This is a genomic window from uncultured Sunxiuqinia sp. (assembly GCF_963974515.1).
Taxonomy (GTDB): domain Bacteria; phylum Bacteroidota; class Bacteroidia; order Bacteroidales; family Prolixibacteraceae; genus Sunxiuqinia.
This window is the reverse complement of sequence record NZ_CAXBDD010000013.1, coordinates 1-57,671: the sequence shown is the minus strand read 5'-3', so window position 1 is coordinate 57,671 and position 57,671 is coordinate 1. Positions and strand designations below refer to the sequence as shown.

The 57,671-nt window shown below is 44.8% G+C and carries 45 protein-coding genes, 3 tRNA genes and 1 other RNA gene (1 of these 49 running past the window's edge); 24 read left to right on the top strand and 25 right to left on the bottom strand.

Going from position 1 to position 57,671, the window contains the following annotated elements; all coding sequences use genetic code 11:
* A protein-coding gene (locus AAC033_RS05635; protein ID WP_339736294.1) for a hypothetical protein crosses the window boundary here: on the bottom strand, window positions 1-353 show its 5' portion. Its footprint begins 22 nt before the window's first position; only the first 353 of its 375 coding nucleotides appear in the window; the start codon lies at window positions 351-353; its stop codon lies off the left edge, out of view.
* A 113-nt stretch (window positions 354-466) separates the two neighbouring features.
* Here AAC033_RS05635 and AAC033_RS05630 point away from each other — a divergent pair, with 113 nt between their 5' ends.
* Complete coding sequence (locus AAC033_RS05630) at window positions 467-1,606, top strand: aldose epimerase family protein (RefSeq protein WP_339736292.1); 1,140 nt, start codon at window positions 467-469, stop codon at window positions 1,604-1,606.
* Between the two features lie 82 nt (window positions 1,607-1,688).
* Here the strand turns inward: AAC033_RS05630 and hemH are convergent, their stop codons facing one another.
* The 3 genes from hemH to AAC033_RS05615 form a co-directional block, all read right to left on the bottom strand.
* Window positions 1,689-2,792 carry a ferrochelatase gene (hemH, locus tag AAC033_RS05625; protein WP_339736290.1) on the bottom strand — a complete coding sequence of 368 codons (1,104 nt, stop codon included), beginning with the start codon at window positions 2,790-2,792 and terminating at the stop codon, window positions 1,689-1,691.
* 288 nt (window positions 2,793-3,080) lie between these two features.
* On the bottom strand, window positions 3,081-3,497 hold the full coding sequence (locus AAC033_RS05620; RefSeq protein ID WP_339736288.1) for a response regulator: 417 nt from the start codon (window positions 3,495-3,497) through the stop codon (window positions 3,081-3,083).
* A gap of 93 nt (window positions 3,498-3,590) precedes the next feature.
* Window positions 3,591-5,381, bottom strand: a complete 1,791-nt coding sequence (locus tag AAC033_RS05615; RefSeq protein ID WP_339736286.1) for a PAS domain S-box protein — start codon at window positions 5,379-5,381, stop codon at window positions 3,591-3,593.
* A 436-nt stretch (window positions 5,382-5,817) separates the two neighbouring features.
* On the opposite strand from AAC033_RS05615, the gene AAC033_RS05610 reads away from it, so the two are divergent.
* Window positions 5,818-6,636 carry a hypothetical protein gene (locus AAC033_RS05610; RefSeq protein WP_339736284.1) on the top strand — a complete coding sequence of 273 codons (819 nt, stop codon included), beginning with the start codon at window positions 5,818-5,820 and terminating at the stop codon, window positions 6,634-6,636.
* Between the two features lie 68 nt (window positions 6,637-6,704).
* Here the strand turns inward: AAC033_RS05610 and AAC033_RS05605 are convergent, their stop codons facing one another.
* Window positions 6,705-7,280, bottom strand: coding sequence for a pentapeptide repeat-containing protein (locus AAC033_RS05605; RefSeq protein WP_339736282.1), 576 nt, complete (start codon window positions 7,278-7,280; stop codon window positions 6,705-6,707).
* 223 nt (window positions 7,281-7,503) lie between these two features.
* Between AAC033_RS05605 and AAC033_RS05600 the strand changes: the two genes are divergently transcribed.
* From AAC033_RS05600 to AAC033_RS05570, 7 genes are all read left to right on the top strand, one after another.
* Window positions 7,504-8,301 carry a phosphatase PAP2 family protein gene (locus tag AAC033_RS05600; RefSeq protein WP_339736280.1) on the top strand — a complete coding sequence of 266 codons (798 nt, stop codon included), beginning with the start codon at window positions 7,504-7,506 and terminating at the stop codon, window positions 8,299-8,301.
* Between the two features lie 69 nt (window positions 8,302-8,370).
* A complete protein-coding gene (locus tag AAC033_RS05595; RefSeq protein WP_339736278.1) occupies window positions 8,371-9,522 on the top strand; it encodes a hypothetical protein in 1,152 nt (383 codons plus the stop codon).
* Window positions 9,523-9,660: 138 nt separating this feature from the next.
* Window positions 9,661-11,115 (top strand): aminoacyl-histidine dipeptidase, encoded by a 1,455-nt coding sequence (locus tag AAC033_RS05590; RefSeq protein WP_339736275.1) that lies wholly within the window; start codon window positions 9,661-9,663, stop codon window positions 11,113-11,115.
* Window positions 11,116-11,365: 250 nt separating this feature from the next.
* A complete protein-coding gene (locus tag AAC033_RS05585) occupies window positions 11,366-11,866 on the top strand; it encodes a YceI family protein (protein WP_339736273.1) in 501 nt (166 codons plus the stop codon).
* Window positions 11,867-11,908: 42 nt separating this feature from the next.
* Window positions 11,909-13,075, top strand: coding sequence for a hypothetical protein (locus tag AAC033_RS05580; RefSeq protein ID WP_339736271.1), 1,167 nt, complete (start codon window positions 11,909-11,911; stop codon window positions 13,073-13,075).
* A 91-nt stretch (window positions 13,076-13,166) separates the two neighbouring features.
* Window positions 13,167-13,742 (top strand): YceI family protein, encoded by a 576-nt coding sequence (locus AAC033_RS05575; RefSeq protein WP_339736269.1) that lies wholly within the window; start codon window positions 13,167-13,169, stop codon window positions 13,740-13,742.
* 20 nt (window positions 13,743-13,762) lie between these two features.
* A complete protein-coding gene (locus tag AAC033_RS05570) occupies window positions 13,763-14,182 on the top strand; it encodes an Rrf2 family transcriptional regulator (protein WP_339736267.1) in 420 nt (139 codons plus the stop codon).
* Window positions 14,183-14,188: 6 nt separating this feature from the next.
* Here the strand turns inward: AAC033_RS05570 and AAC033_RS05565 are convergent, their stop codons facing one another.
* Complete coding sequence (locus tag AAC033_RS05565) at window positions 14,189-14,560, bottom strand: STAS/SEC14 domain-containing protein (protein WP_339736265.1); 372 nt, start codon at window positions 14,558-14,560, stop codon at window positions 14,189-14,191.
* A gap of 189 nt (window positions 14,561-14,749) precedes the next feature.
* On the opposite strand from AAC033_RS05565, the gene AAC033_RS05560 reads away from it, so the two are divergent.
* A complete protein-coding gene (locus tag AAC033_RS05560; RefSeq protein WP_339736263.1) occupies window positions 14,750-16,384 on the top strand; it encodes a SulP family inorganic anion transporter in 1,635 nt (544 codons plus the stop codon).
* A gap of 156 nt (window positions 16,385-16,540) precedes the next feature.
* On the top strand, window positions 16,541-17,839 hold the full coding sequence (locus AAC033_RS05555; RefSeq protein ID WP_339736261.1) for an NAD(P)/FAD-dependent oxidoreductase: 1,299 nt from the start codon (window positions 16,541-16,543) through the stop codon (window positions 17,837-17,839).
* Here AAC033_RS05555 and AAC033_RS05550 read toward each other — a convergent pair.
* Window positions 17,827-18,960 carry a PAS domain-containing sensor histidine kinase gene (locus AAC033_RS05550; RefSeq protein WP_339736259.1) on the bottom strand — a complete coding sequence of 378 codons (1,134 nt, stop codon included), beginning with the start codon at window positions 18,958-18,960 and terminating at the stop codon, window positions 17,827-17,829. The two genes, AAC033_RS05555 and AAC033_RS05550, sit on opposite strands and share 13 nt — an antisense overlap.
* A 228-nt stretch (window positions 18,961-19,188) precedes the next feature.
* Between AAC033_RS05550 and AAC033_RS05545 the strand changes: the two genes are divergently transcribed.
* Window positions 19,189-19,623 carry a hypothetical protein gene (locus tag AAC033_RS05545; protein WP_339736256.1) on the top strand — a complete coding sequence of 145 codons (435 nt, stop codon included), beginning with the start codon at window positions 19,189-19,191 and terminating at the stop codon, window positions 19,621-19,623.
* A gap of 33 nt (window positions 19,624-19,656) precedes the next feature.
* On the opposite strand, the gene AAC033_RS05540 is transcribed toward AAC033_RS05545, so the two are convergent.
* Window positions 19,657-21,042: an aminopeptidase P family protein gene (locus tag AAC033_RS05540; RefSeq protein ID WP_339736254.1), complete on the bottom strand. Its 1,386-nt coding sequence runs from the start codon at window positions 21,040-21,042 to the stop codon at window positions 19,657-19,659.
* A 184-nt stretch (window positions 21,043-21,226) separates the two neighbouring features.
* On the opposite strand from AAC033_RS05540, the gene AAC033_RS05535 reads away from it, so the two are divergent.
* On the top strand, window positions 21,227-21,949 hold the full coding sequence (locus tag AAC033_RS05535) for a cytidylate kinase-like family protein (protein WP_339736252.1): 723 nt from the start codon (window positions 21,227-21,229) through the stop codon (window positions 21,947-21,949).
* Here the strand turns inward: AAC033_RS05535 and AAC033_RS05530 are convergent.
* Both AAC033_RS05530 and AAC033_RS05525 read right to left on the bottom strand, forming a co-directional pair.
* Window positions 21,946-23,427 carry a family 16 glycoside hydrolase gene (locus AAC033_RS05530; RefSeq protein WP_339736250.1) on the bottom strand — a complete coding sequence of 494 codons (1,482 nt, stop codon included), beginning with the start codon at window positions 23,425-23,427 and terminating at the stop codon, window positions 21,946-21,948. The two genes, AAC033_RS05535 and AAC033_RS05530, sit on opposite strands and share 4 nt — an antisense overlap.
* 59 nt (window positions 23,428-23,486) lie before the next feature.
* Window positions 23,487-24,824 carry an MFS transporter gene (locus AAC033_RS05525; RefSeq protein ID WP_339736247.1) on the bottom strand — a complete coding sequence of 446 codons (1,338 nt, stop codon included), beginning with the start codon at window positions 24,822-24,824 and terminating at the stop codon, window positions 23,487-23,489.
* Between the two features lie 172 nt (window positions 24,825-24,996).
* Between AAC033_RS05525 and AAC033_RS05520 the strand changes: the two genes are divergently transcribed.
* Complete coding sequence (locus tag AAC033_RS05520; protein ID WP_339736245.1) at window positions 24,997-26,115, top strand: hypothetical protein; 1,119 nt, start codon at window positions 24,997-24,999, stop codon at window positions 26,113-26,115.
* Window positions 26,116-26,132: 17 nt separating this feature from the next.
* On the opposite strand, the gene AAC033_RS05515 is transcribed toward AAC033_RS05520, so the two are convergent.
* Window positions 26,133-27,086 carry a glycosyltransferase family 2 protein gene (locus AAC033_RS05515; RefSeq protein ID WP_339736243.1) on the bottom strand — a complete coding sequence of 318 codons (954 nt, stop codon included), beginning with the start codon at window positions 27,084-27,086 and terminating at the stop codon, window positions 26,133-26,135.
* 6 nt (window positions 27,087-27,092) lie between these two features.
* The gene (locus AAC033_RS05510) at window positions 27,093-27,644 is read right to left on the bottom strand and encodes a DUF4199 domain-containing protein (RefSeq protein ID WP_339736241.1); all 552 of its coding nucleotides are present in this window, start codon (window positions 27,642-27,644) and stop codon (window positions 27,093-27,095) included.
* A 209-nt stretch (window positions 27,645-27,853) separates the two neighbouring features.
* Here AAC033_RS05510 and ffs point away from each other — a divergent pair.
* The 5 genes from ffs (at window position 27,854) to trxA (ending at window position 28,894) form a co-directional block, all read left to right on the top strand.
* An RNA gene (ffs, locus tag AAC033_RS05505) (signal recognition particle sRNA small type) lies at window positions 27,854-27,953 on the top strand.
* 1 nt (window position 27,954) lies between these two features.
* Window positions 27,955-28,028: transfer RNA gene (locus tag AAC033_RS05500), tRNA-Thr, on the top strand.
* A 93-nt stretch (window positions 28,029-28,121) separates the two neighbouring features.
* A tRNA-Tyr gene (locus tag AAC033_RS05495) sits at window positions 28,122-28,204 on the top strand.
* Window positions 28,205-28,284: 80 nt separating this feature from the next.
* Window positions 28,285-28,357 (top strand) — tRNA-Gly (locus AAC033_RS05490).
* A gap of 228 nt (window positions 28,358-28,585) precedes the next feature.
* Window positions 28,586-28,894, top strand: coding sequence for a thioredoxin (gene trxA / locus AAC033_RS05485; RefSeq protein ID WP_339736239.1), 309 nt, complete (start codon window positions 28,586-28,588; stop codon window positions 28,892-28,894).
* Here trxA and AAC033_RS05480 read toward each other — a convergent pair.
* On the bottom strand, window positions 28,891-33,447 hold the full coding sequence (locus tag AAC033_RS05480) for a hypothetical protein (RefSeq protein WP_339736237.1): 4,557 nt from the start codon (window positions 33,445-33,447) through the stop codon (window positions 28,891-28,893). The two genes, trxA and AAC033_RS05480, sit on opposite strands and share 4 nt — an antisense overlap.
* A gap of 194 nt (window positions 33,448-33,641) precedes the next feature.
* On the opposite strand from AAC033_RS05480, the gene nhaC reads away from it, so the two are divergent.
* The 3 genes from nhaC to AAC033_RS05465 all read left to right on the top strand — a co-directional run bounded on the left by nhaC (window position 33,642) and on the right by AAC033_RS05465 (window position 37,771).
* Entirely contained in the window at window positions 33,642-35,123 is a 1,482-nt protein-coding gene (gene nhaC / locus AAC033_RS05475; protein ID WP_339736236.1) for a Na+/H+ antiporter NhaC, read from the top strand.
* Between the two features lie 38 nt (window positions 35,124-35,161).
* Window positions 35,162-36,430, top strand: a complete 1,269-nt coding sequence (locus AAC033_RS05470) for a DUF819 family protein (protein WP_339736234.1) — start codon at window positions 35,162-35,164, stop codon at window positions 36,428-36,430.
* Window positions 36,431-36,547: 117 nt separating this feature from the next.
* Window positions 36,548-37,771 (top strand): aminotransferase class I/II-fold pyridoxal phosphate-dependent enzyme, encoded by a 1,224-nt coding sequence (locus AAC033_RS05465; RefSeq protein WP_339736232.1) that lies wholly within the window; start codon window positions 36,548-36,550, stop codon window positions 37,769-37,771.
* A 165-nt stretch (window positions 37,772-37,936) separates the two neighbouring features.
* Here the strand turns inward: AAC033_RS05465 and AAC033_RS05460 are convergent, their stop codons facing one another.
* A complete protein-coding gene (locus AAC033_RS05460) occupies window positions 37,937-39,277 on the bottom strand; it encodes a BamA/TamA family outer membrane protein (protein ID WP_339736230.1) in 1,341 nt (446 codons plus the stop codon).
* A 188-nt stretch (window positions 39,278-39,465) separates the two neighbouring features.
* On the opposite strand from AAC033_RS05460, the gene AAC033_RS05455 reads away from it, so the two are divergent.
* The gene (locus AAC033_RS05455; RefSeq protein ID WP_339736228.1) at window positions 39,466-40,479 is read left to right on the top strand and encodes a GntR family transcriptional regulator; all 1,014 of its coding nucleotides are present in this window, start codon (window positions 39,466-39,468) and stop codon (window positions 40,477-40,479) included.
* A 99-nt stretch (window positions 40,480-40,578) separates the two neighbouring features.
* On the top strand, window positions 40,579-40,977 hold the full coding sequence (locus tag AAC033_RS05450; RefSeq protein ID WP_339736226.1) for a response regulator: 399 nt from the start codon (window positions 40,579-40,581) through the stop codon (window positions 40,975-40,977).
* A gap of 17 nt (window positions 40,978-40,994) precedes the next feature.
* Here the strand turns inward: AAC033_RS05450 and AAC033_RS05445 are convergent, their stop codons facing one another.
* From AAC033_RS05445 to AAC033_RS05395, 11 genes are all read right to left on the bottom strand, one after another.
* Window positions 40,995-41,741 (bottom strand): SDR family oxidoreductase, encoded by a 747-nt coding sequence (locus AAC033_RS05445; RefSeq protein WP_339736224.1) that lies wholly within the window; start codon window positions 41,739-41,741, stop codon window positions 40,995-40,997.
* Between the two features lie 5 nt (window positions 41,742-41,746).
* The gene (locus AAC033_RS05440; RefSeq protein ID WP_339736222.1) at window positions 41,747-42,856 is read right to left on the bottom strand and encodes a family 20 glycosylhydrolase; all 1,110 of its coding nucleotides are present in this window, start codon (window positions 42,854-42,856) and stop codon (window positions 41,747-41,749) included.
* A 42-nt stretch (window positions 42,857-42,898) separates the two neighbouring features.
* Entirely contained in the window at window positions 42,899-44,548 is a 1,650-nt protein-coding gene (locus AAC033_RS05435) for a cellulase family glycosylhydrolase (RefSeq protein ID WP_339736220.1), read from the bottom strand.
* A gap of 38 nt (window positions 44,549-44,586) precedes the next feature.
* Window positions 44,587-45,996, bottom strand: a complete 1,410-nt coding sequence (locus AAC033_RS05430) for a glycoside hydrolase family 30 beta sandwich domain-containing protein (protein WP_339736218.1) — start codon at window positions 45,994-45,996, stop codon at window positions 44,587-44,589.
* Between the two features lie 86 nt (window positions 45,997-46,082).
* Window positions 46,083-47,504 carry a sulfatase gene (locus AAC033_RS05425; protein ID WP_339736216.1) on the bottom strand — a complete coding sequence of 474 codons (1,422 nt, stop codon included), beginning with the start codon at window positions 47,502-47,504 and terminating at the stop codon, window positions 46,083-46,085.
* Between the two features lie 493 nt (window positions 47,505-47,997).
* A complete protein-coding gene (locus tag AAC033_RS05420; protein ID WP_339736214.1) occupies window positions 47,998-49,134 on the bottom strand; it encodes a glycoside hydrolase family 130 protein in 1,137 nt (378 codons plus the stop codon).
* Window positions 49,135-49,291: 157 nt separating this feature from the next.
* Complete coding sequence (locus AAC033_RS05415) at window positions 49,292-50,770, bottom strand: RagB/SusD family nutrient uptake outer membrane protein (RefSeq protein WP_339736212.1); 1,479 nt, start codon at window positions 50,768-50,770, stop codon at window positions 49,292-49,294.
* A gap of 28 nt (window positions 50,771-50,798) precedes the next feature.
* Window positions 50,799-54,185: a TonB-dependent receptor gene (locus AAC033_RS05410; RefSeq protein WP_339736210.1), complete on the bottom strand. Its 3,387-nt coding sequence runs from the start codon at window positions 54,183-54,185 to the stop codon at window positions 50,799-50,801.
* A 104-nt stretch (window positions 54,186-54,289) separates the two neighbouring features.
* Window positions 54,290-55,261: a FecR domain-containing protein gene (locus tag AAC033_RS05405; protein WP_339736208.1), complete on the bottom strand. Its 972-nt coding sequence runs from the start codon at window positions 55,259-55,261 to the stop codon at window positions 54,290-54,292.
* Between the two features lie 76 nt (window positions 55,262-55,337).
* The gene (locus AAC033_RS05400; RefSeq protein WP_339736206.1) at window positions 55,338-55,931 is read right to left on the bottom strand and encodes a sigma-70 family RNA polymerase sigma factor; all 594 of its coding nucleotides are present in this window, start codon (window positions 55,929-55,931) and stop codon (window positions 55,338-55,340) included.
* Window positions 55,932-56,030: 99 nt separating this feature from the next.
* Window positions 56,031-57,671: DEAD/DEAH box helicase (locus tag AAC033_RS05395; protein WP_339736204.1), on the bottom strand; the 1,641-nt coding region annotated here is incomplete at its 5' end.

The window sequence follows — 57,671 nt, the reverse complement described above, 5'->3', positions numbered from 1 at the left end:
TCGGCAAGAAAATGCAGCACGTCGCGTGGAGGCGGCGATTCTCCAAAGTTATTTGAAATTGAGGCGATTGTTATTTCCCGTGATTTGACCAAAAACTCAGGGATTTCAAATATAACAAAAGTGAAGTAATCGATCTGATTAAAAACTGCCGGAGCGGTATAGTCTTCCTCCAACTGGTAGGTCTGTTGTTCATTATGACAGCAACCGTCTTCCATATCGCAGCAATTTTCCACTTCACCGGCAATGGAAAGATCAATTAAACCTCCGCCACAATAGTGTTTTGTGATGGTGAACCCCATGGTAGAGACCACCATAATGACTAATATTGCAATATGAAAAATTTTCTTTGTCATCTGTAGTAATGGAACGCAAAGTTATATAAATTTGTTCGTACTAATAAAAGTAACTTTGACTTTTTAAGAAATCACAACAATATCAATAAAATAAATCTAAAATGAATTCACGTATGAAAAAACTCGCATTTCTTTTCCTGATTGCCGCTGTTGCCTGCCAGCAACCTGCAAAAAAAGAAGAAGCTCTGTACACCAAAGCTGACTTCGAAAGTTCGATTGATGGCAAGCAAACCACCTTGTACACCCTCGAAAATGCCAATGGCATGAAAGTAACCCTGACCAATTATGGGGCGAAAATCGTTTCCATTATGGTTCCAGACCGCAAAGGTGAGTTGGCCGATGTTGCCTTAGGTTTTAGATCCATCGAAGAATACCAAACGCTGGATGCCGGACAAGGTGCTGTCGTTGGGCCGTATGCCAACCGGATCGCCAATGCGCAATTTGAACTAAACGGCGAAGTTTACCAATTGGAAGTCAATAACCACAACGCGAATCTGCACTCCGGAACGCAAAGTTTTTACCGCCAAGTGTACGATGCGCAAGAAATTAAAACCGAAGACGGGCCAGCCGTTGAAATGACTTTATTAAGCCCGGACGGCGCATCGGGTTTTCCCGGGAATAAAGAAGTGACTGTTACTTATACCCTGACCGAAAACAATGAGTTGAAAATTGACTACCAAGCGACTACGGATAAAGCAACACATTTCAACCTGACTAATCATGTCTATTTTAATCTAAAAGGAGAAGGCAATGGCGATATTTTGGATCACATTGTTGTGATTGACGCCGATTCAACCACTGAAGTTCTGACCAATGAATTGATCCCAACCGGAAAGATCATGTCAATCAAAGGAACAGATATGGATTTTACAATTCCTCATCCTGTAGGCGAACGGATTGACTCGGAGATGCACGCACTGGCCGTGGCTGGTGGATATGACCATAACTACATCTTGAACAAAGATCAGGAAGACGGCGAAATGACTTTCTGTGCCAGCGTTTACGAGCCCGAATCCGGACGCTACATGGAAGTATTTACAACCGAGCCAGCGGTTCAGTTTTACACCGGAAATTTTCTGGACGGAACATTGACTGGCCGTAGTGGAAAAATTTACGAACATCGGTATGGCTTGTGCCTGGAAACTCAGCATTACCCTGATTCGCCCAACCACCCCCATTTCCCAAGCACGGTGCTAGAACCGGGTGACACTTTAAACTCCACCACGATTTATAAGTTTTCGGTGAAGGAATAAAAACAAATTCTTGAAAAACAAAAGACCGGCAGTCAGTTGCCGGTCTTTTGTTTTAAGTCTCTTCCTATTTTTCGAACGCATGCTAATTTGGCCCAGCCATTTGGTTCAAGTCGGAAGGAAAACGAATGCGCTTTGCTGTATCACTGCCATCAGGAGACACGCCCATCTTTTCACTAATCAAAGCGTAAACTGTCCTTACCCAATTATCATCCGCATTCAGGCTTTCGGTGAAATGAAACTCAGTTCCGCCGAATTCCATAAACAAATCGCGGTACTGTTCGCCAATCTCCAGCGTCGTTTCCAGGCAGTCGGCCACAAACGATGGTGATACCACCAACAGTTTGCTATTGCCTTTTTCTGCAAGTTCCTGAATTGTCGCATCGGTATAAGGCTTGATCCACGGGTCTTTTCCCAGTCGGCTCTGGAAAGAGGTCGTATATTTCACTTCATCGAGTCCCAACTTTTTGGCAATCAAATCAGTCGTTTCAAAACAGGCCGAACGGTAACAATACGGCTTACGGGCACTGCAAAATGCGCATTTGTTTCCGGTATGGCTGCACCAAGCTGTGCCAGCTTCATTCATGTTATCCAGGTGTCGCTCTGGAATCCCGTGATAGCTGAACAGAATGTGGTCAGGCTCATTGATCAGCATATCCTGCTTTATTTTATCGGCGAAATTCTGAATATACTGCTCATTATTGTGATAGCTGTTCACAAACTGAATACTTGGAATCACATTCCACCTCTGCACAATGGTCATCACTTTTTCAGCAATGGAACCAGTAGTTGCCGAAGCATACTGGGGAAAGAGGGGGAAGATAATAATCTCGTCGACCTGGGCCTTCCGAAGCTTTTGCAAACCCACATCGATGGATGGATTCTGATAACGCATAGCCAATTCAACGGTCACATCATCGGAGAAATAGCCGGCCAATTTTTTAACCAATGCTTTCCCATAAACTAACAACGGCGAGCCTTCGTCGAGCCAAAGTTTTTGATATTCGAGCGATACCTTAGGTGCCCGAAACGGGACAATGATCAAATTGACCAATAACCAACGTTTCCAGAACGGAATATCGATTACACGGCCATCCATTAAAAATTCCCGTAAATAAACACCAACATCTTTCGAAGTCGGCGAATCCGGGGTTCCGAGATTCACAACTAAAATTCCTGTTCGTTTCATACTGGTTTTTTCATAATTTTTTGAATGATCCGGGATGCTTACCGGCACTTCTAACAAAATAGCGACACCACGCTTTTGCTTTGTGAAAGCCAATGGTTATTGCAATAATAAACAAACAACAGCACAATTGTTCTTTTCCGATCACAAAAACCATGGAAAGCCCTCTGGAAAAATAAAGCCGACGAGCCGCACAAAGCTAAGAGATAAAACTAAAAATGGCCTTGGCACGGGCTAAAAACTGTGCAAACGCTTTGGAGAGAGCCTATGCAATTACGACAAGCGCCTGTTTCAAAGGCGCTCTCCAAAATACTCTGTAATAATTTCATCTAAAATGGCCTTAGACAAAGGCTTGTTTACGAACTTGGAAATTTCTGGAATTTGCCTGGCTTTTTCCTCGTCATCAGGGTTGGGCGATGTGGTCAACATCACCGCTACAATTTGTTCGGTGCGGCTTATGTCCATTTTTTTATATTCTTCCAAAAACTCCCATCCATTCATCCCGGGCATGTTAATATCCAAAAAAATGAGTTCGGAAAGCGGATGCAGGCCTTCTTCTGTTTCGCTGAGGTACTCGAGGGCCTCCTGCCCTCCATTTACAGCGACCACCTGCTCGGCGCAGGCGGCATCGCGAATAACAAGCTTGTGTAGAAAATTATCGGCTTCGTTATCATCGATCAATAAAATACTCTTCAATTTCATTTTCATCGGTTTCGTTTTTCAATGTTTAATTGTTATCAAATGAGCCAACAGGAATTAATCACTCCTGCTGAAGTGTTTGGTTTTCTTTGGGCAATTTTTTCAGTCTCCGGTTTGAATCGTAAAATAAAAACTGCTTCCTTCGCCCGGCTGTGAATCGACCCAGATTTTACCGCCATGCAGGTCAACAATTTTCTGACAATGCGCCAGCCCAATTCCGGTTCCCTCATATTTGTCGCGGCTGTGCAAGCGCTGAAAAATCACAAATATCTTCTGCCTGTGTTTATCCGCTATGCCGATGCCGTTGTCCTGCACTTGAAATTGCGAACAATTGTCTGCTTGTTGTGCAGAAATTTTAATGTGCGGCTGGCATCCTTCCTTGCGAAACTTAATGGCATTAGCTATCAGGTTTTGAAAAAGCAGGCGAAGTTCGGTTTTATATCCGCGAATCACCGGCAAGTGGTCGACCTCGAAGCTTGTTCTGGTATCTTCAATCCGGGACGACAAATCCTGCCGAATATCATCGATCAGCGTCTGACAATTAACCGTGGTCATTTTTTTATTCTGACCGATACGCGAATAATCAAGTAAGCCGATGACCAATTCTTCCATTCGTGTGGTGGCCTGCGAAATAAATTTAAAATATTGCGCAGCATTTTCATCGAACCGTTCGGAATACTGTTTATCCAGCAGCGCGATAAAATTTTTCACAGTCCGCAATGGTTCCTGCAGGTCGTGCGAAGCCACATAAGCGAACTGTTCCAACTCTTTATTTTTAATTTGTAACTCGTTGTTATAGGTATGCATGGCTTTCTCTGTCTTTTTTCGTTGTGAAATATCGCGGATGGCTGCACTGACCAAAACACCTTCTTCGGTCTCCAAAGGGCTGAGCGATATTTCAACAGGAAATTCATGCCCGTTCTTGTGCAAGCCAAAGAGCTCAAGGCCCACTCCCATCGGGCGGATTTTAGGATTGGAGAAAAAGCTTTGCCGATGTTTGCCATGTTGTCGCCGAAATCGCGTTGGAATGAGCATTTCAACCGGACTGCCAATGATTTCTTTTTTCTGATACCCAAAGATGTTTTCAACCTGGGCATTTACCAATTGAATCAGCCCCGACTCACTCACAATCACCATCGCATCAGGCGCACTTTCAAGCAATTTACGAAACTTCAACTCTGCCCGCTTTCGATCGCTGATGTCACGGATTGCCGCGGAAACAAAAGTTCCCTCGGCAGTAATCAGTGGGCTGAGCGATATTTCAACAGGGAAAGTTGATCCATCCTTTTGCTTGCCATAAAGCTCCGTGCCTTGGCCCATGCTTCGGGTTTTTGGGTGAAGGATATAATGCTGCCGATATTGCCTGTGATTTTCGATAAAAGAGTCGGGAATCAGTATTTCAACTGCTTTTCCCAGCAGTTCTTCCTTCCGATAGGAAAACAGGCGCTCGGTTTGTGCATTAACCAGCACTATCTGTCCTTGCTGGTTGACAATGACCATGGCGTCGGGAGCTGTCTCAAGTAAGTCCTGCGCCCTGCTTGATGCCATTTCAAAATGGTTCATCTTACGAATCACCTGCGAAATTCCAACAAGCATTCCTTCCTCCCCGGTCATGGGCGAATACTGAACAGAAACCGCAATACGCTCGTTGTGCTTGGTCAGTCTGTGTGTTTGAAAAGGTTCTGAAGGTTTATTGAAAAGAATAACTTCTCGTGCCACTTCAAAATCATCAGTGCCGTCGTCGGGCAACAAACATCGCTGGTTTTTACCTGGTAACTCCTGATCATCGTATTCCAGCATCCGGCTGGCCGACTGGTTACAGTAAGTGATTTCTCCAGCCAGGTCAAGAGCAATAATGGCATCTCTGGCTTGATCAATAATGAAATAATTCATTTCCGATAATAGTTTAATCATTACCCTCTGGCTGGGTGCATTTAACTTATAAAACCACCCAACCTTCTCTCCTAAACGCTTAATCTCTTCATCTGTCACGAGACGCCAAGCGTGTCCGGATACTCCGGATAATCCCTTATCAGAATCGCAAAATTGATAAACTCACCATAGGAAACACATCAGCGGCCAACATAGTTCGGCTCAAACTACTATTCTAAAACATAACTTTTTTCCATAAAGAACATTTGTCCCTCCTCCTCAAAATTACCGTTGTAGTTTTCAAAACACCATTTTAGCTTGAACTCAACTCACGTACAATAATTTGATATTTAGCTGAATTACCTCTGCGAAAATCCTTTTGACCCGGGGTTGATTGGCAATGAAAATTTTGCTAGTTTGGCTAACCAAAACAGACTCCATTAAAAACATGAAGATCATGAAAAAATATTTCATCCTTGCCGGAATGCTCATTGCCAATCTGCTTGCCTTTTCACAACAGCCATACAAATACATCATCATCCCCGTTCAATTTCCTGAAATTGGCGAAGACCTCAATCCATACGGGGTTAGTACGGCACTTCAAAAGGTATTCAATGAAAAATCATTGGCCCATGCTTTTCATGCTCCCGACATGGAGGAGGATTATTGCGATGCGCTAACCGTAAACCTTGTTCCCGTAAAAAACATGTTTAAAAACAAACTAAAGGTGGAGTTGAAAGATTGCAGAAACCAAGTGATCTGGTCGCGCGAAGGGACCGGAAACTCAAAAGACTTCAGAAAAGGGTATGCGGAAGCGATTAGCGATGCACTAAGCGAACTGAATGATATTCCTGTGGATCCCAATGCGTCACCCACAGCCACGCCTGCAGTACAAGAAGCACCTGCTGAAAAGCCTGTAGTTGCGCAACAAGGTTTAGCAAGGCCAGTGGCCACATCGTCCAGCGGAAATCAGCCGGAAGAAGTCCTGTACAAACCGAACAAGCTTTTTTACAACTATACGTATTTTATTGATTTAGTTGATGCCGAAAACGGAAAGAAAAAATTGATTATTCTTAATGGCGAACTTCTAGGCTACGACAATTTGGCATTGATCGGAACTTTAACTCCGTCGGGATTAGGGGATGTTTTCACCTTGGAATGGCGCAATCCAGGCGGGGAAACTGTGCGCGGAGTAGCCAACTTAACGGCTGAGGAGTTGAAAATATCCTTGCCCGAGGGTGAAACGTTGAAAGTCATTACCCTTCAGAAATATTAATTCACCGAAAAATAATACTGAGTTTGAAATTTTTCTAAATATCTCCTGCCAATTGAAGTATCTAAGACTTAAGCTTCGATTCGCAGATCATATTTCCCAAGCAAGCCAGCTAAGCCGGAGTGCGAAAACCGGGCCTTTTTCAGATAGTTTTCCTCCGGGTCGATGGAAAAGCCAATTGCTGTTCGAAAATCTGCCTTTTCAAGCCTGCTTCGAAAGAATGTTGACCCAGTGAGAATACAATCTTCGAATACTGATTCAACTAACTGACATGCAGTAAAATCGCATTCAGTGAGGGAACAATGCTCAAAGCGGGTTTGCTTCATTTTCTTTTTAGAAAACAATGCATAATCGAGTTGACACGAGTCAAACGCCACCTGAAACAGAAAATCGCTGCACTGGCTGAAATCAAAGCCCATCAGTTTACACCGTTTAAAGCGAACATCTTTCAGACCAGTTGCACTGATTTTGACCAACATGAAGTTACAATCTTCAAAGCTGCAATCCAGAAAATCTGTCCCAGTCAAATCACCGTTCGAAAACAAGCAATTCATAAATCGGCAGCCGTCAAACTCGCAACCGGCAAGCCGTTCTTTTGCAAAATCAACTTGGGTATAGGTCTTATCGAAATTTGCTTGTTCAATCATCGGTATCTTTCTTTGTCCGCAAAGTTATCCTAATTTGTGTTTTTTAGCCAGAAAAAGTCCCCCAACCAGCGCGAAAATTTGTTTCCTTCAGCAAAAGTTGTGATTATTGTATCGACATTCCTGGCTGAACTTCACAAATCATTAATTCCCGTGTTGCGGGTTGAATTTTGTTGTGATTTTTGCTATCGGAAAATTGAAAAATCAGACTTTTACCTCAAGGTTTATGAAGAAGAGTAAACTGCTGCTGCTTTTGTTTTTGGCTCCGCTTGTTCTAACAGCCCAGGTTGATTCGCTCCAATTAGACCGGGCGTTTATCAAAAAAGGATGGAACGATACTAAAACCCTGTTCACTGCTCCTGCCCACTGGGATGGGCACGACTGGGCAACCTTTGGCGCAGTTTCAGCATCGGTGGCGGCCCTGTTTTTGGTTGATGACCCCGTACAAGAGGCCTTTCAGAACTGGAATCAACATGCCGGCAGGTCAGGCGAGCGAATATCTGCCAATTTCCTGGAACCTTGGGGTGCTGAATACTCTCTCGCTATGATGGGCGGTTTGATGGGCTACGGTTTATTGACAAAAAACAGGAAAAGTCAGTCCACGGCGCTACTAGCCGGCGAGAGTTTTGTACTGGCCAGCCTGTTCCTACAAATTCCCAAGCGCCTGATTGGCAGGTCTCGTCCAAGCTCCGGCGACGATCCGTTTCAATTTAATGGCCCATTCAAAGGTTCGGCCCTACCATCGGGCCATACGACAGCGGTTTTTGCGGTGGCGTCGGTTATTGCCAACCAGTATTCAGACACGCCAGTTGTACCAATCATCTCCTACTCGATTGCTACAGCCGCCGGGCTATCTCGAATTTACGACAACCGTCATTGGTTAAGCGACATAGCTGGAGGAGCCGCACTGGGAATAGCCGTGGGAAATTTAGTGAGTGGCAAACACAATAAAACCAAACGGGTAGCCGTCCTGCCATTCTCAACAGGACACATACAAGGACTACGCCTGGCGTATATCCTGTAACAGGAGAAGAGGATGCATAAAAAAAATCGTTACTTTTAGCCCATTCAAATGACAAACAGCTTAGGACTTATGAAAAAATGGGGATCTATCATTTTAGTGATGCTTTTGGTTGGCGCCTGCTCTTCAGGAAAAAAAGCATTGGATCGGGGCGATTATATTGAAGCCATAGAAAAAGCCGTCAATCGGCTTAGCAGCGACCCGAACAATAAAAAAGCCAAACAAGTGGTCAGTGATGGTTATTCGCTGGCGATGGAATATTACCAAGAAGAAATTGACCATATTCTGAGTGGAAATGATGCCTTTAAATGGGGAAAAACACTCAACATCATGAACAGAGTCAACCACCTGAGCAACCTGATCCGGCGGGTTCCGGCTGCACGTGGCCTGGTGTCGTCGCCCAAAATGTACACCGCTGAACTGAGCCAGGCCACCGAGCGGGCGGCTGAAGAACGCTACCAGGCTGGTCTCATCAGCTTATCGCGCCCAAATCGCGAAGATGCAAAAGAAGCTTATTATCACTTTTCACAGGCCGACAACTTGGTTCCCTCATACAAAGATGTTTTGGAAAAAATGTATGAAGCCAAAGACCGGGCAACCATTCACGTCATTCTCGAATCCGTTGCACTGCCATTGAAACGGTATGAATTATCCTCCGAATTCTTTTACGAACAAGTCATCAACCGAATGAAACAGCGGTTTCCAAGTTCAGGTTTTGTCGCGTTTTACACCCCCGAAGAGGCCGAAAAGCAGCAGGTTCAATATCCCGACATGGTTGTTCGAATGGAATTTTATGACTTTTTTGTAGGTCAACCGCAGCATTTTGAAAAAGAGGAAACCCTTGACCGTGTGGTTGAACGAGAGGTAGAAGTTAAGGTTAGCCGCGATTCAACGCGCATCGAAAAAAGACAGGAACGACTGAGGGGTAAAATCAAAATTATTACCGATGAAGTGGCATCACAAGGGCTGCTCAACGTAAAGATTGAAGAGTTTGAGACGCAAAAGCTAATTCTCAGCGAAGAGGTGCCAGGCGAGTTTTTGTGGCAAAATCAATATGGTATTTTTGTTGGCGACGAAGGTGTCCTGACCGAACAACAGGTCCGGATCATCAACAATAAAGCTGTCCCCCCCCCAGGACCGCAAGATTTGTTTGTTGAATTTACCAGACCGATTTATGCCCGCTTGACCGATCGGCTGAGTCAATATTTCAACAAATACAACTGATCATTTTATGAAGAAAATTGTTCTTTGTTGAAAACGTACCACACTTGAAACAAGCATGTTTAGTCAACGCAAAAGGAAATAATTAAAGTGCGAGTTCCATCCGCAAGCGGCGGACCATATAAAAAACAATCTAATCATATGAAAAAACTCGATAAACTCCAGCCACAACCCTTATGGGACTATTTTGAAGCGATTTGCCAGGTTCCACGGCCATCAAAGAAAGAAGAAAAAATCCGCGCCTTTCTCCTCAATTTTGCCGCACAAAATGGGCTGAAAGCCAAATCGGACAAGATTGGTAATATATTGATTTGCAAGGCGGCAACTGCCGGGAAAGAAAATTTACCCACCGTTGTGCTGCAATCGCACATGGATATGGTTTGCGAGAAAAACAGTGACAAAATATTCAATTTTGATACAGAGGCCATTGTTCCGGTAGTGGATGGCGAATGGGTGAAAGCCGATGGAACAACCTTAGGCGCCGACGATGGCATTGGTATAGCGGCCCAAATGGCCATTCTAACTTCAAACAATATTGCACACGGTCCTATTGAATGCCTGGTTACGGTGGATGAAGAAACCGGATTGAGCGGTGCGTTTGCCCTGCAACCCGATTTTTTGGGCGGGAAAATCTTAATCAACCTTGACTCAGAAGATGATGGAGAGTTATTTATTGGCTGCGCTGGTGGAGTCGATACATTGGGAACACTCAGCATTGAAAAAGAGAAGACACCGGGAAAATCATTTGCCATGAAAATTATGGTGAAAGGTTTAATGGGCGGCCATTCGGGTGATGACATTCATAAGGGACGCGGAAACGCCATAAAAATACTGACCCGCTTCCTGTGGCAAGCCATCCGAAAGTATGGTGTTCGAATTGCTGATTTCGATGGAGGCAACTTGCGCAATGCCATTGCCCGGGAAGCAACGGCTACGGTAATTGTACCTAGCGTACAAAAGGAACAACTGGTTGCCGAGATCAATATGTTTTCAGCCGATGTTGAGTTTGAATATGAGCGAACGGAACCCAACCTGGTTGTAGACCAAAGCTCTACCCTTGTTCCGGAAAAAGTGCTTACGCAAGCCAGCCAGGAAAACTTACTCAACTTGTTGTATGCCTGCCCTCATGGTGTACTGGAGATGAGCACCCGCATGAAAGATATGGTTGAAACCTCGACCAACCTGGCATCCGTTAAATTCGTCGACAAAAATAACCTGCTCATAACCACCAGCCAACGCAGCGAAATAGAAAGCCGCAAGTATTTTGCATCTGAAATGGCTCGCTCGGTGTTCGAACTTGCTGGAGCCAAAGTCAAACACTCCGATGGATATCCCGGCTGGACTCCTAACCCATCCAGCCCTATCCTCAAAATCGCAGTCGACTCATATATAAAGTTGTTTGGCGAAAAACCAATTGTACGATCCATTCATGCCGGGCTTGAATGTGGGCTATTTCTAGAAAAGTACCCTGATCTGGACATGGTGTCCATTGGACCAACCATTTTGGGCGCCCATTCACCCGACGAGCGGATCAATATTCACACCGTCGACAAGTTCTGGAAGCATTTGGTTGACATATTGGAAAATATTTCTTGATTATTATTGTTTCATATCCGACTTTCCAAAAATACTATCCTGCTGTCTCCTATTACATTATGAAAATAAGACAATCTAGTCCGCTTCTAAATTAATTGTCTTGCAACCTCTGTCATTTGCGGAAATGCAAATTGTTTCTATGTTTGTGCTACTAAAACAGTAGGAAAGGTAGGATAATATGAAGACAATAATTAGAAGCTTTAGATTTAGTGCATTAGCAATGCTATTTGCTGTTGCAAGTTTAGCAACCATGGCACAAGTTCAGTATAAACTGGATTCAAAAAACAGTTCGATCCTCGTAAAGGGCACCTCGACAATTCATGATTGGGAAATGAATGTGAAAGCATCAACCAGCTCTTTCACCCTCCAGGAAGACCAGTCACTCGAAAGGCTAACATCAGGTAGTTTCACAGTGGGTGTTGCGTCAATTGAAAGCGACAAAAACATCATGAACAAAAAAGCTTGGGAAGCTTTGAAGGAAGAGAAATTTCCGCAAATTAAAGCTAAACTGCTTCAGGTCTCACAAAACGGAAATTCCGGAACTGTGCAGATGGAGCTGACCATTGCCGGAAAAACCCAAAAAGTTGCTGACGATTTCAAGTTAACAAATGGAAGTGGAAAAATTCTGGTTGAAGGCATTTTAGACCTGAAAATGACAGACTTTGGCGTTGAACCTCCAACGGCAATGATGGGAACAATTAAAACCGGAAATGAAATTAAAGTTGAATATAAATTAGTCTATAACAAATAGTAGAGAGAGAGAAGTATTTTAAATTTAATTTAATTATCAATTATGAGAAAGATTACAGTAATTATTGCTAGTTTATTGATCGCAATAACAAGTTTTGCCCAGCAATTCGAAGCTGAAAAAATAGATCCTCAAGATTTTTCTGATCTGAAAGTTAAAGTTGGAGCTGATTTCGCTCTTCAACTTCAGTGGCTCGACCACGAGGCTGACGCTGAATTGATTGACCTAAAAAATAACTTCAATTTACCAACAGCCAACCTGAACATTACAGCCGACTTGGCACCGGGAATTCAGTTGTACATCAACAACTACATGTCCTCGCGCCACCACAATGAGGCGTGGGTCGAAGGTGGATACCTGACCATTGATAACCTGCCCTTTTTACCGGCTGCCGATGATTTGATGCAGTACCTGACCATTAAAGCCGGAGTGATGAACCCAAACTATGGCGATGCGCATTTTTTCCGCAGCAACAACGCCGCCGTTACCAACAACCCTTTTGTAGGCAACTGGATTATGGATAACTACACCACCAATCCCGGATTGGAAGTGATGTACCGCAACAATGGGATCTTAGCTTTGGTGGGAACCAACAACGGACGCATGAACTACGGACGTGGAAATGATATTGGTGATGAGCTTGTTTTCCATTGGAAACTGGGCTACGATACCAACATTAACGAAGATTTGCGGGTGCGTGCAAACCTTTCGGGCTACCACGTTGGCGAAGGCCACAGCGGATCGACCCTCTGGGATGGTGACCGTGCCGGTGCCCGTTACTACAACGTGATGCAACTGGCTTCGGCCGAAGGCGACAACTTTCGCTCAGGACGCTGGAGTCCGGGTGGAGGACAAACGGAGATGAATAGCTACATGGCCAACCTGTTTGTGCAGTTTCATGGCCTTGAACTGTTTGGAATTTACGAAAACATGAAAGGCGTTAAAGGTGGAAACGACCAACATTTCACCCAAACGGCCCTTCAGGCAATCTATAATGTTGGCGACTTCTACTTCGGCACTCGTTTGAATAAAGTATCAAACAATGATGGCTCTGAAGTGACTCGCACCAACATTGGCGGTGGCTGGCGAATGATTGACTATGTAACGATGAAGCTTGACTATGTGAATCAGGAATATGATGGTGCTGCTCACGGAGCAATTGCTGGTGGGAAATTTAATGGTGTGGTCTTGGAAGCCGCCATTTCATTCTAAAAACTTATTATTTGAATCAGGCAGTCCTGTATGACCAGGACTGCCTTTTCTTTTTTACTTCAAAAAAATAAGAACAGCTGATTCACGACAAATGAAAATCCGATACAAATACCTGGCAATCGTTCTGTGCACGTTGTCCTATCCCGTTGCCGGACAAATGGCTGCCGTGAAAGAGACATTCAGCCGGTACATGTTTGATCAGGTTCACATCTTAGGAAAAACCAATGTGAATGATTTTCACATGGAATACCGGGAAAATGACTTCTGTGAAGTACCGGGAGATTTTCGAAAAGGAAACTCGATGGTTGAAATAGAAATTCCTGCTGATCAGATCGAAGCTGATTCAAAATTAATGCTGAATGACTTTCTGGAACTAATTAACGCTGACAAATACCCGACAATTACCATTGAAATCGACTCGGATGAAATCACCTTTGACCAAGCAGGCGAGTCAGATCTGAAGACTATTGGCATCAGCATGAACGGTATCACCAAACAGTTTAGAAGCCAAACGTTCTCTGATGCCTGTTTCGGAAACCAATGGTGCCTAACGGGGGAACTAAAAATAAAGTTAACCGATTTCAATATTAAACCACCCAACAAGTTTTTCGGACTGGTGAAGGTTCGGGATGAAATATTTATTAATTTTAGGATTTTATTTTCATAAAAACCAAAAAGAAACAACTTTTGAAATTTAGTACCAAAACCCGGTATGGAATTCGTGCTATGCTTGAAATTGCCAAGGACGAATCGCAAAATGGCGTTTTCCAAAAGGACATTGCCGTAAACCAAGGATTGTCAGTCAAATACCTCGACCAAATTATTCATGGGCTAAAAACGGCCGGCTTAATCGTCAACCTCAGAGGAAAAAAAAGCGGCTATATTTTAACCCGGCCGCCAGCCGAAATAACCATGCTTGATATTCACAATGCATTCGAACCGGGCATTTGTGTGATTGACTGTATGGCCAAGGGATTTATCTGCGACCGCAGGAGTAATTGTCAGGTGAAGGGATTTTGGGAGAATCTAAATACGATGATTGTTGACTACTTCAAAAGCGTAACCTTGCAAGATCTTCGCGATCAAAAAGTCACTTTAGACCATTGAACCAGTTCAGGCATACAAGTTCAGCCATGTGATTGCAGATGCTTCCTCTGAAAAGATCTCTGTTTTCATATTCACCACCGATAATTGATCTTTCAGCAGCATCGCCAACGCAATTCCTTTGGGAGTATCACTGATGTATGCGATCCTTACTTCTTCAAATTTTGACAGATGCTTTATTAGTAGGTCAGCCAAGACGCCCAGCTCCGCAGGAGTCATACCTGGGGTAGATTTGCGGTGATCATGCAGAATTCTGATTTTTCCTGATAACTCCATCTTGTCAAGAACCTGAAAATACTTAACAAAGCCTTCCAGCTTGGTTTCCCCATAGAAACAGGCTTGGATAATACCCATCTCTTCTTTCACCTCAAATTTGTTCATCTTACGCGCACAATTAAAGCGCAAAACTATCAATTTTTATTCAAATCCAATAGATCAGTCCTATTCTGCGCCCATCAAAAATAAGAATTACGGGATTTATAATTAAAGTTTTAAAATACCACGAACTACGAGAATAACGGCAGCGAATTCTACATACCTTTGCACCTTCGCAATTTAAGCAATTACTTTATGGACCATTTGTTCAATCCAAAATTAATCAGTGTTCTCAGGCACGGTTACACAAAAAAACAGTTTTCCAAAGACTTATTTGCAGGTGTTATTGTTGGCATCGTTGCGTTGCCGCTTGCCATTGCGTTCGCTGTTGCTTCCGGTGTCTCTCCGGAAAAAGGGCTGATCACCGCTGTTGTTGCCGGCTTGCTAATTTCAGTCTTGGGTGGCAGCCGGGTACAAATTGGTGGCCCAACCGGAGCGTTCATTGTTATTGTTTATGGCATTTTACAAACCCACGGACTGGATGGACTGATCATCTCTACTATGATGGCGGGTGTCTTCCTGATTTTATTTGGACTCCTTCGATTGGGTTCGCTCCTCAAGTTTATTCCACATCCGCTCATTGTTGGTTTCACAAGCGGCATTGCCCTGGTCATTTTCACCACCCAAATCAAGGATGCGCTGGGATTAGAAATCGCCAACCTGCCTGCTGATTTTTTGCCCAAATGGGGTAGCTACCTAGTCGAAATTGAATCATTCAACCCCATGGCTCTAGGAATCACACTTGTCACAATACTCATCACCTTATTTTTCAGAAAAATAACCAGTAAAATACCTGGATCATTCGTCGCCATCATTTTTATTACCGCAATGGTGCAAATGTTTGACCTGCCGGTGACCACCATTGAGTCTGTTTTTGGTGAAATTCCAAACGGTTTTCAGCTGGCCTTTCCTTCCATCGAACTCAGCGAACTGGGCAACTACCTCGCCCCCGCCCTTACCATTGCCTTGCTGGGAGGTATTGAATCGCTTTTGTCAGCCGTTGTTGCAGATGGGATGATTGGTGGGAATCATCGCTCTAACACCGAACTGATTGCCCAAGGAATTGCCAACGTAATCACTCCCATTTTTGGCGGAATCCCGGCAACCGGAGCCATTGCCCGAACCGCAACCAATGTGAAAAATGGGGGACGGACACCTGTTTCGGGGGTTGTCCATGCTATTACCCTGCTGCTGATTATGCTTTTTGTCGGCCAGTGGGCCAAACTCATCCCCATGTCGTGTCTGGCCGGAATCCTGATTGTAGTAGCCTACAACATGAGCGAATGGCGCTTATTCGCCTCCATTCTAAAAGGATCGGGTTTTGATATTTTGATTTTGCTCGTCACTTTCTTTCTTACCGTGTTGGTCGATTTAACATACGCCATTCAAATTGGAATTGTCCTTTCGGCCCTGCTGTTTATGAAACGAATGGCCGACGCCGGAACCAAAACCGAAATGGAAATTGACAGCGACGTGCTTGAAAATTATAGCGCTTTGCCTGAGGGTTTGGCAATTTACGAGATCAGCGGGCCATTCTTCTTCGCTTCGGCAAAACAGTACAGCGCGACCTTAAAAAGCATTGGACAGCAATCGAAGGTATTGATCATAAGGATGCGACACGTCCCATTCATCGATTCAACCGGCCTGCACAACCTGAAGGATGTCATTAAAGACCTGCATCACTCGCACACCACGGTTATTCTTTCCGGAGTCCGCCCGGAAATCCTGAAAGAACTGGAAAAGAACAAGGTGCTGGAGTTGCTTGATCAATCCATGATCTTATCCACTTTTGATTTGGCTCTTCAGAAAGCAAATGATTTTCTGAATTAAAACATTGCGGTTCATTTTAGACCAACCATAACATTACGGGCAGACAGCCTGCTTGTTCGTTCAAAGCACTCTTGCTTTTCAATTGGGCTTGACCACTCTTTTCGCCAACGTGCAACAACAATCATTCGCGTGGTTTGTTTGTGAAAAAAAATTGTCATGCCAGTTAATATTCCAGAAACAGATCAAAAACGAGTGGTTATTGTTGGAGCCGGTTTTGCCGGGCTCAAGCTCGCTCGGAAACTGTACAAAAAAGGCTTCCAACTAGTGTTGGTTGACCGTAACAACTACCACCAGTTTCAACCGCTTTTTTATCAGGTAGCTACCTCGGGCTTGGAACCCAGCTCCATCTCCTTCCCTCTCCGAAAAGTCTTTCAGAAAATAAAAAACGTGTATGTTCGAATTGCCGAAGTAGAGCGCATTCTACCCGAAAAAAAGATGATTGAAACCAGCCTCGGAACCATGTGGTACGATTATTTGGTAATTGCCACCGGCGCCAACACCAACTTCTTCGGCAACCAGGGATTTCAGGATTACAGCCTGCCTATGAAGTCAGTTTCAGAAGCACTTTACCTGCGCAACCGTATTTTGCTGAATTTTGAAAAAGCGGTTACCCTGCGCGACAGGGAAGAATTACGCCAGCTTTTAAGCGTATTGGTAGTTGGCGGCGGCCCCACCGGTGTAGAGGTTTGTGGCGCGTTGGCTGAGATGAAAAAGTTTATACTTCCAAAAGATTACCCGGACCTGGACTTTGGTTTGATGGAAATCACCTTAATTGAAGCGGGCCCTCATTTACTAAGCGGCATGAGCCGTGAGGCTGCCGAAAAAGCGAAAAAGTACCTCGAAGAACTTGGCATCAAGGTTCTATTGTCGCATATGGTAACAAGCTACGATGGACAAACAGCACGTTTAAAAAACAACGAGCCGATTCAAACCCAAACCTTAATTTGGGCAGCGGGAATTGAGGGACAAATGCCCAAGGGAATCAGTTCAGAAAAATTGGAAAGAGGAAACCGCATCAAAGTCAATCGTTTCAATCAGGTTGACGGGATGGACAGGGTATTTGCGTTGGGCGATATTGCCTACATGGAAACTCCCAACTACCCCAATGGTCACCCACAAGTTGCTCAGGTTGCGCTTCAACAAGCCAAAACACTGGCTGATAACCTGGCGCGTGAGCGGGACTCCAAACGGTGGGTTGATTTTGAATACAAAGATAAAGGCTCGATGGCTACTGTTGGTCGAAACCGTGCAGTCGTTGATTTGCCTTTTGTCCGCTTTGGCGGGACATTGGCATGGCTTACCTGGATGTTTGTTCACCTGATGTCGATCGTTGGAGTCAAAAACCGGCTTCTGATCTTCATCAACTGGCTGTGGAAGTATTTTACTTTTGACCAGTCGCTTCGACTCATTTTAAAAGCATCGGGCGATAAATTCCAATCGAATCAAAAGCCTTGAGGCGTATCAGGTAAATCAATGTAAAAGGTAGTGCCTTTCGCTTCGGTACTCGAAAAGCCAACCACCCCTCGCAAGTACCTCTCACCCAGCAACTTCATACTATAAGTGCCAATTCCTCGGTTATGACCTTTGGTAGAATAGGAGCGCTGAAAGATCTGCATCTGAACGTCATGTGCCATATAAGTATTGTTGAACACACTAAACCGGACACTATCTCCACGATCCTTTGCCTTCAGAACGATACTGGCCCCGCTGGGGATAGCCTCCATGGCATTCTTCACCATATTAACCAGCACCCGCGTCAATAAGGTCTGATCGGTTACAATTTCTCTATCAGTAGTTTGATTAACAACTTCTGTATGCTTTTCATGAGCCACCACATGAAATCGAACCTGATCGGTCAGCTTATTAAGCAACCGGTCTATTTTTATCGGAGCAAAATGAGGCTGCAGCTCGCCCAATTCTGCTTTCATCATTTGCTGCTGCCCTTGAATCTCATCAATAATCTGCTCAGTCAATGAGCTGGCAATCTCCAGGTACTTTTCCTTCTTATCGTCCGAAAGTACAGGCATTAGTTCTAAAATTCCACTCAATCCGCCCGCAATATTCAATACATCGTGAAAGAAAATTCGCTCTAATAAGGCTTTTCGCTTACGTTCCGTGATGTCTTCAATCGATACAATCAAGTATTTTTTTTCAAATTCAATTGGTGTAGCCGTGATCTCTAAGTCGAGCTGAAAAGTTTCCTGATCTTTTTGGGAGGTTATTTTGCACTCACGGACAACTTTTTTAGATTGTTTCCACGCCTGATCAAATGCAGTTTTTGCACCACAGTATTCACACTTTTCCGTAGTGCCACATCCTCCTGTATCATTGACCGCATTAACACAATTGAAAATCTCACCAGGACGCACTCCCAAAACATGTTCCTCCAAATCGAGGTTATACTTTTCCAACATAGTATCGTTCGAAAACACGACCTGATTTCGATCATTCAGGATGCAAATCACTGATGACAGTGAAGAAAGTATATCTTTGATGTACTGAATCCCTGTTATCTCAATCCTACTCTTGAGAATCTCTTCAAAAGGTTCGCGAACTAGGTTGCCGTTTCTATTCATTTTATTTCAATCAACTGGGCTCACAAGATACAAAATTCCTTCATTTTGCCACAAGAAGATTTCAGAACAGGACAAATTGCAAACAAAATCACCATTCGATTGACCTAAAAAAGGAAAAACAACTGGTTCCCAAGATAAATTGCCCCTGACATTCAGCAACAAAAAAGACAAATGTTATTTTTTAATTGTTTAAAAACCTGTAAATTAAACTTTCTTAAACGTCTAATTATGACCATTCTATTTTTATGTTCGGGATCAGGTTCCTGCAAAAGCTTAATGGCAAAAACCATTCTGGAATCGATCGACTCAAGACAGCGAGTCCTTTCGGCTGGAATTGGCCTGGCAAAAGAAATCAATCCATTAGCCGTTCAAGTCATGAAAGAGATTGGTCTGGTGATGAACCTGGCCGATCTTCAACCTGTATCTGCACTCAAAGATGAGCCAATCGACTACCTGATTACTGTTGGAGAGAATACAAAAGAGGAATTTCATCAACTCCCCATTCCTTATCAAAACAAACTGCACCTCAGCTTTAGCAACCCGGATAAACCGAACTACCGATATGAAAGTCAGCTGGACGCTTACCGGCATCTGCGTGATGAAATCAGGACCGAACTTGACTATTTTTACCACCGGATCTTAAAAGAAAAGGCTGCCAATTAGCAGCCTTTGATGGTCATAAATCTATCGATAAATTCATTTCATGGTTGATTCCACGTCTTTGGGCGTGATCGGAATCCGTTCCCCAATTAACTCACAGCCTTTCTCAGTAATCAGCAAATCATCTTCCAGGCGAATTCCACCAAAACTGCGGAAGGCATCCAACCGGTCAAAATTGATAAATTCCCGATTTGCTTTTTCCGATTTCCATTGATCAATCAAGGCTGGAATAAAGTATATGCCCGGTTCGTTGGTAATCACAAAGCCTGCCTGCAATTTTCGTCCAAGACGCAACGAAGCCGTCCCGAATTGATTGACAGGTCGAATTTCATCGTCGTAACCAACATAAATTTGTCCCAGATCTTCCATATCATGCACATCCAATCCCATCATGTGACCCAGTCCGTGAGGCATAAACAAAGCGTGGGCACCAGCTTGAACCGCTGCATCCACATCGCCCTTCATCAACCCCAAGGCTTTCAGCCCCGAAGCAATCACTTTGGCAGCTTCAAGATGGATGGATAAATAACTAACGCCAGGTTTAGCCAATAGGGTCGCCCGATTATTCGCCGCCAAAACTATTTCATAAATCTCGCGCTGTTGCTGACTAAACGTCCCACCAACCGGCGAAGTACGCGTAAAGTCGGAAGCATAATGCATGCCAGTTTGCGCACCTGCATCGACCAGCAAAAGTCTGCCTTTTTCCAGAATATTGGAATGATCGTGGTTATGCAAAGTCTCGCCATTTTGGGACAGTATGATCGGGAAAGCAGGCGGATTTCCATTAGCCAAAGAAATTCCTTCAATGGTCCCGGCAATTCTCTGTTCCCAGGTACCAGGCATGGCCATTTTCATTGCTGTGACATGCATCTGATAACCAGCAGCTGCTGCCTTTCTCAGCTCCTCGACTTCACCCTCATCCTTGATGGAACGTAAACTCACAATAGCCTGAATCAGTTCCAACGATGCTTCAGCCTTCTGCTGTGATGGAACCACTCCGGTGAGTTCCTGCAACAGCAACTGGTTCTCAGCCCGGTATGGCGGTGTAAAATGAATCTTCCGTCCACGTTTTACCGCTTCGCCAACCTGGGCAAACAGCTTTTCAAAAACAAGCGCTTTCTTAATTCCAACCCGGGCTGCTTTTTCCTGCATGCTCTCTTGAGGCCCCATCCAAATAATATCATCGATGGAAAAATCATCACCAAAGAGCATCTCTTCGCCTGAATCAGCATCGATCAAACCGGCTAGATTCTGAAAATCAAGTCCAAAAAAATATAAAAATGTACTATCCTGCCGGAAATGATACGTATTGTCCTTGTAATTCATTGGTGAGTCCGAATTTCCCAGAATCAGAATCAGTCCTCCACTTACTTTCTCTCTTAACTGACGACGTCTTTGACGATAAATATCTCGATTAAACATGGGCCTGGTATTTTCAATAAAATTAAACGATTTCGAAAGGTAGCTACAATTCTACTGATTGCTTATGATTTTTGACAAGGCTTCGGATAAATTACAAAAAAAAGCTGAGCTTTTTCCTACTCACAAACATATAACTGATTTACTATGAATTCGTAAAACTAAATAAACTTCAAAATCAAATGTCATGGAAAATTCTCTGCTTAATTATATGAACAAGCGCTTCGGCGAAATTTCTCCGGTACGTCGCAAGGAAAGCCACATTGCGGGTCCGGTAATCACGATTTCGAGACAGGTGGGCTGCGGAGGTGTTAAAATTGCCCATAACCTTGCCGAAGCTTTAAATGAATTTGTGATTTGCAAAAAGTGGCAGGTCATCAGTAAGGAAGTATTACACGAAAGCGCCCGACAGCTAGAGTTAGATCCCCGAAAAGTTAACCGACTATTTACCCCCGACGAACACTCCACTTTCGATGAAATACTGGAAGCTTTTAATGCAAAAATGTACAAAAGTGACCGGATGATCCTAAAAACAGTCAAAGAGGTAATCAAGGGATTTGCTGTTGATGGATGCTGTATTATTGTAGGACGTGCCGGACATATCATTGCTAAGGACATTGAGCATTCTCTGCATGTTCGACTGGAAGCTCCCCTGGATTGGCGTATTGAAAAGATTGCTTCCCGAAATAACATTTCCACCGATGAAGCCATCAAGTTCATTTCGGAAACGGAAAAAAAACGGGAAACTTTTCGCAAGCATTACCTCAACAAAAAGCATCCCGAAGAAATGTTTGACCTGGTAATTAATGTTTCCAGATTCAAACCTGAAAATATTGTAAAAATCATAAAATCAGCCGTTGAGCTCAAGGGAATCACCGAAAGCCTGCGATCGAACGTCTCCTATTTTTAACCGGTAATATGTGTGGGCAATCCTTTGGTTTGAACCGGCTTCTGTCCATCAGGTTTCGGCATAAACATATCCTTGTAAGTTAATCCCAGTTTTTCTGCCATTTCCAGGGAATACTCCAAGCGTCCAAACTCCGGAGTAACATTATTGGTTCCAAAAGTGAACTTCACCCCCGCTTCTTTCGCACATCGTAAAATCTTCTCCGATGGTAACCTCAGGCGAGAGTTGATTTCAAGGGCTACGTCATTCTCTGCCAATACCTTCACGAAACGATCAATCCGTTCGTCAGTCCATAGCTCATCATACTTATCAGCAAGCACTTCAGGCAAATAGGTTGGATTGACATGAATATCAATCGGCTCCTGCGAAACGATGGCTTCAATGCGGCTAACCAACTGTTCCATAAAATCTTGCTCATCATCCACAAAAACCTCTTCGGGGATCCACAGACGCATCCTCCTTCCTTTGTCATCGGTCCAGGTCATAGCATCGGTAAACACGTAGTCAAACTGCGCAATTGCTTCGGGCGAAAACAAGGTTACCCACTCACGACCTTCGGCCTGCATGCCCCTAAAAATGGGCTGACCTCTCACCGTGTCCATGTAAGCGTAAAGCGATTCATCGTCAGTCACCGGGAACTTCAATCCACAGTTAGGCGCAATGCCATAGTTAATTCCGAGCTTCATCGAATTTTCCGCAGCCTGCTCAATGGTTAAGCCGCCTTTCAGGTGAACATGAAAATCGATTACCGGGAAGTTCGCCAGATGCAATTTGGTAATTTTACTATCCCATTCCCTATCGACAGGCGGTATCAAAACATCGCCATCAGGCAGCACTTTCAACTGAATATCCTTAAAATAAACGGTGCTGTTTGGATCGTGCGCCTGCAATGCAAAACAACCACGATCCAAAACCTTATATTGGTCATTCCGGGCACGATCAGGCTGATCCGGTTGAATGTAATTCACCACTTGTTTGCCATCTACATAGATTTCAACTTGATTTTCAACAACTTTGACTCTCATTTCAAACCACTCATTATCGTCAACCGTAGGGTAATAAACGTTGCGAATACCATAAAGACTGCCGGTTTTTTTAAGTTCGACGTAATCTCCTGATCCCTGATGCGAATTATTTACCTGTACTTCGTAGCCTTTTAGAGGCCAACCTTGCTCCTGCTTTTTTGAATGGATAAAAATGCCTGAATTAGAGCCCGGCATCGTCATGACCATGGCTTTAAGCTCGAAATTTTTGTAGATGCCTTTTTCAGGCCCGCCCGTGTAAAACAAGTGAGCCCGATCTCCGTGGCAAACAATGGCACTATCGACAACCCGAAATGATTCAGGATGCTCCATCGCCTCCCAACCAGCCAGGTTTTTGCCATTAAATAGCGAAATCCATTCTTCCTGATTCTTGTTATGACAGGCAGCAAGCAACAGAAGTGCTGCAAAGAAAAAAACAGCTCGAAACGTATTTTTCATGATCTAAGGTTTTGTTGGTTATTCCAACAAAGATAAAGCTCCTGCTGAAAACCCGACTATCAGCGGGCAAGTTTTTCTTGCGGGTTATCGGCCTTAAAAGCTGCAATAAAATTGACACCCACAATTGCTAAACAAGCGTACGCCGCCCAGGCATATGAACCTAGCTCAGTGAAAGAAAAGCTAAATAACAAGGGTCCCATCGCACTGAAAAAAACCAGAGAACTCATGGCAAACCCGCTAATGGCCCCCAAGTGCTTACGCCCATAAAACCTGGGCCAGACAACCGTGCTAAGTACACTAAACAAACCGCCTACAATACCATTACCAATAATCATGAAAGCATAAGGTAATCCGGGCGATAAAAAGGACAAGCTGACGAGTGAAACGATTTGTCCAAACAAAAAAACCAGCAGTAAATATTTCATTTTAATGTGATCGCTTAGCCAGCCCCCGGCCAACGAAATAAAAACAGAAATGGCAGAAGTTGGCACAAAAACAGCTAAAGCCACTGTTTTATCCATATTGGCCGATTCAAAAATAGAAACCAGGTTAAAGGTAAATCCGGTGATATAGAGTGCCTGCATTGACAACGCAACGACCATGACCCAAAATGGCAAGGATCGTTGGGCCTCTTTCAGCGTATATTGCTTTTCAGCCCGATGCAGTACCCGCTCCTGTTCTTCAACCTGCTCGTGACTGTCTCCGTCCTGCTCCAGTCCGCAATCCTCCGGATTATCCCGGAAAAAGATCAAGGCAACCACACTAAAGCCAAAACCAGCAACCAGCGCCAGCAGGATCCAAGCCCATCGCCAACTGTAACTTTCAATCAAAAAATCGAAAACAAGCGGAGAAATGGCAAAGCCCATCGAAACAAATACGCTGCTAATTCCGTTGGCAAAGCCGCGTTTGCGGTTAAACCATTTCATCATCATGTTGCGCGAAAGCATGGTTAACACGCCTTGCCCCGTAAAGCGCAACATGAAAAAGCCAAGGGTAACAAATATAAAGCTGACATAAAACTGAATGGTATCCAATCCCAAAGCTTCAGCAAAACTAAAAGAAATTCGATCCACCTGGCTCAGGTAAATCAATACAAAACCCAAAGCAATCGTAACCATCGTTCCCAACCACCGGGCACCGATTTTATCGTAAAGTTTTCCGGCACGGGTGAGCAGAAAGGAACTGGCAATGGTTCCCATCAAATAGGCCGTACTCAACTCATTCCGGTCGAACCTAAGGGCATCAATTAAATGATCAGTAAACGTTGATACACCCATCGTTTGGCCGGGCACACTCATAATAATCCCAAGCGTTCCCCATAGAACAACAAACCACCCATAAAAAACAGGCGATTTGGCAGGATTAAACGGGACATGATTGTATTGCTCTTTAATCATCGTGCAAAGCTACCGGTAAATTGAACAGCTTTTCATCTGGCCGCCAAGTTCAACTCACTTTTCACAATTTCTTAAAAAGAGTTGGATGTCTTTTTATTTTCTTTTAGTACTTTTGCAAACCAATTGAACTTCGTTTACGTTGAAATCGAAAGTGTTGGAAAGTATGAACCAGATGAAGTACATCCTTTTATTATTTGTTATTTTCAGCTTGTCAGGAAAAGATCCAGACGCGGTACAATACTTTTTTGCTCCGACATTTGAGGCGAGGCATCCGGAAACCTCCTTCGAGTTGGTCAATTTTAACGACACCATTCCCAACGACACCTTGTTTATTATAAAAAATAGAGATGGTTTGATTCATTCTTACCATCGGAATATCTTAACGGGGGTGTGTATAGATGGCGAATGTCGCATGCTGGACATAACGCTTCACTGGTCCGTCACCGGACGCTACCAGGGCTTTCAATTACCCAAAGGCGAATTTTTGAGTAAATCCGAGCACGAGCCATTCCAAAAAAAGGATTATGAGCGGTTGCACATATTACTGGCCGATCCGTACTCGGAGCTGGCCAATTACAAGATGGAAGAGCTGGTTCCGGTAGTTGATGAGAACGAAGTGGATGGAGTAACGGCCGCCACCATTTCCGGAGTAGAAGATTACATCGTTGAAGATGCCGTTTATTCGACCTATACGATTTGGCATATTGTTTATGGAAATACGCAGGATGTTATTGAAAATTATACCCGCAAAAATATCCACGCGGATTTGGTATTAAAGATCCTTAACAGCGGACATCATCGCGATGTTGTTTGGGGATTGGAAAACCTGAAGGAAGAGCTTGACTGGACTACAAGTCTTCAAGCCAAGCTATTCGAACTCATTGCAAACAAAGACCATACAATTTCCGGGAAAGCGATTGAAAGCATTCCCCCGGTGATGCTGGCTGATGAGCAAAACCAGCTCAAGCTATTCTATTACTTTGAAGGAAGCTCATCTTTCACGCAGCGCAAGATTCTCAGCAAGTTGGAAGAAGCTCCATTTCTTGCCTCAACAATTGAATTTCGGCTGGCTGAAAAGCTGCCTGAACTGAATGGGTCGATGATCAAAAATGTGTTGGATCTTTTTGCAGTACACCAAATCAAGCAAGCTGAAAGTGAAGAAGTCATCGCCGCCTTGCTTGATCATGAAAACCAGTTTATAGCGCGTAAAGCCTTTCAGTTTTTGGAAAAACACCTGACCGATAATAAAAAAATTGAACGGCAATTGAAAAAATACGAAAATCGATTCTGAAAAGCATAGAATCAATCCTACCCCAAAGTGTCTTCGATCAGGTATTTGTTTCGGTCGGCCGAATTTCGTGAAACCAACTCGCCGATAAAACCAGCCAGGAAAAGCTGTGTACCAATAATCATGGCGGTCAAAGCCAAGTAAAAATAAGGATTGTCAGTTACTCTCGGCGCTACCAAATGATGCGACAAAGCAACTAATTTATTGACACCCACGGTTACTGTCGCAATCAATCCAACTAAAAACATCAACGAGCCCAAAACACCAAAAAAATGCATCGGCTTTTTGCTAAACCTCGAAATAAAAATGACAGAAAGTAAATCCAACGGCCCTCGGATGAATCGTTCCATGCCAAATTTTGTTTCTCCATATCTCCGTTCCTGGTGCTTGACAACTTTTTCGCCGATCTTTTTAAATCCTGCCCATTTAGCCAAAACCGGTATGTAACGATGCATTTCTCCATACACCTCAATCGATTTAACAACCTGGCTGCGATACGCCTTCAACCCACAGTTAAAATCATGAATCTTAATGCCTGTCATCCGGCGGGCAGTCCAGTTGTAGAATTTACTGGGAATATTTTTCGATAAAACCGGATCGTGCCGTTTCTTCTTCCAGCCCGAAACCAAATCGTAGTTTTGCTCCGTGATCATTTGGTACAGTTCTGGGATTTCCTCTGGGTTGTCCTGTAAATCAGCATCCATGGTAATCACCACTTCTCCCCTTGCCTCGGCGAATCCAGCGTACAAAGCCGCTGATTTCCCGTAGTTTCTCCTAAACTTGATGCCTTTGACGCTTGGATTGGCCCGATTTAAGCTTTCAATAACCTTCCACGACTGGTCATTGCTCCCATCATCAACAAAAATGATCTCATAAGTGAACTGGTTAGGATCCATGACCTGTTTAATCCAACGCGTCAGCTCCGGCAACGACTCTTCTTCATTAAACAAAGGAATAACTACGGAAATGTTCATGCTTGTCTATTCTTCAGATTTGACCTCTCCCATCGCTTCATCAAAAGCATTTTCATCTTCTTTTCTCTTGATAAAAATTGAAGTGACCAAAGATATGATAAATCCGATAAAAGCGAAGGTAAACAGACTGGAAATGACAAGAACCAATGGACTTTGAAACTTACTCATCATTTCACCGGCCATCTCAATCTGATCGTCCGACATACCCTGTTGCATCAGGGCTTCTTCCTGCATGATACGGATTTGTTCCATCAGACTGGGGTCAATTTTCATCAAAACAACAGTGTAAAGCGCATTCAACACTCCTGCAAACAGCATAATAGCCACCCCAAAACCCAGCGCCTTACTATAGTCAATGAATCCTCCCAGCTCTTTATCCCGATAGTCTTTCTGGCAAAGATAAATACCGACTGCCATGATCACCCAAGTTACCAAACCGAGTGTTTTATTCATACTCTCGCCTAAAACATAGAGAACCACATTGTATAGGATAAGCGCTACGGCCAGGTAAATTCCATAAGTCATTGCTGACTTCCAAAAAGTAGATTTTTGTTCCATGATTAATCTGATTTATTGGTACACGACAAATATATTGGATTTTTCAGAAGAACACTTTACCCAGTGGTTATTTAGTTCGAATAAAATTCTGAAAAAAACGCTGAAACATATACCTGATCAATAATTGATTAGAAAAGCCAGTTCAAAAAAAAGCCGACCAAAGGCAAATTTCGTTTGCCGGGTATACAATTTTTTCTACTTTTGTCGCCGGGTAAGTCCTGTGCGACCAGCTCCCGCTGAATCCCCCCAGGGTCGGAAGGCAGCAAGGGTAGGCGGTTGTAGCGGTGCGACACAGGTAGCTTACCCACTTGCCGAATTAGCTCAGTTGGCCAGAGCACGTGATTTGTAATCTCGGGGTCCTCAGTTCGAATCTGAGATTCGGCTCAAATATGGAGAAATCCAATTGATAGAAAACCAATCCCAAATCATCGGAGACTGGAATTTGAATGATTGGATTTTGTTGTTTGAAATATTATTGGGGAGATACCAAAGCGGCCAACTGGGGCAGACTGTAAATCTGCTGTCTTATGACTTCGTAGGTTCGAATCCTGCTCTCCCCACAAAAACAGTTTAAAGTTCCAGGTTAATAGTTTCAAGTTGATCGATTTGAGACTGGAAGCTCACAACTCGAAACTGAAATGCGGGAGTAGCTCAGCTGATAGAGCATTAGCCTTCCAAGCTAAGGGTCGCGAGTTTGAATCTCGTCTCCCGCTCATAAAAAAGGTTGTCAATCTGTTTTGGCAGCCTTTTTATTTTTCAACAGAATCTATTGCCTATCACTATTATCGATTGAGTTTTCTAAACTAATCAGGCTTGACTATGTTTAAACTTCTACAATCCAAAACATCTAGAAAAACCAAACACCATTGATCTTCTTGCCCATTGCATCATTCAGATAGTTAATGTTTCGACGAATTATTAAACGAAAAAGAGGATAACAGATGAGACAGAAGTTCAACAGAATTATCAAGTCGGAGCGCCCGGTATTGGTTGATTTTTACGCGGATTGGTGTCAACCGTGCAAGCAAATACCTCCGATATTAAAAGAGGTAAAAAGCACGTTTAAGGAAAGTATCCGGATTGTCAAAGTCAATGTTGACAACAATCCATTTATTGCCTCCCATTATCAGGTAAAAAGTATTCCTACTCTGATTCTTTTCAAACAAGGGTCTGTCCAGTGGACCGGAGAAGGAATCGTAGATCAATCCGAATTGTATTCGGTAATCACCAAGCATCTGAACAAAAACTAGTTCACACTGTTCAGGTTTTCCCTTATTACTTTCAATTGTTCCTGTGGGTAACTTTCGTTCGGTTTTAGCCCCAATGCCTTCTGATAGTAAAATCGCGCCACACTGAAATTATCCCCGGCCATAGCCTCGTCACCTTGCAAAATAAAGTTCTGATAAGCCTGTTCATCAGCGTTCGACAGTCGTTGTTGTACAATCTCGGCGACTTCTTCCAGTTTAATTTTCGGATATTGCTCATCAACTTTGATCGTTAACGATCGGTTGTAATAAGCACGTGCCACAGCATAATCTTTTTTGATAAAGGCTTCATCTGCCCTGGCAATCAAGTCCTGGTATTCTTCTTCCTTCAACTGCGAAAGCAGAGAATTGGTCAAACGCTGAATTTCCTGAATTTGATCTTTCGGATACTGCTCCCACGACTTCACTTCGAGCGCTTTGTAATAATGAAACTTCGAAATACTATACTGTTTTTCAACAAATGCCTGATCTGCCATTTTGATGGCTTCCTTATAGGCAGCCAACTCGTTTTGGCTCATCGTCCGGTTAATCAATTCTGAGATTTCCTGAATCCTTTGTTTTGGATGACTTTCGCCTGGCCTCTCATTCAGCGCTTTCTGGTAATAATATTGTGCCACCTTGTAGTCTTGCTGATCGTAGCTGTTATCGGCCGAAGTAAGGTATTCCTGATACAAATCAGAGGCCGTAGCCGTTTGAGCAGGTCGCACGACTGGCTGCTCATCCTCGATCTGCTCAACGACAACTAACTCAGGTTGTCTTTCCAGTTGACTAATTCTTGCTAGCTGATCCACCGGATATTGCTCCTGGGGCTTAATCCGAAGAGCCTCATTGTAACGGGTTCTTGCCTGGCTCCAATTTTCATCATTAAAAAGCTGATCGCCCAAACGAATGGCTTCGGTATAACTGGTTTCAATAGCTTCCAGTCGCTGGCTAATCAGCAGAAGCTGCTCCCTGGGATAAGTCGCATCAGGTTTGTAGACAAGCCCTTCTTCGTACCTGCTGCGTGCATTTTGCCAGTCCTGGCTAGCAAATAAACGATCGGCCTCCCGGATCGCATTGGTGTAACTGGCTTCGATCCCTTGCTTTTCTAACATTTTTGCACGAACCAGCTCAATCCGGCGATCCACCTCAGCTGCATTAACCGGTAAAATCTCCTTCGCCTCAAAATAGCTGTTTATCGCACTTTCAAACTGTTCAGCCTGCTCCGACTGCTCAGCTTCCGCAACCTTTTGGTTATATGCCCGCTGTCTTACTTGTTGCAGCGAATCCTGCTGAGCCTGTCGCAGACGTTCGATGCGCGCCAGCGCTTCCTGTTCAATCAACAAATCGATTTGAGCAATCCGATCTTTGGGAAATTGTTCCTCAGGAAAAATATTCAAGGCATCAACCAAATGTCGCTTTGCTGTTGCATATTCCTTTTGACCCACTGCGCTTTCGGCTTCGGCCAATGCCGCATCATAACCTGCCCGCTTAGCCTGCAAAATAGCTTCTTGCTGCTGTGCCTCCTCGGTAGCCAATCGAGCCAATTCTTCCCGTTGCGAAATCAGGCTTTCAATATCAGCAATTCGTCTTGGCGGCAATTGTTCTTCAGGCTTCAACTCAGCAGCCTCGCGGAACAACCGCAGTGCCTCTTCCAACTGATCGGCATTAAAAGCGGTTTCTGCCTGCCGCATTTTTTGAGCATATTGTTGGTCAATTTCCTCACGCTTCTGTATTTCGAGTAGCAAGGCATCAATCTTTGCTATTTGCTCTACCGGATAAGTTTCGTCCGGTTTTAATGTATTGGCCTGTTGGTACAAATTCTTAGCTTGTTCGAAACGTGAATTATTGAAAGCCAGCTCGGCCTCCTTCAATTTCGCATCGTATTCCTGTTGAAGTCTCTCCCGCTGCAACTGGTCCTGTGCTAATTGCTCCAGGATGTTTGTAATCCGCGTAATCTGTTCGGCAGCATAGGTGTCGCTTGGTTTAATTTCGAGGGCTTCAGTGTACGCACTTTTCGATTCGCTGTAATTTTCCGCCTCAAAGAACTGATCACCCGAAGCAATGGCTGCCTGGAACGCATTGTCCCGTTCTAATTCAATTAATCGGTCAATCTCGGCCAGTCGATCTTTTGGATACGTTTCCTCCGGAAGCAAGCTCAGCGCCTCTTCAAAAGACGAACGAGCTGCTGCATATTGCTTATCGGCCAACTCCGCATCTGCCCGCCCAATCACTTCGTCATACGAAGCACGAAGCGCATCAGCCACCAGTCGCTCTTGTTCCAGTCGTGCCAGAATTGAGTCAATGTCTGCTATTTTTCGCTGCGGATAAGGCTCAGTCGATTTTAATGCCAAAGCGGCTTGATAACTGTCTTTCGCCGAGGAATAATTTTCCGAATCGAGCAATGAATCGCCAGCCTGAATAGCAGCCAGGTAGTCAGCCTCCCGCTGCCTTTCGGCTTCAAGCTGGGTCAGGATTTGATCAATCCGCGCAATCTGATTCTGTGGATGTGTTTCTTGAGGAAGAATGTCCAGCGCCTCCTGATAACCGATCTTGGACTGCTCGTACTTCTCTTGCTCAAAAGCCTGATCGGCACGAGCAACCAACGCATCAAACTGCTGCTTTTGCTCAAGCCGCCGGATCATCTCTTCCGTTTCGCTGATGCGGCCTGTCACTTGCTGATTTCCAGGTTTTAGAGCCAGCGCTTCATTAAAGCCATCCAGAGCCACCTGAAACTCACTTTGCACAAATGCAGCTTCGGCATTGGCCATGATTTCGTTAAACTGTTGCTCCAGTCTCGCCTGTTCTGCCAATCCCGCTAAAATCTCATCAATCGCACGAATCTGCACTGCCGGATATTCATCATCTTTTATTTTCAGGGCTTCACGATAGAGTGATTTGGCCTGCTCATATGCTTCATTAGCCTTGGCAGCATCGGCGCGGCTCACGATGTCGGCATAGCTGTTCTCCAGCTCAATTCGGGCCAGTTGCTCATCCATTTCACGGACCTGACTGCGAACCGCCTCATCATCCTTAATCAGCAGCGCCTGCTGCAGCAGTTGCTTGGCCTGCTGGTATTCTTCCTGACTGGCGAACATGGTGGCCTGCTCAACCAAATGGTTAAACTGCGACATCAGCGCCATGGCCTCGTCAATCTCAGAAATTTTTTCCTTCGGATAATTCTCATCGGGAAAAAACGTGAGCGCCTGGCTAAAAAGCGATTTTGCCATGGCTAAATCTTCATTGCTCAAGGCCTGTTCAGCTTCGGCGATACTCTGATTGTAGCGCGCTCTGTTTTGAAGATCAACGAGAATTGCCTCTGTTTCTGCAATTCGACCGCTGGCCTGTTCGTCGCCCGGCTTAAGGGTTAGCGCCTGCCGAAAAGCATCCAATGCGTCCTGATAATTTTCATCCCGAAAAGCCTGTGCTCCCTGCTCCAGAAAGCTGTTATATTGCGCTTCGCGTTCGGCCATCGCCTGTTGCGCGGCCAGTTCATCATCAATTTTACTGATCTGCTCGTTGATAAAAGCTGATTCGGATGGTTTCAACATTAGTGCTTCCTCATACAATCCACGGGCATCCATCCACTGGTTATTATTGAAATGGTTCTCCGCTCGGGAAATCAAGTCTCTATACTGAAGGTCGACCTGTTTCTGTGCAATCAATTCATCGGCTTTAGCTATTTGCCCTGTAGCATACGAATCCTCTGGTTTCAATACCAAAGCCTCGCCATAAACGTCTTTGGACTGCTCATACGATTCACTTTGAAACAAGGCATCGGCCTGGCTGATTTTTTCCTGGTAGTCCTGCTCTGTCTGACGTCGGCGTTCTTCGGCCAATCGCAGTGCACTCATCAAATCATTTAACTCGGCAATCCGGTCTTTCGGATAATCGCGTTCAGGAAATAGGCCGTTGGCGCTTTGAAACTGAGCAATGGCTTCTTCATATTTCTCTTCGGTGGTCAGCGCATTGGCCCGGGCTATGGTTCGCTGATAATCAGCTTCGCGCTGGGCTTGTGCCGCGCGCTGTTCCTCAGTCAGGGCCTGTTCCTGCGCACGGGCATTGGCAGCCTGCTCTTCCAGCTGAATATCTGAAAAATAAACTTCCGAATCAAAATTATCAATATTGGCATTGTAATATACCCGTCCTGCTGGTTTATTGGTGAAACTTTTGTCCACTCCCGGAATTTCCTTGACCAACGACACTTCAATCTGAAAAGGGGGGAACTTACTATCTACTTCCAACACTTCTTGGGGGACATGCGTTGAGACGATGATCATCTTTTTATAATAACCGTCTTTAAAAAAGGTCATGTTAAACTCGTTGTTATACTCAAACTCAAAGCTGAAACGTCCACTACGGGGCGGCGTAAATGTTTGTTCTTCAACACCATTTTTCAAAATCAAAATCTGGACATTCTCATTATTTCCATCGTCGGTACTCAATCGGCCCGCAACAACAAAAAAGTCTTCTTCCTGGGCGTATCCCTCAGTCAAAAATCCCAAGCCCAATACTAAAAATAAAGTACCAATGAAAAATTTTCCAAAGTTCGTTCGCATATTGTTCTGGTTTCCTTCAAACATTTTTGATGCCCAGCCCTGCGGCTGACACCACGATCACTTTCCGCGCCAATTTAAGAAATATCTAATCAAAATGATTGTTAATTCCGGCTAAAGCTTGAATTGAATCCTGCAAATTTCTAAAATTTCGCATTTATTCCGTTATTTACAAACGTTAAATATTTTGCCCGAGTATGGCATCCATGAAAAGAACACCCAACTTAGCGGAGGCATTGCTTCCCATAGTCTGTCTGATTATCCTTTTAACGACCAATGTTTTCGTTTTTGAAGATACCCTGGCGGGATCAAATCAGATTGCTTTGCTACTGGCAGCCACAATTGCCGGAATCATTGTTCGCCGTAACGGGCAAAAGTGGGAGCACACACGCAAACAAGTCGTCAAAACCATTGGCTCGGCCATGCCTTCCATGTTGATTTTACTACTCATTGGATCGCTAGCCGGCACTTGGATGATCAGTGGTGTGGTGCCAGCGATGATTTACTATGGACTGGACATTGTCAATCCCCGGCTGTTTCTCATGACTGCAGTTGTTGTTAGTGCCCTGGTTTCGGTGGCTACCGGAAGTTCCTGGTCGACCATTGCCACCATTGGCGTAGCCCTGCTTGGCATTGGCGATGCTATTGGTGTCAGCGAACCAATTGTTGCAGGAGCCATCATTTCGGGCGCCTATTTTGGCGACAAGATTTCCCCACTGAGCGACACCACCAATCTGGCGCCAGCGATGGCAGGAACCGATCTATTTACCCATATCCGTTACATGTTTTTCACAACCATTCCGAGCATTGCCATCACTTTGGTTGTTTTCTTAATTATCGGAATTAACTATGAATTTAAATCTTCCATTACCGACATTGAATTGGTTAAATCGGCCATTGGCGAAATTTTCAATACCTCGCCCTGGTTATTTCTGGTACCGCTCATTCTGTTTGCAATTATTATATTGAAAGTGCCCCCCATTCCATCGTTGATGATTGGAACCTTGCTGGGCGGTTTGTTTGCTGTTATCTTCCAACCCGAACTAGTTTGGGAAGTCGCCGGACGTGGCATGAGCTATACCAAGGCTTCGTATATCAGCTTTATGCAAGCCATGTTTGGCGACATCTCGCTGTCAACCCAAAATGAAAATGTAAACCATCTGCTGAGCACCAGTGGCATGCGTGGCATGTTGGACACGATTTGGCTGATTCTTTCGGCCATGGTTTTTGGCGGAATTATGGAAGCCGGGGGTTTACTGCAGCGCATCACCCGGCCAATCATGAAAATGGCCAAATCAACCGGAGCGCTGGTTAGTTCAACGGTGGGAACCTGTATTTTCTTTAATGCTACTGCTTCAGATCAATACCTGGCCATAGTCGTTCCCGGACGAATGTACCGCAAAGCTTACGAAGAACGGGGGCTAAAACCCGAAGTCTTAAGCCGTACGCTGGAAGACTCCGGAACCATGACCTCTGTACTGATCCCATGGAATACCTGTGGCGCGACCCAATCGCGCGTGCTGGATGTAGCCACTTTTGACTACCTGCCCTACTGCTTTTTCAACCTCATCAGTCCGGTTATGAGCATACTGTTTGCCTATTTCAACATCAAAATCCGGAGATTCGTCAAACCCGAAGGCAAGACCGAATCAAAACCGGAAACCATCGAAACAAACTAATCCCTATATTTGACACGCACAAACTAATCCCGCTGACCATGATTCCAGGAATTGTGTTGATTATTTTTTACTTCGCCTTTCCCATTCTCCTGATTTACCTCACTCATATTTCAAAATTCCTGAACAAAGTTGGCGTTGTGGTATTGGCTTACATTATTGGGATGTTGCTTGGCAATATTGGCTTGTTTCCCAGTCAATCTGAGTCTTTCAGAGCTCTTCTGGAGAGCAAATCGAGTCTTCCTCAAGAACAAGCTATCGCATATTTCAGTCAGGGATTAATTACCGAAAATGATTTGCTGGCTAACCATATCGCCAGCTTGCAAGATTTAATTATCACCCTGGTCATTCCAATTGCCATCCCCCTACTTTTGTTTTCCCTCGATATCAGACGCTGGCTAAAACTGGCTAAACAAGCGCTTTTCTCCTTACTTCTTGCAATGGTTTCATTGCTGATTGTCATTTTTGCGGGCTTCTTTCTTTTTGAAACCTATATTCCCGAAACCTGGAAAATATCGGGTATGCTGGTTGGTATTTATACGGGTGGCACTCCGAACCTTGCGGCTATAAGCACAGCGCTGGACGTAAATCCAAATATCTTTATCCTCACCCACACCTATGATCTTATGCTTGGTGCTATCTGCCTGGCGTTTTTAATGACTGTTGCCCAGCAATTGTTCAATTCATTTTTACCCTCGTTTCGCGAAGCTCCAAGACTAGCGCTTGCCAAGGTGACTGTAAAAACCAACAGCGTGGATAGCTACGTGGGGATGCTAACCCGAAAACGAGCTATCCAATTGATGAAAGCATTCGGCTTTTCGGTACTAATCTTCTCGATAGCCGGAGGACTCAGCTTGCTCGTTCCTCCATCGGCACAGATGGTAGCCGTTATACTTTCCATCACTACATTAGGCTTGGTTTTTAGCACCATCAAATCGATTCATCGCATTGAAAAAACCTTCCAGTTGGGCATGTATTTCATCATCGTTTTTTCGCTCGTCATTGCCAGTATGAGCGATTTGCGAAGCATGTTTCAGATTGAATTTCTGAATCTCTTTTTGTACGTGGCTCTGGCCGTATTTGGGTCCATGGCCATTCATGTCTTCCTTTCGTGGATTTTCAAAGTTGATTCCGACACGACCATCATCACCATCACCGCACTCACCTTCTCGCCACCTTTTGTGCCGGTTGTTGCCGGAGCCTTAAAGAACAAGGAGCTCATTATTTCGGGCTTAACTGTGGGGATTTTGGGCTATGCTTTTGGCAATTACGTGGGCGTTGCGATTGCTTTTTTTCTGAAAGGATTCTAGATTCGTTTCTAATTTCCCAAAAAATTGATGTTATAGAATAGCTTGTTTATTGTTAAAATATCATGCTTTTTCAAAACTGGTTCCATTAAATTGAAACCAATTTAAAATTGAAAACCCATGGCAACTTTCGATCCGGCGGTGCGCATCCAAAAACTTCGTCATTTTGGCGAATTTGGTGGCGTGAACCCGTCCATCACCGACTCTTCCACCTACACTTTTCTGCATGGTGAAGATATGTTTGAGACGTTTCTTGGCCATACGCAAGGCTGTTTCCTGTATTCGCGCCACTGGAACCCCAGCAACAAATACCTGGCCGATGTTCTGGCGGCAATGGAAGATACCGAATCGGCCTGGGTGACGGCCTCAGGAATGGCAGCCATCACTTGCGCCTTGCTGCAACTTTGCAACACCGGCGACCACATTGTGACCAGCGTAACGACCTATGGCGGAACATTTGCCTTTTTAAAGAATTACCTCAAGAAGTTTCAGATTGACGTTTCATTTGTCAATATCTCAAACCTGGAAAGCGTTGATGCTGCCATTCAGGCAAATACGAAAGTGATTTACACTGAAAGTGTGACCAACCCGCTTTTGCAGGTTTCGGATATTCCAAGGCTGGCGGAAATTGCTAAACGACATGGTGTCAAACTAATGGTCGACAACACCTTCACCCCCATGATTATGGCTCCCGCACGACTCGGAGCCGACATTGTTGTCTACAGCATGACCAAGTTCATCAACGGAAAAAACGACTGTGTGGCCGGCGCTATCTGCGGCACTGATCAGTTTATTAACGATCTGTCCAATGTAAACGACGGAACTGCCATGTTGCTTGGCCCCGTGCTCGATCCGCTGCGATCATCATCAATCCTGAAAAACATCCACACCCTGCATCTGCGCATGCAGCAACACAGCAAAAATGCGCAGTACCTGGCCGAAAAACTAGAAACCAACGGCATCCCGGTCAACTATCCCGGACTGATGAGCCACCCGCAGCATGAGCTACACAGCCGGCTGATGAATTCCGAATTTGGCTACGGCGGCATGCTTTCTATCGACGCAGGAACGGTAAAAAAAGCCAATGCCTTGATGCAAAAAATGCAGGAGCACGATGTGGGCTACCTGGCTGTAAGTTTGGGTTATTTCAAAACCTTGTTTAGCTGCTCCGGAACCAGCACATCGTCCGAAGTTCCTGAAGATGTTAAGAAAGAAATGGGGCTTTCCGAAGGACTGATCCGCTTCTCGATTGGATTGGACAATGATATCGAGTCGAGTAGTGAACCCATCCTGCAAATTTGCCAGACTGAAGGTTTGGTGAAAAAAGCGAAAGCTCAACATTGAGTAACTGATCGGTCAGGCTGCTCTAATCCATGTGAATCGCTATTGGTTTTCCTACACGGAGATGTTTCTGGCATTTGATGGTCATTTCTGTCCCGCTCCCTCGAATTCAAAAGCATGCAACTCGCAAAAAGCAGGTTCGTTGATCAGATCGCGACCGAATAGTGATTAAAACAAATAATTCAGCCCCATGTAAAAGCCGGAAGTACCATCACGTTTGTCAGCAGCCAAGCCATAATCAATGGCAATGATGAAGTTTTCATTCATCGCAAAGCGTAATCCTGCACCATAAGAAAGATGCATCGCTTCAGCACCACGGTCAAAATAGTCACTTGGATTATTGGTTAGGCTATATTCGACGAAAGCATTATTCAGCTTAAAATCAATATTATCGGTCACCTGTCCAAAATCCATAAACCCATTCAATCCCAAATAAAAGTTATTATTCTTCAACTGAAAACGGGCAAACTTCCAACGCAACTCAGCATTTCCAAAGAAAATGCCATCGCCAACCACCCGGTTGCGCCGAATCCCGCGCAAGGTTTTTGAACCGCCCAGTCCTTCCGAAGTCGATCCGGTCATGATGGAAGTCACCACCTGCGATTGATAATAGAAAGGCAGCCTGCCACTCAGGCTTGTTTGCCAAGCTAACCGGTAGGCAAAAGACAAATCCTTTGGAATCAAAGTAAAATATTGCCGATGCGTCAAACTCAGCTGTGAAAATGAACTTTCGGCGCCCAAAATTTGGGGAGAAACGACCAGAACCGCTTCCGTCCAAAGTCCGCTCATGGGATTGGGTTTATTGTCGCGGGTATCGAATACCAAGCCACCTTTAAAGGTAGGCACAAAACCGCCATCAGCATCGTCCTCCAAAATAATTCCCCACTGCTGGTACTTGTCGAACAGACCATCCACATCAGGTAAAAGATCATCGCCCTTTTTTCCTTTGTTCAGCTTTCCGAGATCGACCGGCGCCACCTCAAAATTAAGGAAGTTTAATCCGGCAATCCAGCGAAACTTCTCACTGGTAATTTTTCCCTGCAAGTCAATTTTCCACCGGAACAGCTTGCGGTCGTATTTATAAAACACACGCGACACGTAGTTGGCCGACTCATCATTGATCCATGACTCATTAAAAACGGCATCATAGCCATTAAATCCGTAAAAATCGTAGGCCTGATCGGTCAGGTAACTCAAATCCATGGAAATCTGTAACCCTTTAACCAACTGATCCGAATCGTAATAAAAACGATAAATCCCGCTACCTTTTGTAAAACGTGAAACTTCAAAATAAAGTGAATGATTGTAATCCGGATAGCGGCTGCCATCACCATAATGATACAAGTTAACCAAAGCGCCATATTGAAATCCCAGGTCAGTGTCGAAGGTAATGGTAGGCAAAGCTCCAAAATTCCAACCCTTCTTGATCACCTGTTCCTTATCATCGGCTTGTGAAAATGCTGTCAGCCAAGGCAAGCCGAATAGCAAAAACAAACGTAATTTTCTCATCAGATTCAATTTAGTGAGAGACGAAGATAGTGCTTTTTGCTACGTAAAAATTTATGCGCAGTAGAATACCCGAATCGAGTCGATTCAAATTCAGAACACAAATAAAAGCACGCTACCCTTTCGATGAAAGCGGGATTTCTTATTTTTACAGGGCCAATGTCGAACACTAAAATTTGCAGGCCTGAAATATGAAGCAATTTTCAAGGATAGATTCAGACTCCGAAGTCCCCAAGTACAAGCAGGTGGAAGACCTTATTCTGTCCGATATTGAGGCTGGAATATTTAAGCAAGGACAACGAGTTCCGTCCATCAACGAAACCAGCGAAGAATTGCTGCTGTCGCGCGACACGGTTGAAAAGGCTTATGTGCTCCTGAAAAAGCAGGGAGTTTTGTCGGCTGTTCGCGGCAAAGGTTACTATGTGAACAAGACGATGGCCGGCAAAAAACTAAAGATTGCTCTGATCTTCAACAAACTCAGCAACTATAAACGGAGCTTATATGCATCCTTTGTTAACACCATGGGAGCAAAAGCCAGCGTTGACGTATTTATTTATAATTACGACCTGACTGAGTTCGAAAATATACTGAATGACAACCAGAATCAATACGATTATTTTGTTATTTTGCCCCATTTCAGAAACGAACAGGCCGATATCAGCGCAGTAATCAAGAAAATCCCGAAGGAAAAGGTTTTAATTATCGACAAAAATCTCCCTGAATTGAGAAACTATCCGGTTGTTTACCAAGAATACGATCACGACATTCTGAATGCGCTGGGAGAAGCCTTAGACCTGCTGAAAAAATACAAAAGACTGAATTTGGTTTTTCCCAAGAGCGAATACTATTCGAGATACATTAACCGCGGGTTTCAGATTTTCAACCAGATTCATGGTTTCGAATACCAAATTTTGGACTCGGTGGAGGAAAAAAACATTCATCAACACGAGGCCTACATTTTAATTTCCGACAACGATTTATTTGACTTCATTAAGCTGATTAAGCAAAAAAAGTGGGTGCCGGGTGCAGATATCGGAATTATTTCGTACAATGAAAGCCCGGTAAAAGAACTGCTATGCGACGGAATTTCAACCATTTCAACGAATCACGATCAAATTGGGCATATGGCAGCGGAGATGATTCTGAAGCATGATTTTAAACGAATCAAAAGTCCGTTTGAGTTTATTCGCCGAAAATCTTTGTAAGGCCAGATAGTATTCTGAATTTTATATTGGGAAATAGGAATGAAACCAGTATCTTGAAATCCTATTTTATTAGCGATTCAAAACGTGAAAAAAGACCAGATGAGCAAAAACCAAATTCACATTCTGATAGCCGAAGATGAGGAGTTCAACTACCTATATCTGGCCGAAGTCCTGAACGAATTCAATGTTGAACTTTACCGTGCCAAAGATGGCTTGTCCGCTGTTGAACGGTGCCAGTCGAACCTGGAAATCGACTTGGTTTTAATGGACATTCGCATGCCGGTAATGGATGGCTACACGGCCACCAAGGAAATTAAGAAGATTCGCCCTGAACTGACCGTTATCGCGCAAACCGCTTACGCCATGGAATCGGATCGAAAACGGGCGCTCGAAGAAGGTTGCGACGATTACATCTCCAAGCCAATCAAGCGGGATGATTTGATTAAAATTGTCGACAAACACGCGCCCGACCATCGTCCACTGCGGGAAAAGGTGTAAAACGATCCGAAAGCGCCCTACTTGTAAATCATCTTTTTTGTCATTCCGCCATCAATCACAAAATTTTGGCCGGTAATAAAGCCATTGGCCGGATCCAGCAAGAACAAAACCATGTGGGCAATATCTTCGGCTTTACCCACCCGTCCCGCCGGATGCTGGGCGTGGTCTTCATCCCGCAAGTCATATTGCCTGGCAGCCGACTTCTTTTTCTCCCCCGACACATCAATCCATCCCGGACTAATGGCATTCACCCGCACATCAGGACCCAAACTCATGGCCAAAGCGTGGGTCAGGGCCAACAAACCACCTTTTGATGCGGAATAAGATTCGGTACCCGCCTCAGACTGTAAAGCCCGGGTAGAACAAATATTAACAATGGCTCCACGCGACTTTCGGAGTTCTTCCTGCGCATATTTCACACATAAAAACGGGCCTGTCAGGTTTACAGCCAGCGCCCGGTTCCAGTCTTGCAGGCTCAACTGATGAAAAGGCTTAAACACTTGGTAAACCGCGTTATTTACCAAGCCATCGATGCGACCAAAATGATCAGCCGAGCGTTGAATGCCTGCTTTCACCATTTCTTCATCCGACACATCCACCGGGATGGCCAGCAAGTTTTCGGTTTGAAATGCTGCTGTCAGCTCTTTCAGCGCTTCGGTATCACGATCAAAAACCGTGATCATATAACCCACATCCAGCAATTCGCGAACGGTAATTTTTCCGATCCCCTGTGCACCACCAGTCACCAAAATATTTTTCTTCATACAACTCATTTTTTATTCTGATCCGGATTTGCTGTAAGCTCCTCAATCTCATCAAACATGGCACGAAAACAGTTGGAAGCGCTGTTGATATTCGTATCCTTCGAATTGTAAAACTCCTTCATAAACGCGCCGGCTCCTGACCAAACGGTTTGCATCATTCCCTGGTACCGAACCTTCATTTCGGGAGTTGCCGAAGCCCTGAAATCAAACATGTCGCGTGTTTGCAGAACTGCGTTGGCCGGATTCCGCCAGGGACAGGTGAGGACGTTCAGCCCTTTCATGGCAAAATAAACCGCCGATTTGTCCGGACGTTCGTAGTGCCAATCACAAATCACAACATCCTTTGAAATCAAGTCAATGGCTCGGTGAGTATTGTTCATGCTGGCTTCCCACATGCCCATACCGGTGGTTTTCCCGTCAAGCAGGCGATCACCCCAGATCCAAAGCTGGCGGTTGTTTTGTGCCAGGTGATTTTGAATTTTGTTGACTTCACCAGCAAACAGCTCCGCTTTGTCGCGCCCCGAACAACGGGGACACTGGTCATCACCAATATAGAAAACCTCATCCATCCCGGCATGAAAAGCGTCCGTTTCAAATACGTCGCAAACTTCATCCATCAAATCGAAAACAACCCCATGAACTCCAGGATGCAGCGGGCAGTAACTTTTACAATATAAGCCATCGTTATTGGGCCATTCATAATTTTCAGGCATTTCCACATGAGGTGTTTCATCAAATTGTGGATATACCTTCAGAAAGTTGCCCAAGTCCGATGCCCAGGACTGGTGACCCAGTAGATTGATTTGTGGAATCAGCCGAATGCTGTGCTTCTGGCATACATCAACCAAACGTTTCACCTGTTCTTTCGAAAGTGCAACTTCATCCCTCAGCTCCGGGTGACTTTCAAACTCATAATTGTAATCGACCCGCAGCACCAGCACATTGACCTGACGTGGAGCCAGTTCTTCTCCGATGAACCTGACAAAATCATCCAACTCTCCCACTTGCGGTGCAGCAATGCAGAAGCCGCGCACTGGCAATTCATCCTGAGCCACAACCGGGTTTGTAAATACCAAGCTAAAAACAATGAACAATAGATTTGCAAACTTTCTCATAGCCAAATTAAAATAACATGAACAACAACTCGAACGCCTATTTTAATGAACGTCCAGCCAGTCAACCAGCACTTCGCCCTGATTCACCTGCAGTTTTATTTGGTTGTTTCCTTGGACGAAATTTTGCTTGCCAAGACTTTCAATGGTCCATTGGTCTCCTTCCAACTCCAGTTCCAGCTTTTCACCATTCAGCATCAGCTCCAGTTGGGCATTTCCAGACAAGACTTGCGCTCTTAAGCTGAACTGATAAGCGGCAGCCTGCAAGCTCTCCACCTGGTACGAGGTCCACTCACCGGCTTTTAGCTGAATCGCCTGCTCCGACGTCCGGGTTTCCTCAACATTGGCTGTTACCACCACAGGAACAGGCTCTTGGGTACGGTAGTTTTCCGATTGGGCTTTGTTGTCATACACGAAGTACGATTCGTCCATTCCGTCGTGCCCATAGTTCTCCGCTTCAATTCGCAAGGGAACCCGTCGGAGTATGGCATTGACCACATCGGGATGGTACACACAATTCTCCAGTTTGATATTTTCCTCCAACTCAGCAAAAATCCGGATCGCTTCCTCGCGTGAAGGTTGGGCCTCGCCACGCGAGTATGCCCTGACCAAATCCCAGCCTCCCGGAGGTAAAATCGAATAGGGCGTATTCTGCGTGTCCATCTTTTTCCAGGGCCAGAACGACCAGCCAATGTTGTTCTTCTCAAAGTACTGCGAGGTGGCAAAGTAAATGGCATTGCCTTTCTCTCCGGTTTCGCCCACCCACACCGGAACATTCAGCTCGTCGCGCTGTTCCAAAAAATGCTCAATACTGTTCAAATGGTCGGGACGGTTCCAGCAATAGTAGTGAAACTGGTAAAAGGCATTGTCATCCAGCGGCTCGTCAAACAGCGACCAGTTGTTCGACCAATTGTACCCTTCGATGGTAAACATGTGTTTCTGATCCACTTCTCGAATGGCCTGAATCAAACGCTTGTAGAGCGGCACCAACTGGTCTTTGTATTTTTCGGCTGCACCGGTATTTTCAGGCAGCGGTTCGTTCAGCAAATCATAGGCTGCCACAATCGGTTCATCTTTATAGCGCCGGGCAATCCGCACCCACAGCTCAACCAGCAAATCCTGGTTTTTCGGATCAGTAAACAACTCGGGGATATCGTTGGGGCTATCGTCGATATTCTGCCCGGTTTGCCCACCCGGTGCGCCGTGCATATCAATAATGACATATAACTGGTATTTCTTGCACCACGCTATCAACTGGTCAAGCAATAAAAATCCTTCATCGATAAATTCATTGTTCTCTCCCTCGGTAACAAACAAACGCGAATTCAAAGCCGGACGCACGGAGTTGAACCCCAGCTCAGCGATTCGTGCAATATCGGCTTCTGTGATATAGTTGCCACGAAATGCCTGCCAAAAGGCGGCGGCTTCCTGCTCCCCGATCATGTCTGAAATCAATTTTTCAATCCGCCGCGGGCGATCGCCATCTTTTCCAAAGCGCCACATGTAACCCTCCGGAAGCATCCAATTCCCCAGACCTACGCCGCGCAGGTATACTGCTTCGCCATCCTCATTGACGATATCCTGCCCGTCGGTTTTCAAAAATTGCTGCGCTGACGCGGAAACCACCAGCAACAAAAAAGCTGCAATGAATACGAATTGTTTTAGAAACATAGTGTTGTGCTGATTCTTGGTCATCTTGTTTAAAATTAATCGATTATCATTCAAAAGGCAATCTACCAGACATAGGTTGCCACATCGCCGGCATTTAACTTGACATTCACTGTATTTTCGCCATCCTTGATAGCGAATTCCTGTTGGTTTGCTGATTCATTCATCACAATCAACACGATTTTTCCCTCCGTAGTTTCGAATGCGACATTGGGCAGCCCTTCTAAATCATTGCTACCCACACGTACCGATCCCGGCCTAACAAACTTCGAGGCATGTGCAATGATATAATAAGCCACATTCCGGATCACTTCATCACCAATGGTCAGCGCTCCCAAACAACGGGTACAGCCCCCTTCAGTATGTGGATCCTGGTTCGGATCGGCAGCCAGATTCCACTCCAAAACGGTTTTACACCAGTTGCGGCTGGCTCCGATAATCAGATTTTTGATGTGCCACGGCAAGTTATCCTCGAATTTGCCCGGGGCGCCCACCCACTGCTCGGTGAAGTATAAATTCTTATCCGGATACGCGTCGTGCACCTGAGTCAAAGCTTCAATTTCGCCACCATACAAGTGGAAAGCCGATCCATCAACGTATTGCGCGGCTTCGGGATCATCCAAAATTTCCAGCGGATAGTCAATTCGGTCGGCATTGTGATCGTAAATTACAATCTTGGTATCAATCTGATTGGTTTGAAAAGCCGGCCCCAAATGATTCTTAATGAATTCAGCCTGGTCTTTAGCCAGCATCAACAAACTCGGATTATTACCCGGATGCAGGGGTTCGTTCTGCACGGTAATCGCGTCGATGGGGATTCCTTCAGCTTCCATCGCCTGAAGATATTTCACAAAATAGTTGGCATAGCTATCGTAAAACTCGGGTAGCAAGCTTCCACCGATGGAATGCTGGTTGTCCTTCATCCAAACGGGCGGCGACCAAGGCGATCCCATGATTTTGATGGCTGGGTTGATGGCTAGTATCTCCTTGAGCACCGGAATCACGTGGACGGTATCCGGGCCCAAACTAAAATTGGTCAAGTTCGGATCAGTTTTGCCCGAAGGCAAATCGTTGTATGAGAATACGTGGTCGTCCAAATCTGACGCTCCAATGCTGACGCGCAAATAACTAATCCCAATATTGCTTCCGGTCGTCGAAAACAACTCGTCCAGCAAGGCTGCGCGGGTTATATCGTCCAAGCGGTGAATATGAAACGCGCTTCCGCCCGTAAGTGAAAAACCAAAACCATCCATGGTTTGATAACGAAGATCTGAACTTACTTCAATAACTTTTTCGGTATCGGCCCCGGACTGGCCAAACACAACGGGTTCGGCTTGCTGCTGAAATTTGACTTGCCCGTCGTGGCTCGACAACCAACATTCAGCCGCCGGATTTTGCCCGGTTTCAGCACAATTAACACAAAGAAAAATAACGCATAACAGAAGAGAATAAAAGCGAACATCGCGTTGATTCATGGTCGTTGAATTTAGGTTTTACACACACGGCAATCGAAAAAAGTGCCGCTGCAATATACAAATTTTATCAGGCAATTTTTCTGATCCTACTGGTCAACCCGACCTGGCTGGCGGCGATTCTTACCCGGCGAATTGGTCAAATCATCGCCAAGATCCTCCCGGGCTTCATCAGCCAACGATTGCAGCTCTGCTACTTTTTCCGGGTAAAATTCCATCACATTGTATCGTTCTCCCGGATCGCGACGAAGATCGTACAAGCCGCTTTCAATCAACACATTTTCAGGAGTTTGACCGGGTTGACCATCCTGCCCGATGGTATTATTCTCGTATGTCCGGCCATGATGCTCGAACACCAGTTTCCAATTTTCACTGCGCACCGCCTCCAAGTTGTTGCGGCGATAGTAATAAAGGAAGCTGCTACGTCCTTGAGCGTCTAAATTTCCTTTGATCAGTTCCACCAAATTCACACCATCAATCTTTTTTTCAGGCATCGGGCTTTGTGCCAAAGAGGCCAGAGTAGGTAAAATGTCAATCCCGGCAGTAAGCGAATTGCAGACTGCTCCTTCGGGCGTAACCCCTTTCCATTTCATCACACAGGGCACGCGCTGTCCACCTTCAAAAGTAGTTCCCTTCCCCTCGCGCAAGCCACCCGAACTGCCGGCATGGTTGCCATAGGTCATCCAGGGGCCGTTGTCGGAAATAACAATGACCAGGGTATTTTCAGCTAGGTTTAGTTGTTCCAGTGTTTGATTGATCTGTCCGACACTCCAGTCGATTTCCATCATCACATCCCCGTACAAACCTTGTTCTGACTTGCCTTTAAACGCATCGGATACAAAAAGCGGAACATGCGGCATGGGATGAGCCAGGTAGACAAAAAAGGGATTTTGCTGATTCTTTTGGATAAATTCCAGGGTTCGTTTGGTAAAGTTCTTGGTGAAGTACGATTGATCGGGATTTTCCTCAATCACCTCATTTCCTTCAAATAAAGGCAGTGGCGGATAATAGTTTTTATTCACCGGATGATTCGGCCACATATCGTTGGAATATGGGATGCCATAAAATTCATCAAACCCGTGTTGCAAGGGCAGAAACTGTTTATGATGTCCCAAATGCCATTTACCAAAAACAGCCGTAGCATAACCTTTCGCTTTCAGCAATTCGGCAATGGTCTGCTCCTCCGGATTAATCCCGATCTGTGCCCGGTGATTGAGCGCTCCGGCAAAGCCAATCCGGTTGGGATAGCACCCGGTGAGCAGTCCAGCCCGGGAGGCACTGCAAACAGCTTGAGCCGAATAAAAATGCGAAAAGACAATTCCTTCGCCAGCCATTTTATCGATATTTGGGGTGGAAAAGCCAGTCGCTCCGTTCAGCGAAACATCGCCATAGCCCATATCATCCATATTGATCAGAACAATATTGGTTAGACGATCGGATTCGGTCCTTTCGGTGGTGGTGCATGCTGCCAGTCCGGCTAAGGCGATACAGGTTGTGAGAATTGGTTTCATAGGTTTAATTTTTTTAGGTTCAACAGACTAATCTTGCGAGGGATTCTCCTGGCACCAGCCCATTTTATCTCCTCCAAATTAGTTTTGGATTCATTGGCTGAATATAATCAAAACATTTGAAGCCCATAGCCGAAATTCCGCAAAAACAACCATTGACCTCCACAGCCCAATATTCACTTCCGGCCGGGCGAGGAAACGAAAGAAGCTATCGCCAAAGCGGGCTTTGGTCCCCACCAAACGCAAAAAAGCCCCGAGAGCACGTGGTTCTCGGGGCTACTTATTTGCTGTGGTTTTCCGCATCCAGCTCAATTAAAATGCAAACACAAGCATCATCTTGTTTTATTGCAATCCGTTCACTGGGAGCGTCTCAAATCTTACGGCATAAACAGAAGTTAGTGGGTTGAAAAATGCTCCATCCCACCGCTTTTTCATGTTTAATAAAAGCTAAACAGAAACATCTTAATCGCTGACAAGAGCAGTTAACTGATGTTTCTTAATCAAGTTTTGCATCTGATTCCGCCACTGCAATTTTCGAATCGGCAGTACCGTAGTACAATAACCATTTGTTTTTGAAAAAAGCCAAACCTTCCACAAAACAAACGTTGTTAACCTGACCGGTGATTTCAAAAGGCTGGTCGGGGGTGATAAACCAGTCATCCATCCGCTGCAAAACTACCGTCGGATCATTTTTGTCCATCAAAATCTGACCGGCAGCATACGTTCCGGGAGCCAGGTTTTTGTCTCCAAACGTCGGGCTGTTTTTACTGTTGTAAATAAAAAGAATGCCTTCTTCAGTGATCACAGCAGGTGGTCCCGGCTCAACAAGTTCGCTGTCAAATTCTCCTTCGCGTGTTGAAAACACAATTTGAAAGGCTGTATCGTAGTGGCGCATGGTATCCAACTGCATTTTTTGCGGATCGGTTTCCAACAAAGGCGACCAATCGATTAAATTATCGGAAGTTGCCATATAAATGTTTGATTCGCCCCAATACATCCAATATTTACCATTGATTTTGGTGGCAACCATGCGCCCACTTTCCTGACGGCTTACCACCGAACCGGCTTTTGACCACATGTCAACAAATTGGTCTCCTGCCTTTTGAAACACGGAGCCATGTTTCGTCCATTGCCTTAAATCGGTTGAACTTGCAACAAAAAGCCGTGCTTTGTCGCCGTCATAAGCGGTGTAAGTCATGTAATACGTACCGTTTTCATCTTCAACCAGCCGTGGGTCTTCACAGCCACCCTCCCACTCGTATTTGAAGAACTCATCATGGTCGGGGTACAAAACAGGTTCCGCTTCTTTTTCAAAATGATAACCATCAAGACTGTAAGCCAGACCGATCCGTGAGGTTCCATTATATTTCCCAATCGTATCTTCAGCCCGGTAGAGCAAAAACAAGGTATCGCCCTTTACGGCGCTGGCCGGGTTGAAAACATCCTTTTCCTCCCATCGGACTTCCGCCTCGCGCACCGGGCAGTAAAACTGGATGGTATCTGAAGGGGTTAAACAAGGATTTACTTCCAGGTTCTTCGTAAAAGGTATCAGAAAAGTGTTTGTCTGCGCTGGTTTTTGAGCATTGCACTGAGCCAGCAAAAAAAGGACGGCTAATAAAAATAGGATTCTCATGTTTTTCGTTTTTGTAATGAATAAAATTTGTAGGCTAAAGCCCCGGCTTCATAGTGCGATCACTAAGCCAGGCTTAGTGAAGCCCGTTGCCCGCTTGGGCTTTAGCCCATAATCTGGAACTTTAACCGGACACTACTGAGTTCAAAATGAATCAAGATCAATAGCCTGCGTTCTGAGTAATACTCCCGCCTGATTTATCAATCTCACCTTGTGGAATAGGATACAAATAGTTGTGGTCTTGAAACCCACGAGAACCAAGCACATCTTTTGCGATTCTCCAACGCCTCAAATCATTGTAGCGGTGTGACTCAAAACCTAATTCCACCCGCCGTTCGTGGATCAACCAGTCTTTAATCACGTTGGCATCAGTTTCATTGACGTCCCGGTCTGGCAAAGTGCCTGCCGGCGCTGTGCCTCCGGTAGCAGTAACCGAATTACGTGCCCTTTGCCTGATGGTGTTGATCATCCCAACAGCTTCGGCGGGTTTACCGGTTTCCAGAAGTGCTTCCGCTTTCCAAAGCAAAACATCGGCCCAACGGATAAAAATCCGGTTGCTCGGCGAATCGTCGTTGCCTTTGTTTGTTCCATCCAGGGTACCCAAAAGTTTGTTCACGTTTTTTGCGTCAATATCAACCGTGTAAAACAGGCGCGGGTCATTGATCTCAAAGGCCTCGACAAAGTTTGCTTCGGGCGCAACAAAGCCCCACCCAATCAATGCACACAAGCCATTTCCTTTTTGGGGTGTTTGAGAAGATTGGTGGTCATAAGCAAAAATCACTTCATCTTCTGCAAATTCCTTGGCCACACGAAAACTGTCAAAGTAGTTGGCATTTAGCTGATAAAATCCCAAGGTTTCCAATTCACCGACCAAGTTGATCACTTCCTGCCAATTTTCATTAAACAGTGCCACTTTAGCTTGCATGGCAATGACAGCACCTTTGGAGGCACGCCATTTTTCAGCTTCAACCGAATATTTGCTATTTGGCAGCAGGTCTTTCGCATTAGCCAAGTCGCTGCTGATTTGCGTCCAGACTTCTACCTCATCAACCCTGACCGCCACTTCGTATGCTTCTTCAAAAGAAGTCAGGGGAGTCAGCAGCAAAGGCACATCACCATAGATAGTTACCAAATCAAAATAATAGAAGGCGCGCAAAAAATAGGATTCACCCAACAGGCGGTCTTTCAGGGATGCCTCCATGTTTAGCTTGCCCATCATTTCGACATCGGTCAAATAGCTGATTGCCGTGTTGGCCCGTGAGATCCCTTCATAGTCGTAACTCCAGGTTCCGTTAAAACCACCGTTGGATGCAACAAAACTGAAGTTATTGAATTGGTCCATCCAAGCCTGGTCGCCATCGGGGTTCCATTTTTTCTGCATATCGTCTGAAGCAATATCATGTAAAATGAAGTCATTCCGGGTCACGGTGCCATCATCCCATCCCCACTCGCCGATGATGTTTAACGTACTTGACAGTAGTTGGTATGATGAACTGACGGAATAATTTACGCTAGTTGTTGTTGGCTCCAGGTTCACCTGCTCCGGTGTCAGCAATCCAATGGGGTCTTCAGTCAAATAACCTTCGCAACTCACCAGAAACAGTAGTGCTATTAGGAATATGTTATATTTTAATTTCATATCTGTTTGTTTTTTTTTTATGGTTTGATTAAAAGCTTAGATTAACACCGCCAATGAATGAACGCGACTGCGGATAAGTGCCCATGTCCATCAGGTCAGTTGATTCCGGGTCCAGTCCGCTGTAATCGGTGATTGTAAATACATTTTGAGCCGACACATACAACCTGATGTTCTTCAAGCCAAATCTGCGAATGTTCGACCATGAATAGCCCAACTCCACATTCTTCAGGCGCAGAAATGAAGCATCTTCAATATAAATACTGGAAATTTTGCTACTTCCATTATCGGTGAAACTAACGCGCGGCCGGCTGTTGGTTGATCCTTCGCCGTCCCAACTATCCAATATTCCGGTGGTGTAGTTAAACGGACGTGTATCGTAGTCAACAATCTTTTTCGAATCGTTGTAACGGTCCACCTGCCCTATTCCCTGAAAGAGGAAAGACAGGTCAAATCGTTTGTATGATCCGGATAGGTTCAGCCCATATAAAATCCCCGGATTGGGATCGCCAATAAAACCACGGTCATTGTCGTCGATCTTGCCATCAGCATTTAAATCTTTGAAACGGATGTCGCCCGGAACCACTGTTGGGTTGGCGGTCTCAAAAAGATGTTCGTCAATTTCGGCACTATTCTGGTAGATTCCTTCAAACACATATCCGTAATAGGCGTTCAGTGGTTGTCCAACTTCCGTCCGGGTAACCTGGCCAATCATGCTGGGCAGGTTCGGGTGCAATTTTTCCACCTTGTTTTTAACGGTTGAAAAGTTGGCATTGATGCTATACTTAAACGCCCTTTCACTATTTCGCAAAGTTATGCCAAACTCAAGCCCATTATTGCTGACCTCGCCGGCATTCACAATGGTTGGCTGCACATCGCCAACGATTTTTGGCAACGAAATGGGCAGCAAAATATCGGTGGTGTTTTTTTGGAAATAATCAACCGACAGGTACAATTTGTTTTTAAAAAAGCCCGCATCGATACCATAATTGTACTGCATGGTAGTTTCCCATTTCAGATCGGAATTCCCGTATCTGGAAATCAAATATTTGTCACCGTCTTTTTTGATAAGTGTCAGATAGGCGTAATTGTCAATCTCCTGGTTGCCAAGTTGTCCAACGCTTGCCCGGAGTTTCAGATCGGAAAGCCAGTCATATTGCGCCATGAAGTTTTCTTCAGAAAGTTTCCATCCTGCAGAAACTGAAGGGAAGTAGCCCCACTGGTTGTCTTCAGCAAAACGCGAAGAAGCATCAGCACGGAAATTTGCCGTGAGCATATACTTTGAATCATACACATAGGTTGCCGAGGCGAAAAATGACAACAATGCCCATTCTGAGCCGGAGCCGCCATTCCATAAATCCTGTTCGGTGCTACCAAAATCGATGTAAGTGAATTTCTCTGTGTCGTATTCATAACGCCTTCTGGACGCATTGATACTTGAGGCATAATTGGTGATAAACTCGCTTCCAACTAAAGCGTTGACGGCATGTTTTCCGATGGTTTTATTCAGGTTCAGCGTATTGTTCCACGATACCGTCAGCGCTTCACCGCGGTCTTCATTCAATCCATTCGGACGGTTTTGACGGCCCGTGCCTTTATCAATTTCGCTGCCGCCACCATCATCATCACCAAAGTTTCGGTAAAATGCCTTGTTGTGAGTGAAATTCAAATCAATACCAACGCTGGTCCTGAATTTGAGCGACTTGTCTTTTAAAAAATACACTTCACCATAAAGATTGCCAAAGGTCTTGAAATTGGACCGTTTATCATCGGCAAAATAAGCCAACGCGACTGGATTTTGGGTCCACTCGTATTTGTCGCTTTCCCATCCTCCATTGTCCCGGTTATTGTGAAGGTAAAACGGCAAATCGGTAAACGGGTCATTTTCCGAATAGGTGGGGTCACTTGGGTCTTTATAAACAGAAAGGACCGGCGGGCGCAGCAAAGCATGGCGTATAATTCCCGGCGCATCGCCTTTCGAAGATAATTTATCCTGGGCTGCATAAGAAAGTTGCAAGTTGGTCCCGATTTTAATCCGGTCAGTCAAATCAGCATTGATATTGGTCCTGAAGTTATACCGTTGGTATTTGTCATTGTCAAAAACAACAATCCCGTCCTGGTCGTAATAACCTGCGGAAATCAGGTATTGCAATTTTTCGTTCCCACCGCTGGCTGTCAACTGGATATTTTGGGAATAGCCCGGCTCAAACACTTCGTCCAACCAATCAGTGTTGGCAAAATCTGCCCTTCCTTTGTCGGCAGTATAAGGATTTGTTCCGCCGTAACCGGCATTGTTCCATGCTTTTTCAACAACATTCATGTATTGCTCCGTGTTTAGCAAGTTGGGTAGGTTCACCGCATTTTGAACACCGCGGAAGTAATTGACATCAAACACAGATCTCCCTTTCACACCACTTTTTGTCGTGATGATGATGACCCCGGCAGAGGCACGCGATCCGTAAATTGCGGCGGCTGAAGCATCTTTCAGTACAGTCATCGACTGAATATCAGCCGGGTTTAAAAAGCTTAGTTCGCGGGTGGGCACACCATCAACGATGTACAGCGGGTTGTTGTTTCCAATTGTTCCTTCACCCCGGATGCGGATATTGATTTCATCTCCCGGGGCACCGGTACTTTGGCTTACCTGCACCCCTGCCACCTGCCCCTGCAAGGCCTGTGACAGATCAGCGACGCGGCGCTTTGACATATCGTCAACATTCACTGGCGATACCGCGCCAGTCAGGGTTGATTTTTTCTGAACAGAATAGCCAACAACAATCACTTCATCAACGCCAACCATTTCTTCTTCCAGCAACACGTTTATGACTGTTTGTCCGGCAACAGAGACTTCCTGTGCCCTCATCCCTACAAACGAAAACACCAAGGTTCCGTCTCCGGGAACATTGTTCAACGAATAATTTCCGTCCTGGTCAGTTATTGTTCCCTGCACAGTGCCCTTCACAGCAACCGTTACCCCGGGAAGTGACTCTCCGGAAGCATCGGTCACCTGTCCCTCAATCGTAACCTTTTGTTGTTGGGCATTCAAGCGGTCCGTTTTGCCATAAAGCATGATTAACCGGTCCGATACCTGGTAGGTGATTCCTGAACCTTCAAACAAGGCCTTCAACGTATTGTCAATACTTTGGTTCTGCAAGGAAAGAGCCACTTTTCGATCCAAATCAATGAATTCCGAACTGTAGGCAAATCGATACTTGCTTTGGTTCTCAATGGCTTGCATCACTTCCCGAACCGCTACATTTTGCAAGTCGAGGTTGAGCTTCGTATTTTGACCAAATGAACTTGCAGTTACCTGCAGGAGCCCGGCCAGAAGAAAGAGAAACGTTAGCCGCATAATTCTTCCCGTTTGAGATTTAACAAAAGGAGACAAGAATCCCCAGATTCCTAATTTTTTTTTCATAATTTTGAACTGAATTAAAAGGTTTATAAAATTGTCATCTACCAATGACAGGTTTGACCTCAGGAAAGTGTTCCCGCACTTTCCTGTTTTTTTTCAAAAATTGCTTAGCGATTCATATACTTCAATTTAATGACATTTCCTTCCTGTTGTGCCTTGACTGGTGAAATCCGCTCAATTAAATGAATTACTTCAGCAAGCGACTCATCTTCAATACTAAACGTATAGGGAAGATCCTTTATCAAAGGATCAACGTCAAATTTCTGATTATACCTCCGCTCAAGTTTAACCACCAGTTGATCCAGCGGTAACTCGAAGATATTTAACAGGCCATCTCTCCACGAAGTGTATTGCACTGGATTAACTTTCAACGTATGGATGGTGTTTGTCTTTTTATTGAAAACGGCTAACTCTTCAGGTTTCAGGCTGGTTATCAACTCATCCGAAGCCGACTGGATTTCCACACTTCCCTCCTCCAGCACCACATTCATCTCATTCAGATCGTCGTAATTGGAAATGCCAAACTGCGTGCCCGTCACCTTCACCTTAATAGCTCCCAAATCGACAATAAATGGATTCTTCCGGTTCTTAGCCACATGAAAATAAGCTTCGCCCTGAACCTGGATCGCCCGATTTTGAATCCCGTACTGGTTATTGTAAGTTAATTTGGTATCGGAGTTTACCCAGATTTTGCTTCCATCAGGCATAGTCACCGTTGACATTTGGCCCAGCTTCGTATGAATCTGGGTGAGTTGAAGTTCAGTATTGAAATAGATATTGTACACAAATACAGAACCTGACAAAACAATCATCAACAAGACAATTGCCGCGTAGCGGTGCCAGTTTAGCAAAAGCGCTGAACGCTCCATTTGCTGCTTTTCTTTTAATCGCTCACGAAGGCGAACTTGTCCCAAGTCGGATATTCGTCCTTCTCTGCGCAATTTCGTTTCTTTCCACCACCAGGCTTTTTCCGAATCAAAAACCCGTCTGTGATCTTCGTCCCGAAGCCAATCGAGCAAGGCTGCCTGTTCTTTTTCCGGAAGTTTTCCTTCTAAATATAGTTGTATTTTTTCTTTCATCCTGAATACCCTTTCATCATCAATACACCGGGAATCAAAAATCCCTACCCCCTTGGGTGGAATATATTTACCCAATTTACCTGAAGAGCATCAAAATGAGTAGTGAAAGTTCGGGGAACCGGGCTATCAAATCCTGCCGCAGATGAATCCTGGCCTTGGCCAGATTTTTCTCGACGGCTTTCAGCGATATCCCTAATTCGTCGGCCACTTCCTGCTGCCTCCGTCCTTCGATTTTACATTTGATCAGGATTTGATTCTGCCGTTCCGGGAGCTGGTCGATAGCATTTTTCAGGGCTTCGAACAATTGCTCTTCCAGGGTACTTTCTTCTTTTCCCGAAAAGTCAATTTGATACAAATGCTGCAGCTCACTCCACGAGTATTCATCGAGCGAGAAAGATTCTGCCAGGAGTTTTTGATCACGAATATGATTTAAACATTGATTGCGGATCATGGTAAACAGCAGGCTTTCCACCGATCGATCGGGTTTGATCAGCGCTCTTTTTTCCCACAACCGCACGTAGGCATTTTGAACCAGGTCTTCAACCAGCACGTGATCTTTGATGAAGATCTTGCAGTAGTTCTTTAAACGATCCGCTGTCAGCGAGTACAACACATCGTAACTGGATGCATCCCCATTTTTAAGGTCTCTATTTAAAGATTGGTCAATCATGGTGTCGCGAACTGACGTGCAATTTAGAAAAAAAAAAGGCACAAGTCTTCAATCGAACGTTTTGGATGTGATCGAGAAAAGCAGATCCGCCACAAAAGCCTATGAAAACAACTCGCTAATATCGTTCTGATTCAGTTTTTTCAGAATACTCTCATCGGTTTGAATAATGTCGCCGGCAATTTTCTTCTTTTTATTTTGAAGCGTCAGAATCTTTTCTTCCACCGTATTTTTGCAGATCATGCGATAAGCAAATACCTTTTTTTCTTGTCCAATCCGGTGACAACGGTCAATGGCCTGGTTTTCTACCGCGGGATTCCACCAAGGGTCAACCAGGTACACATAGTCGGCGGCGGTTAAATTCAGCCCCGTTCCACCAGCTTTCAAACTAATGAGGAATACCCGCAGGCTTTCGTTCTCCTGAAAACGATTGACCGATTGCTCGCGCTGCTTACTGCTGCTTTGCCCGTCGAGGTATTCGTATTCAATGTTCAGCTTGGCCAGTTCGTCCTGGATCAATCCCAACATTTTTACAAACTGCGAAAACACAAGGATTTTATGTCTGCCCGTTTTATTGGTAATATGTCGCACAAGCTCTTTGATTTTTACCGACTGGTTCTCAACCACTTCATCGGAATTAAGAAGTACGGGAGAATCACAAATCTGGCGCAAACGCGTCAGCGCTTCCAGCACCATCATTTTTGATTTCTCCATTCCATCTTCCTCAATTTTACTGAGCAAGCGGTTGCGGTATTCGTTGCGGTAGGCATCATAAACACGGCGCTGTCCCGTCTCCATTTCGCAATAAAGAATGTCCTCCGTTTTATCGGGAAGCTCTGATGCGACATTTTCTTTGGTACGACGCAAAATAAAGGGATTGATTATCTTATTTAGTTCGCCGGCCATCACCTCATTCCCGTCTTTATCGATTGGCGCTGAATAGTCTTCTTTGAATTTCTGCACACTGCCCAGAAAACCACGATTGACAAAATTCATTTGCGCGAATAAATCGAAGGTGCTGTTTTCGATGGGTGTTCCCGTAAGTGCTATCTTGTTTTGGGCATTGATCAAGCAAGCCGCTTTGTAGCGATGCGATGCCGGATTTTTTATGGCCTGCGATTCGTCGAGCACGGCGTAATTGAATCGAAATTCACTTAAAATTTGAATGTCGCGTACCAAGATTCCGTAGGTTGTAAAAACCAGGTCGAAGTTTGCAAACTCCGAGGTATTCTTTGCCCTGTCGGATCCATAGTAATAGAGCGCTTTTAATTTGGGAGCGAATTTCTTCAACTCATTTTCCCAATTGAATAGCAAGGTGGTTGGCACCACAACCAGGTTGACTCCTCTCTTACTATTTGACTGATGCTGCAAAAATGCCAAAATCTGCAAGGTTTTACCCAAGCCCATGTCGTCGGCCAAAATACCTCCCCACTGCACTTCGTCTAAAAAGTTGAGCCAGTTCAACCCTTCCTTTTGATAGTGCCGCAAACTGGCTTTTATCTGTTTGGGAACCCTTGTCTCGTTGATATTTTTGAAGTTTTTTAAGCGCTTCCGCTTCTCCGCAATTTCCTCCAAAACACGGGTATCGTCTAGTTTGTCAAACAGTTCGTCGATCACCGAAAACCGCAGTTTGGAAATCTCCAGTTTGTCCTTTCTAATTTCGCCATGCCGGAAATATTTTTCCAGCTTATGAAACCATTCCGAGGGCAAAACCCCCACCGAACCATCTTTTAACTGGATGTA

Coding starts and splice junctions, on each gene's coding strand:
- AAC033_RS05630 (WP_339736292.1), top strand. CDS start 467: ATGAAAAAACTCGCATTTCTTTTCCTGATTGCCGCTGTTGCCTGCCAG.
- hemH (WP_339736290.1), bottom strand. CDS start 2,792: ATGAAACGAACAGGAATTTTAGTTGTGAATCTCGGAACCCCGGATTCG.
- AAC033_RS05620 (WP_339736288.1), bottom strand. CDS start 3,497: ATGAAAATGAAATTGAAGAGTATTTTATTGATCGATGATAACGAAGCC.
- AAC033_RS05615 (WP_339736286.1), bottom strand. CDS start 5,381: ATGAATTATTTCATTATTGATCAAGCCAGAGATGCCATTATTGCTCTT.
- AAC033_RS05610 (WP_339736284.1), top strand. CDS start 5,818: ATGAAAAAATATTTCATCCTTGCCGGAATGCTCATTGCCAATCTGCTT.
- AAC033_RS05605 (WP_339736282.1), bottom strand. CDS start 7,280: ATGATTGAACAAGCAAATTTCGATAAGACCTATACCCAAGTTGATTTT.
- AAC033_RS05600 (WP_339736280.1), top strand. CDS start 7,504: ATGAAGAAGAGTAAACTGCTGCTGCTTTTGTTTTTGGCTCCGCTTGTT.
- AAC033_RS05595 (WP_339736278.1), top strand. CDS start 8,371: ATGAAAAAATGGGGATCTATCATTTTAGTGATGCTTTTGGTTGGCGCC.
- AAC033_RS05590 (WP_339736275.1), top strand. CDS start 9,661: ATGAAAAAACTCGATAAACTCCAGCCACAACCCTTATGGGACTATTTT.
- AAC033_RS05585 (WP_339736273.1), top strand. CDS start 11,366: ATGGCACAAGTTCAGTATAAACTGGATTCAAAAAACAGTTCGATCCTC.
- AAC033_RS05580 (WP_339736271.1), top strand. CDS start 11,909: ATGAGAAAGATTACAGTAATTATTGCTAGTTTATTGATCGCAATAACA.
- AAC033_RS05575 (WP_339736269.1), top strand. CDS start 13,167: ATGAAAATCCGATACAAATACCTGGCAATCGTTCTGTGCACGTTGTCC.
- AAC033_RS05565 (WP_339736265.1), bottom strand. CDS start 14,560: ATGAACAAATTTGAGGTGAAAGAAGAGATGGGTATTATCCAAGCCTGT.
- AAC033_RS05560 (WP_339736263.1), top strand. CDS start 14,750: ATGGACCATTTGTTCAATCCAAAATTAATCAGTGTTCTCAGGCACGGT.
- AAC033_RS05555 (WP_339736261.1), top strand. CDS start 16,541: ATGCCAGTTAATATTCCAGAAACAGATCAAAAACGAGTGGTTATTGTT.
- AAC033_RS05550 (WP_339736259.1), bottom strand. CDS start 18,960: ATGAATAGAAACGGCAACCTAGTTCGCGAACCTTTTGAAGAGATTCTC.
- AAC033_RS05545 (WP_339736256.1), top strand. CDS start 19,189: ATGACCATTCTATTTTTATGTTCGGGATCAGGTTCCTGCAAAAGCTTA.
- AAC033_RS05540 (WP_339736254.1), bottom strand. CDS start 21,042: ATGTTTAATCGAGATATTTATCGTCAAAGACGTCGTCAGTTAAGAGAG.
- AAC033_RS05535 (WP_339736252.1), top strand. CDS start 21,227: ATGGAAAATTCTCTGCTTAATTATATGAACAAGCGCTTCGGCGAAATT.
- AAC033_RS05530 (WP_339736250.1), bottom strand. CDS start 23,427: ATGAAAAATACGTTTCGAGCTGTTTTTTTCTTTGCAGCACTTCTGTTG.
- AAC033_RS05525 (WP_339736247.1), bottom strand. CDS start 24,824: ATGATTAAAGAGCAATACAATCATGTCCCGTTTAATCCTGCCAAATCG.
- AAC033_RS05520 (WP_339736245.1), top strand. CDS start 24,997: ATGAAGTACATCCTTTTATTATTTGTTATTTTCAGCTTGTCAGGAAAA.
- AAC033_RS05515 (WP_339736243.1), bottom strand. CDS start 27,086: ATGAACATTTCCGTAGTTATTCCTTTGTTTAATGAAGAAGAGTCGTTG.
- AAC033_RS05510 (WP_339736241.1), bottom strand. CDS start 27,644: ATGGAACAAAAATCTACTTTTTGGAAGTCAGCAATGACTTATGGAATT.
- trxA (WP_339736239.1), top strand. CDS start 28,586: ATGAGACAGAAGTTCAACAGAATTATCAAGTCGGAGCGCCCGGTATTG.
- AAC033_RS05480 (WP_339736237.1), bottom strand. CDS start 33,447: ATGCGAACGAACTTTGGAAAATTTTTCATTGGTACTTTATTTTTAGTA.
- nhaC (WP_339736236.1), top strand. CDS start 33,642: ATGGCATCCATGAAAAGAACACCCAACTTAGCGGAGGCATTGCTTCCC.
- AAC033_RS05470 (WP_339736234.1), top strand. CDS start 35,162: ATGATTCCAGGAATTGTGTTGATTATTTTTTACTTCGCCTTTCCCATT.
- AAC033_RS05465 (WP_339736232.1), top strand. CDS start 36,548: ATGGCAACTTTCGATCCGGCGGTGCGCATCCAAAAACTTCGTCATTTT.
- AAC033_RS05460 (WP_339736230.1), bottom strand. CDS start 39,277: ATGAGAAAATTACGTTTGTTTTTGCTATTCGGCTTGCCTTGGCTGACA.
- AAC033_RS05455 (WP_339736228.1), top strand. CDS start 39,466: ATGAAGCAATTTTCAAGGATAGATTCAGACTCCGAAGTCCCCAAGTAC.
- AAC033_RS05450 (WP_339736226.1), top strand. CDS start 40,579: ATGAGCAAAAACCAAATTCACATTCTGATAGCCGAAGATGAGGAGTTC.
- AAC033_RS05445 (WP_339736224.1), bottom strand. CDS start 41,741: ATGAAGAAAAATATTTTGGTGACTGGTGGTGCACAGGGGATCGGAAAA.
- AAC033_RS05440 (WP_339736222.1), bottom strand. CDS start 42,856: ATGAGAAAGTTTGCAAATCTATTGTTCATTGTTTTTAGCTTGGTATTT.
- AAC033_RS05435 (WP_339736220.1), bottom strand. CDS start 44,548: ATGACCAAGAATCAGCACAACACTATGTTTCTAAAACAATTCGTATTC.
- AAC033_RS05430 (WP_339736218.1), bottom strand. CDS start 45,996: ATGAATCAACGCGATGTTCGCTTTTATTCTCTTCTGTTATGCGTTATT.
- AAC033_RS05425 (WP_339736216.1), bottom strand. CDS start 47,504: ATGAAACCAATTCTCACAACCTGTATCGCCTTAGCCGGACTGGCAGCA.
- AAC033_RS05420 (WP_339736214.1), bottom strand. CDS start 49,134: ATGAGAATCCTATTTTTATTAGCCGTCCTTTTTTTGCTGGCTCAGTGC.
- AAC033_RS05415 (WP_339736212.1), bottom strand. CDS start 50,770: ATGAAATTAAAATATAACATATTCCTAATAGCACTACTGTTTCTGGTG.
- AAC033_RS05410 (WP_339736210.1), bottom strand. CDS start 54,185: ATGAAAAAAAAATTAGGAATCTGGGGATTCTTGTCTCCTTTTGTTAAA.
- AAC033_RS05405 (WP_339736208.1), bottom strand. CDS start 55,261: ATGAAAGAAAAAATACAACTATATTTAGAAGGAAAACTTCCGGAAAAA.
- AAC033_RS05400 (WP_339736206.1), bottom strand. CDS start 55,931: ATGATTGACCAATCTTTAAATAGAGACCTTAAAAATGGGGATGCATCC.